Source organism: Brevibacillus fluminis, from assembly GCF_003710825.1.
In the GTDB taxonomy this organism is placed as follows: domain Bacteria; phylum Bacillota; class Bacilli; order Brevibacillales; family Brevibacillaceae; genus Brevibacillus_D; species Brevibacillus_D fluminis.
This window is the reverse complement of sequence record NZ_RHHQ01000019.1, coordinates 1-57,671: the sequence shown is the minus strand read 5'-3', so window position 1 is coordinate 57,671 and position 57,671 is coordinate 1. Positions and strand designations below refer to the sequence as shown.

Genomic DNA, 57,671 nt, shown 5'->3' with positions numbered 1-57,671 from the left:
TCCTTCTGAATCATCACGACGATGTTCTCGATCGGCAGCCGCTCCTCAAGCAGCTTCATCAAGATTGGCGTAGTCACATAGTAAGGGAGATTGGCGACGACGCTGAATTTGTCATAGCCAGCGAATTGCTCGCGAACGACTTTGTGTAAATCGAGCTCAAGCACATCGCCATGCACGACACTGACATTGGAGTATGGCGACAATGTATCAGAGAGAATCGGAAGCAAGCGTTGGTCGATCTCTACCGCCGTTACGCGGCCCGCAGCGCGACACAGCTGCTCGGTCAGTGCGCCGATACCCGGACCAATCTCCATCACCGCTTTGTCCGCGTCCAAATCAGCCGACTCTACAATGTTATGCAAAATATTGGTGTCGATGAGGAAATTTTGTCCCAGACTTTTTTTGAAGGTGAATCCGTGGTTCGTTAAAATCTCTTTGGTTCTGGTGGGGGTAGCGATATCTTTGTACTTCTCTGTCATGGCCGATCTCCTTTTTCACTGTTCACGGCGGCTACTGCCCGCAAAAAGTCTTCTTTACTGATCTGAAAAGCATTCAGTCGCTTGTGCATCTGTTTGACGTTGGCATAGCCGATCCCCAGCAATTCACCGAGCTTCAGCCGGCGTGCTTTGGAATCCGGCCCTGAGGAAAGCCCCGCTTCCACCATATCCTCGACAGAGATCTCTCCCTCGGATTCGGCCATTTCCGTACGCAGCTCGCTTAAAGCCTTAATGATCGTCGCAGGTGAGGCATTCTCCACACCGATATCGCCGTTCTTGGTGCCGTCCTCTTGTGTAATAAACGCGTGCTTTATACCCGGCACCGCTCGGCTGATGATTTTGCGAATGCGCTCTCCCTGATAATCGGGATCAGTCAGGACGATCACGCCACGCTTTTCCTGTGCCAGACGGATTTTTTTCAGCACCGTTTCATTGATTGCAGAACCGCCGGTCTCGATCGTATCGGCATTGACGGCCCGCTTGATGGCGACGGTGTCGTCTCTTCCTTCGACAACAATCATTTCTTTTATTTTCATGGATGCATTCTCCCGTAAGGTTTCTTCCAGTATTTTATCCAAAAAAGAATACCATATCGATTTCAAAAACAAAATGTTTTACTTGGAATCGCTTTGCCATTTCCGCTCTGTATTAGAAAACCTGGCTACACCATACAAAAAAAAGACAGGGGATCGTCCCCCTGCCACTTTCACAATTTCTATTATTCCGGCTTCTTTGGTCCAATGATGTAGACGACTTTTCCCCGCTTCAAGCCAAAGCGCCTCGCTTCTGCTTCACTACTCAGAAAAACGTCAATCTTATGACCATTTACAGCGCCGCCTGTATCTTCAGCCCGGCGATAGCCGATTCCTTCAATGTAAACCCACCAGCCCATTGGAATTACGCTTGTGTCTACTGCAATCGTCCGCCCCGCCTCCGCTTTGCGCCCGGATGCGGTATGCGTTCCGACATCTGGCGAATACGCGGTCAATGTGACGCTTTTCAATACACTGTGAGGTCTGAAATTCTTGCCTCCGCGCGATACAAGCGATGCCGCCACTACGGCTTGGTTCCGTGGCTCTGCCTCTGCGCTAGCAATCGTGGCTTTCATCGTCCCTACTGCGATAATCCTGTCTTTTTTCGGGGTAATCACGTCACGCTTGACGAAATCGCGTGATACCTCCTTGCCATCCTGCAAAACGACCTTATACTGAGAAATCGCTTTTCCTTCTTGCCCTTCTTGCATGACGCGTGTCTGCCCTTTTGCCAACGTGTCGTCGGTTTTGCGCATCTCCTGATAAGGGACGCGTTCTTCCGTCTGCTCCAGCTTTTCATCAATCCGGGTAATCTGAATGGGCGAATCTTTGGTTATGCTTGCTGATTGAGCAGGTTCTACCTGATCTTTTGGCCGAACAGCAATCCCAGCCTCCTGCAATACATCCGCAACATTCCGTTTTAACGTATGTATCACTTTCGTTTGCCCATCAACGTGTACGGGCACATCCCAGCTCGTGTCTAGTTGTATCGTTAGCGCGTCTTTCAACTCTGTCGATATCGTAGGTGTCAATGAATCCTGATTCGTGTAGGTTATTTGCTGCTCAGCGAGAAAATCCTGAACAGTTGCTGCGTGTGTTTCATACGTTTTCGTAACGCCATCTACCACAAGCGTTACTTGCTTTGGCTGGTTGCTTAGGATCACGAAGTAGCAAACGGCGGACAACACGACCAGACCCAGAGCACCGAAACCGGCTATTATTCGAGCCTTGTGCGTCATCCAAAACCTGCCTAACTCCATTCCCCACACTCCTTTACAAAAAATATGAAACAAAGCAGGATTGATTTTATGCTACTTTAGTCTTTTTGTCAAATTGACATATGCTGACGATAAGCATATTGACAAGACATGAAGCAGCATTTTTGGGAGAATCTTGAAAAGTTAAGATACACCTTAACAAAGATTTCCAGAAAAAACTAGGTCCTTTCTGTCGATAATATTTGTCGATCCTCTCTTTTTGTTCGACAATTTCAACAATATGCAATGCATGACACCGCTAGAACGGCGAATATACTAGTAGAGAGAAAAAAGGCACCTATTCCAGCTCGGAATAGATGCCTTTGGTGCGTGTTTTCCCTTATGGCAAACGGAACAATCGCTTTGCATTTTCCGTTGTAATTGCCGCCATTTCCTCATAACTTCTTTCGTGCAGACGGGCCATTTCTTCGCAGACGAGTCGGACGTATCCGGTTTCGTTCCGTTTTCCGCGATAAGGATGTGGCGTCAGATACGGGCAATCTGTCTCGACCAGCAGACGGTCGAGCGGCACCTTCACCGCGACCTCTTTCGGTACCCGCGCATTTTTGAAGGTCAGCGGGCCGCCGAACGAAATGTAAAAGTTCATGTCCAATGCCATTTTTGCCGTTTCCCAGCTGCCTGAGAAGCAGTGCATGATGCCACCCACTTCTTCCGCCTTTTCCTCACGCAGGATCGTGATGATATCCTGGTGGGCATCGCGGTTATGGATCACGATCGGCAGCTGCAGCTTACGGGCCAAACGAATCTGCTTGCGGAACACTTCTGCCTGGACATCTTTCGGCGAAGTGTCCCAATAATAATCCAGCCCCATCTCACCCAATCCGACCACTTTCGGGTGGCGGCTGAGTTCTTCCAGCCAATCGAGGTGCTCGTCGCGGAAGTCTTTGGCGTCCTGAGGATGCCAGCCGACAACGCCATAGATGAAATCGTACTTTTCCACCAGCTCCATGCACGTCGGAATCGTCTCTGCATTGAAGCCGATGTTGACGATCGTGCTGACGCCGTTTTCGCGGGCCCGTGCGATCACCTCGTCCTGATCCTCTGCGAATTCAGGTGCATTCAAGTGCGCATGCGTATCAATAAGCACAGCTTTGTCCTTCCTTTCCTTACTTCACGATCGCACCGTTCGGCATGCTTGGATCAACTGTGCTCAATGTCAGTTGATCGCCGACAGATGCTGCCAAAATCATTCCTTGCGACATTTCGCCACGCAGTTTGACAGGCTTCAGGTTGGCCACCACAATCACCTTTTTACCGACCATTTCTTCCGATGTGTAGTATTTAGCAATCCCCGACACGACCTGGCGCTGCTCATAGCCAAGATCGAGTTGAAGCACAAGCAGTTTGTCCGCGTTTGGATGCTTCGCGCATGCGGTGACTTCAGCTACACGTAACTCAACTTTACCGAAATCGTCGATGCTGATTTCTTCCTTTGCATCCTCCGGTTTCGCTGCAGCCTTAGGTGTTTCAGTCGCGCTTTGAGGAGCATTTCCTGCTGCCAACGCTTCCTGTTTCTTCTTGTTCTCTTCCGCCTGTTTGCGTGCTTCTGCCGTCGAGGCGTCGATGAACTCCAATTCCTTCTCCACATCATAGCGCGGGAACAGCACTTCATCGCGGATTACGCGGCTGCCTGCTGGCAGGGCGCCCCACTCAGCTGTCGATTCCCAGCTGTGGACTTGCGTTACATCGGCAATGCCCAGTTGACGCCAAATTTTTGCCGGCGCCTTGGTCAAGTATGGCTGCAGCAGGACGGACACAATCCGGATGCTTTCTGCCAAATTGTACATAACCGTGCCGAGGCGTTCGCGGTTTTCTTCGGATTTGGCCAGGTTCCACGGCTGCGTCTCGTCAATGTATTTGTTTGTACGGCTGACCAGCTCCCACAGATGTGTGAGCGCATTGCTGAAACGCATTTCTTCCATATGCTCCTCAACGAGCGGTTTGGTCTTGCGAGCTAGCTCGATTAACGACTCATCGAATTCGCCTGGCTGTGTCGGCTGCGGAATGACACCGTCAAAATATTTCTCGATCATGGCAACCGTACGGCTAACCAGGTTGCCCAAGTCGTTGGCCAGGTCAAAGTTGAGGCGCTGTACGAACGTTTCTGGCGTGAATACGCCATCTTGGCCGAATGCGATTTCACGCAGCAGGAAGTAACGCACGCCATCGGAGCTGTAGCGGTCGATCAGGAATTTCGGATCGATGACATTCCCTTTCGACTTGGACATTTTTCCATCCGGCATGAGCAGCCAGCCGTGGCCGAATACTTTTTTCGGCAGCGGTTGGTCGAGTGCCATCAGCAAAATCGGCCAGTAAATCGTATGGAAGCGGAGAATGTCTTTACCGACCAGATGAATGCCCGGCCAATAGCGCTTGTACTTGGAGTCGTCCTCCGACAAATAGCCGAGTGCGGAAATATAGTTGGTCAAGGCGTCGATCCATACATAAATGACATGCTTCGGATCGCTCGGCACCGGGATGCCCCAGTCAAACGTGCTGCGCGATACGCTCAAATCCTGCAGCCCTGGCTTCAGGAAGTTGTTGATCATCTCATTGCGTCGCGATTCCGGTTGGATGAAGTCCGGGTTTTCTTCAATATATTGAAGCAAGCGGTCTTGGTACTTGGACATACGGAAGAAATAGTTTTGCTCTTTCACTTTTTTTACTTCACGGCCGCAATCCGGACAGAAATAACCTTTGTCCGTCTTCGCCTGCGTTTCTGTCCAAAACGCTTCATCCGGCACACAGTAATAGCCCTCGTATTCTCCCAAATAAATATCGCCTTGATCCAGCAAGCGTTGGAAAACCTTTTGTACAACATCTTTATGGCGCTGCTGCGTGGTGCGGATGAAGTCATCGTACGAAATGTCCAGTCGATCCCACAGATCGCGAATCCAGTCGACAACCGGATCAATGAACTCAAGCGGCTTCAATCCTTCGGTCGCTGCGCGTTCTTGCAACTTTTGGCCATGTTCGTCCGTCCCTGTTAAATAATACACATCGAATCCGCGCAAACGCTTGTAGCGGGCCATCGCATCCGCTGCGATCGTGGTATACGCATTTCCGATATGGAGCTTGTTGCTCGGGTAATAAATCGGTGTCGTAATGTAATACGTTGGCTTAGAAGCTTGTGACATGAAAAAACTCCTCCTTACGTGTTGGGAATTAGAAAACCTGGCTATGCCAAGCTTTTTGGCGGAGCCGCGGTTGCACTTATACTGGATAAGAATTTTATAAATTCTTATCTGTAAAATAAAAAAACAGCCTATCCCCATTGGGACGAGCTGTTATCTCGCGGTACCACCCAAATTTTCCGCCCTTTCGCAAAGACGGACTCGACAAGTCACTACGGACCCTCCTGTAACGCAGGAATACGTTGCACACTTACCGATTGCAGCACATGTTGTGTTGGCTGCCGGCTCACATGCAATAACTCAGGGGCCATCTTCAGCTTTCGTCTTATGCCGGCTTTCACCCGACCCGGCTCTCTTTTGATAAGACTGCCAAGCTTACTCTTCCCGTCATCGTCATTTGTGGTCATATCGGGAAAAACATTACAGTTTTTATTTTACACGAACTTTTGCCTTTGTAAACGCAAGATGTACTGTCTTTCATCTCGATTTTCTTGTCGAACGAAAGTAAATATTATTCGACAAATCGTGTCGAATCGACAAAAACATACAATTCTATTTTTTATAGTAAAATACCTTTTATTGAAAAATCGGCACCCAATTAAACCATCTGCTATAGACAGCGAATAACCTTTTGAGTTATTGTAGTTATCAAAACTAACGAAAAGATAGCGCATATAGGAACATCCTAATATTCTAATAACTGTAAATAATATATTGACACCTTTGGGAATCGTTGGTATGATGAAAAAGAAGTAAATTGTCGAATATTGACGATAAAAAGAGTAAGAGATTTTAATAAAAACATAGCTACTTTAGGGAGGAGACAAAAAATGTTGAAATCTACTGGGATTGTACGTAAAGTTGACGAATTGGGCCGCGTGGTGATTCCAATCGAACTCCGCCGCACACTGGGTATCGCTGAGAAAGACGCTTTGGAAATTTTTGTTGATGGAGAGCGCATCATCCTGAAAAAGTATGAGCCTGCATGTATTTTCAGCGGCAACGCAGAAGACTTGGTTTACTACAAAGGCAAAATGATCAGCAAAGAATGCGTCCGCGAACTGGCTGAATTGTTGAACGAAAAAGCTGTAAAATAAGCTATTCACATAGAGAAAGACCGCCAACGCTCCCTTTTTGGACAAGCGTTGACGGTCTTTTGTTTCATTCTTCACTGTGATACAAATTGTACACTTCGCGCTTCGCCATGCCTCTGTCATCTGCAGTCGTCTTGATCGCGTCCTTTGTCGTCATGCCGTTCTCCACATAGTGCTCGACATGCTCGTTCAAGGTCATATCGTTCCACCATACATCCGCTTCCTTGGCAGGCTCCAGCGTTTCCGAAACGCCTTCCACCACGATACAGAATTCGCCTCTCACCTCGCCGGACTCTACCCAATCAAGCAGTTCACCCAATGTCCCGCGCACGAACTCCTCATACCGTTTCGTCAATTCGCGCGCCAGTACCGCTTGGCGTTCCCCCCATACTTCCCGCATGGCACCGAGCGTTTTGGCAATCCGATGTGGCGCTTCATAAAAAAGAAGCGTTTCGGGATAGAAGCTCAACCGCTTTAATTCCTTCCCCCGCTCCTTTTTGTCGCGCGGCAAAAACCCGACAAACAAAAATCGCTCTGTAGGCAGCCCTGAAGAAATGAGCGCTGACAGCGCCGCATTCGCTCCGGGGATCGGCACGACTGCATATCCTGCGGAAACCGCATCGCGCACGAGCTCCGCGCCCGGATCTGAAATGGCCGGGAGCCCCGCATCGCTGACCAACGCGATCTGCTTGCCCTCAGCCAGCCATTGCAATAACCCGTTGCCACTCGCCTCCTTGTTATGCTCATGATAGCTGACCAACCGTTTGTCGATCTCAAAGTGATTGAGCAGCTTGCGGGTTTGACGCGTATCCTCGCAAGCGATCACATCGACCTCTTTTAATGTATTCAACGCCCGAACGGTCATATCGTCCAGGTTGCCGATCGGTGTGGCAACCAGATACAACACGCCGCCCTGCCGCTCCTTATCAAAGCTTTTCTGCACTTGCACGCCCACGTGTGCCACCTTCCTTTATCAACCATTCCTTTTTTTCGCGACTCAGCCTTTTGATTGCCTCTTCTCGGCATAGCCCCCAGGAACGGTCGCTGCCTTCCTCCAAATAGACCAACTGAAACGGACCGCGGCCGCGGGTATATTTCGCCCCTTTGCCTTCTTCATGCTGGCGCAGCCGCCGCTTTGGCTCCGTCGTGTATCCGGTATAGAGCGATCCGTCTGCACAAAGCAATATGTAGACAAAATGCCCTTTATACAAGGGAATCTCGTTTTCCATAATACATTTCGTACAATTCCTCACAATATTCCTCTCCCTGCTCATACACCACCAGCGGCGGCTGAATTCGCAGCTCCGGCTTTCCGCCTTTCATCCCTTCGATCAGCACCATGTTTGGCTCAGCGTCGCGCCGCGGATGAACCAGACGCATCCGTTTCGGCTCCACATCGTATTGGCGCATCAACGTAATAATGTCGATCAGGCGCGTGGCCCGATGCACCAGCGCGATTTTCCCCCCGTTTTTCGCCAGTCGGCTACTGACCCGGATAACATCTTCCAGATTCAGCAAAATCTCGTGGCGGGCAAGCGCCTTGTGCTCATTTATGTTTTTTTCGCCGCTGGTTGCCGGCATATAGGGAGGGTTGCACGTAATCAGGTCATAGCCGCCATGCCCCAACAGCTCTACAGCGTTCTTCACATCGCCATGGTGCAGATGAATTCGGTGTGAGAGACCGTTCAGCTCCATATTTCGCTTGGCCATATCATACAGTCTTTCCTGAATTTCGACGCAATCGAACACAGCCTCTGGCGTTCTCGTGCTCATAATCAGCGGAATCGCTCCGTTCCCTGTGCACAAATCGACCACTTTTCCCCGTTTCGGCACAGAAGCAAAACGAGCCAACAAGACTGCATCCATGGAAAAGCAAAAGACTTCATGGCTTTGGATGATTTTCAAATCGTGGGTCAATAAATCGTCGATACGTTCTGTTTCGTACAAAGGGACTTGCCTGCTTGCTTCCATCGCTGCTCTCTTGCTCCTTTTTCATCGTATAAGAATTTATAAGTGCTTGCGCTTATTAATTCTGGAGCGGAAGAAAAACTTCCACAGATCGAAGGATCTGCTTCTTGAAAGGACTTCTGAAAGAAGTTTTTCTTATCTCGAATGATCCGCTATTTGAAAAAGCGACCTGCCTTTACACAAAGGTCAGGTCGCGCTACTTGCTTACTTATGGGTGCTTCCTCCGCCGCTCAAGAGCGAGAGGCAAAACAGGCAATCTTCCTTTTCTTTACGGAGGCTGCCGAAATGCACATTGCAAATGTGGAAGCCTTCCGCATACAGTCTGGCCAAGTTATCGTAACCTTCGCCAACCACTTTTTGCTGCTTCGACAGCGTGGCGGCGGCATGGGTCGCCGTTCTGGACGGTTTGCTTGTCTGCGCACGTTGTGTTGGCTGCTTCTTATCCAAACGGTTGCGCAGGTGTTCATTTTCTACAAGCAATTGTCCGTTTTCTTCTATCAAGGCGACAACGACATCTGTTAGTTCGCCTATTTCCCGATACAAAGCGCCGATTCTCTCTTCGATACTCGCCATCTTGACGAAGATATCACGTCGATCCACTTCTCCACCTCTTCCCCGCTTACCGATCGTCAAGCGTTACTTTAGCCAACCGCATATCCGGTGGTAATTTCGTCGAGGGAAAACTCCATGACACGGCCTGCTTCAAACAGCTCGACCTGCACCGAATTCTCAAGGATGTTGACGCCCACTACTTTGCCCAGCCCCATCGGCGTTCCGACGCTCAGCCCAATTTCCGGCATTTCATCCTTGGTGCCTTCATAATTATCGTTTTCGTACTTCAAGCAGCACATCAAGCGGCCGCATAACCCGGAGATTTTGGCCGGATTGAGCGAAAGGCTCTGGTCCTTCGCCATCTTGATGGAAACAGGCTCGAAATCGCCCAAAAAAGTGGAGCAGCACAGCAAGCGACCGCAGGGGCCGATCCCTCCGAGCATTTTTGCCTCGTCGCGCACACCGATCTGACGCAGTTCGATTCGGGTGCGGAACACGGAAGCCAAATCTTTAACCAGCTCACGGAAATCCACGCGACCGTCCGCGGTAAAGTAAAAGATGATCTTGTTCCGGTCAAAGGTATATTCGACATCGACCAGCTTCATCTCAAGATTGTGCTCTTTTATTTTGGTCTGGCAAACGGAAAAGGCATTCTTCGCTGCTGCTTTATTTTCATCGACCTGTCTTGCGTCCGTCGTGTCTGCAATGCGGATGACTTTCTTCAGCGGTAGAACGACATCGGTATCCGCCACTGTCTTGCGTCCAATCACGACCTTGCCGTACTCGATCCCTCTTGCTGTCTCTACAATCACGTGCTGGTCTTTCTCGACAGGAAGTTGTTCAGGGTCAAAATAATATATTTTGCCCGCCTTTTTAAAGCGGACGCCTACGACCTCATACAAGGTTATCCCTCCTGGATTTGGAGAACCAACCGCTCAAGCGCCAATTGAGGATTAGCGTTACGCTCTATCCGATTTCTTGTATCCATGACCAACTCGATTCCATGCAAGAGCTCCGACTTGGTCCAAATCAAAGCTTGTCCTTGGAGCACATCCTGTTGGTCGCCATTAATGAGGCGCTGTTGTCGGCCCGCTTGCACGTACAAAATATCGCGTAGCCAAAGGATGAGCAAATCCAGAAAGAGGGGCAGTGCCTCCTTAAATCTATCATGCTTCAAAAACAAATCTTGTATGGTAAACAGAGCCTGTGAATTGCGCTGTTTGAGTTCCTGCGTCAATTGTATCACTACATTTCTTAGCTGTGCAAACCAATCTGATTGGCAAAGTACACGCGCCTCGTCGAGATTGGCAGTGATCTGGGAAGCCACTTGCGCCAGACCCGATGCGATTCCTTCCGCTATCAACCTTTGGGTGATCACTTCCGGCTGCAGTGGGGCAAACGAAATGGTTTGGCATCTTGATAGAATCGTTGGCAGAATCGAATGCGCATTCTCCGTCAGTAGCAATGCGACGACGCCTGCCGGCGGCTCTTCCAAAAATTTAAGCAAGCTGTTGGCTGCCTGCACCGTCATTTTATCGACATGCTCGATCACGTATACTTTGTGCGACGATTCGACGGCCCGCATCGCCATCTCTTTTTGCAAAGCCCGTACTTGATCAATTTTAATCGAAGCACCGTCCGGTGAGATATAGTGAACATCTGGATGATTCCCTGCGTCGATGCGGCGGCATTGGACACACTCGCCGCAAGCGTCCGCAGGGAGATTAACACAAAAGATCGCTTTTGCCAAATGGAGGGCAATTCGCTTTTTGCCGACACCCTTGGGGCCGGCGAACAAATAAGCATGGGCCAGACGGTCATGCCGCAAGCTTCCCGCCAGAAGATCGGCCACACGCGGCTGCTCCGTAAATGAGTCCCAAGTCATGATACGTAACCTCTACTTTTTAAAAGGAATGAAAATCCTGAACATCCAATACGAAAACCGCCGCCCCGCCGACTTGCACTTCCATCGGGTACGGCATGAAAGAATCGACCGTGCTGCCGAGCGGTGAGACAGGTGTAACCATCTGCTTGCGCGATTTGCAGCTTTTTTGAATGATGTCGATGACATCCGGCACTTTTTCGTTATCGGTACCGATCAAAAAGGTTGTATTTCCTGCGCGTAAAAAACCGCCTGTACTCGCCAGCTTCGTCGCGCGAAATCCTTGCTTCACCAATGTTTGGGACAACAATGCACTATCTTTATCCTGGACGACGGCAATTACCATTTTCATAGTCTCTCACCCTTTCAGTATCGTTACAGGTTAATTCTTTTCTGTGAGCCAACGTGTGAAATCTGCAAAAATCTCTTCGGCCATCTCCTCGACAGACCGACTCGCATCGATTACGCGGATGCGCTGCGGATGCTCTTTGGCAATCTCCAGAAATCCTTGGCGGACGCGCTCGTGGTAAGCGGCTCCCTTTTGCTCAATTCGGTCCAGACCGGTGCGCGCCTTCAGTCGTTCGCGCCCGTCCGCTACAGAAAGGTCCAGTAAATATGTCCGGTCTGGAATCAGACCGCCTGTTGCGAACTGATTGATTCGTTTGATTTGCTCCAGCTCGATCTCCAGGCCATATCCCTGGTACGCGATGCTGGCTTCGACAAATCGGTCGCATACGACGAATTTGCCGCTTTTCAAAGCGGGATTGATTTTTTCTTGTACATGCTGCGCGCGGGAAGCCGCGTAGAGCAGCACCTCGGCCGAATCAGCCATTTCTGTATGCGCCGGGTCCAGGATCAAGCTTCTGATTTTGTCGCTGATCGCTGTACCCCCCGGCTCTCTTGTCAGAACCACTTCGTGCCCCATACTGGCGAGCCTTTCGGCAAACGCTTTTACCTGCGTCGTTTTGCCAGCCCCATCCGGGCCTTCGAAGGTGATGAATAAACCTGTCAAAATTGCGTTCCCCCTCATGCGATGATCTCGATGCTGGCAAGACTCGGATCGTTCACTCCGTGAAATCTGGCGCCCCCGTCGCGAAGCTTGGAAATGAGCTGCAACACTTGCTCATCAATTCGTTCACCCGGGACAAGAAGCGGAATGCCCGGCGGATAAGGGATCACCATTTCCGCGCAGATGTGTCCTTGCGCGTCTTCCAGAGCGATCAGCTCGCGAGGTCGGTCGACAGCTTCGTGCATGGCTATCACCTGCTCGCGCAAGAAGCTGGAGGCCAACACGCCTGGCCGCGTCCACTCATGCTCGACACGCAGCGGGCGCGCCGACATTGCCTCAACCGATTTCAATACTTGTTCTACATCTTCGTCGCGAGTTCCTGTCGAGGCGGCGAGCAGAACATGCGTTAATTGTGCAAATTCGGGAAAAACGCCGCGATTCTCGAATTGTGTCTGAAGCTGGTATCCGTTTAGGTCGCTCGTGCGCAATGACAGGAGCAGCTTGAGCGGATCTCGTGTCGCGTATACGTAATGATCGGTCATCGCCGGAACAAAGAGCCACGGAACGACTTGTAGCCGTTCTTGCAGCCAAGTCAGTCTCGGCAGTACCCGATCGATTTCTTTGCCCATTTCCAACATGGTATGTCGTCTGGCCAGATCAAGTGAAGCCATGAGTACATACGATGGGCTGGATGATTGAATCATCGCCAACGCCCGATTCAATCGCTGCCTGTTGATTCGCGTGCCTTTTATATGAACCATGGACGACATGGTCATAGAAGTTGCCATTTTGTGAGTCGACTGCACGGCGGCATCCGCTCCGCATTGCATGGCGGAAGGCGGCAGAGCCGGATGAAACCCATAATGCGCGCCATGTGCTTCATCGACCAGCAGAGGAATGTCGTGCCGGTGTACGGTCGCCGCCATTTTGACCAAGTCGATGCCCATTCCGTAGTAGGTAGGATTGGTCAAGAAAACCGCCTTTGCATCGGGATGAGCTTGCAGCGCGCGTTCGACATCTTCGCGACGCAAACCTGCGGCCACGCCCGTATCGGGATCGACGGCAGGCACGATGAAAATCGGATTGGCCCGCGCCAGCATCAGCCCATGGTACACCGATTTATGACAATTGCGCTGCACGACGATCTTGTCACCTGGCTTACAGACGGCCATGATCAACGCAATGTTGCCGGCTGTGCTACCGCCGACGAGAAAACGCGTTTCGTCCGCCCCAAACGCCTCAGCAGCCAACGTCTGAGCCTCCGCGATTACGCCCTCTGGTTGATGCAAATCGTCCATCCCTGTAATTTCCGTCACATCCAGCGCGAGCAGATCGGCAAATCGATGTCTGCCCACTTCATCAAAGCTGGCGCCAAATTTGTGCCCGGGCACGTGAAATGAGTGCGGCCGACTTTTTTGATGCGCGACCAATGCGTCATACAACGGCGTCCTTTTTTGCCGCTCCCAAAATGCATCTGTCCGATGTCCCACTACTGCGTCACGTCCTTTTAATCGTTGTGGGTATATTGTAACACGTCGCGGACAGGCTTGTTAAAAGGAAACGGGCATCAGCCGTTTAGCCGATGCCACCGTTTACGCATCCATCTTGAACCAAATTTGCTTCATCTGTCTGATGAAAAACGGATATTTCGCGTCGTCCACATCCGTCTTCACCATCTCCTGTTCACAGGCCTGGCAAATAAACTGATCGCAAATCGCGATCCCGGCTGAGCGTGCTTCACCACAGACGATGCATTGATGGGCTACTTGCATCATGACCACCGCCGACTCCCTTCCTTATTCTACCATTCATTATTTCCTTCCAGTATAATTTTCATTCCTATCGTTCGTGTTTTGCCCATACGTGATGTAGGTAATCCCGAATAGCTTCGCCTCATCCACAGGAAACAGAGAAAGCGCGTCAATAACGGTCGGACGCTTCATTTGCTGCGTTAAACGCTCAAGATGAAGCTCTTCTAGCGCGCTGTCTGCACCAACGATGACCAGCAGCTCGGCATCATGCAAAAGCTCTGGCAATGAACGGCAAATCAAGGTTTTGTCTTTCTCTTCATTCGTGTTTTCCGGAAGATCGACAGCATACGTGCATGTCTGAATTCGCGGTTCCTGTTCAATCAGCCATGCGGTCAGGCTGTCAATTTGCTCGTAATATCCGCAAACGACCACACGCTGCGGACGAAATTGCGTCAGTACTGCTTTCATATTATTTTGCAGCCATCGTTCGATTTCCTTCATGCGCCTTTTACCCAGCCCATCTTGATACAACCAGCCTTGTCCAATTCGCTCGTCCATCCCCAACGCTTGGGCGACGATCCCTAGGCGTGCCAATCCTGATTCATACCGCCGCGCCATGTGCAAATAGAAGCGTTGTTTCAGCCGCAGATACTTGTCCAGCTGCCAGACGATCTCATCCACCTCGGTGCGCGCACAGACTAAGGAAATGATCCCCTCGCGTGCGGCAAGGCGGCGCAGGCAGGAAACCCAATGACCTTCTGGCTCACCGCCAATGATCGCCCTATTGCCGCTTGGCATAAGAAAAAAGCGCACCACTTCAACAGGATGCGCCGCATATTTTCGGTGGAGTTCATCTGCCAAGCCAGACGGAATCGAATCGCTTTCCCCAAACACTAGAATCAAGAACGGGAGCTGCCGCCCCTGTGAGGCATTTGCAGTAGCGTCCTGAACTTGGTCAGGCAAAATCACCGAATCCATCGTTGCTTCCTCTCCACACACCACCAGGCCGTCTGCGGCCGCTCCATTAGCTTGCGTGGAGGAAATCAGCTCGATGTCCCATTTTGCAAACAGTCCCATGAGGCTATTTTGCGTTTTTTTGTTGGTTGTAGATGAAATCAGCCTCAGCTTCCGTTGACACAAGGAATGTGCGGCCCCCTTTTGCCGTACGCCGGATTCCCGGATGAACAGGACGTCTCATCTCGCGCCAGATCGCCGGAATCACTTTGGACAGGTAAGCCCAAAACCGGATAAAAGAGGTGCCTGTCATCCGCACCTGGTAGCGAATCGGGATTTCCTTCATCCGATAGCCTTTGCGTACAAGATTAAGCGTCATCACCTGGGCGTAATTATAGTCATGGATGATCTCCAAATCAGCCAGCGCAGCTCGGGAGAATGCCCGCATGCCGGATTGCCCGTCATAAATCAAGCGACGCAGCAAAATCATCTGGATCAGGGTGAACACATAATTGCCCCAGCGCCGATGCACTTTCATTCCTTTTATTGTGCCCATAAAACGGGAACCCATCACATAATCCGCCTCGTCATCAAGCAAAGGGGCAACCAGCTCGGGGATCTGCTCCGCAGGATACTCATTGTCCGCATCGATCATCACTGCATAGTCGGCTCCGCGTTCGTACGCCTCCCGCAACCCTGACCGGACAGCAGCCCCAAGTCCGGTATTGGTCGGCATCGTATAAATATCATCAGCCCCGGCAGCGCGTGCCACCTCGACGGTCCGGTCGGTTGAGCCATCGTCAACCACCATCACTTTCACATGCACAGCGGGGTGAAAGCTTCTCGGTACTTTACGAATTACTTCGCCAATCGCACCTTCTTCGTTACGCGCCGGAATGACGATAGTAAGAATCTGCTCTGCCATTCGTTTTCTCTCCTGTTTGCAAAGTGGAAGGTGCAATCGCATCGGTTAATACAGGCCCGCGAGCTTCTTTCGGATACGGTGCCCCCATCAGATAGGCGATCGTTGGCGCAACGCTGACTAGCGATTGCCAGGAGTCCACCTTGACTCCCTTTTCAATCATGGGCCCATGGACGATGAACGGTACGAATCGCTCTCCTTCATCCAAATGGCCATGCCCCCCGATACCATCGGATTGTCCATGATCGGCGCATACGATGAAAGCGGCATCCTCCAACTCGCCGCGCGCTTTCAACCATTCATAAAAATCAGCGACGAGTGCGTCTGCCTCCGCAATTTTCTCCAAATACTCATCGTAAAATACGCCGCGGCTGTGGCCGGTCTGGTCGGTCGAGATCAGCTGCACGATCAGCAAATCCGGATCTTCTTCCTCGACGATCTGCTTTGCACGATTGATGATTTTGGTGTCGACCACATCGTTTTTGGTCACAGCCGTGTATGTGTAGACATCGTCGCCAAATGCATCAACCAGATGGGCAACCGCCAGCATAATTCCTTTTTTGCCGATCGCGCGCAGGCAGTCGAAAATACTTTCCGTATTAATGCCGTGTTTGTAGACCATGTTGCTTTTTATCCCATGATAGCGCGGGTATGTCCCAGTAAACATGGACGAAAAGCAGACAACCGTCCGGGCAGGGTAAACCGTCTCCATATTCCGAAACTCGGTTCCGTTTTCCTTGAGCCAGTCCAAAAACGGCGATCTAGCAACCTCCAGACGGTCTTTATTGCAGCCATCTATTACTACCATATACACTTTTTTGGCCAAAGGTTTATCGGCCGGTGCATTTTGTGTATATGTCTCATACTCTTTCGGTTTCCATGTAAAAAGCAGACGATGAACGAGGTAGCTAAAAAGCGCAACCGTTGCCGCGAAATACAGGTAAACGAGCGACCCTGCCGCCTGATGCCCGATTTCCTGCAGCCGGAACGCCGACTCAATAACCACCAGCAGCGTCAAAAATTTGGGAATCTGCTCCTGGGCATTGCCGCTGGTAGAATCGCTATTTTTCAAAACCAGCTTCCAAAACCGGGTGAAATTCCACAAGGTCGTCCCGATCCGCAAATGATAGTAAATCGTCCCCCAAAAGATGACGGTAAAAAAGAAATAAAGTCCGATTGCCAGCCCGAACAGACCAAATAAATAGCTGCCTCCCCATAGCCAGTAGGCCGCTGCGAACGGGATCCATAGAAACGTTCGCAAATGCAGGGGAAAATCATAGGTAAAATAGAGCGCGAGAAGCGGCAGTGTCCAGAGAAACGCCATTCCCCCATCCTGCCAAAAGGAAAGCTGGCTCCACTCTCCCGCGTGGTAAAGCAAAAAGAGGCCGATGATAAACACTGGCGTAAATGGCTTCCCTTCGTTGAGTACATTCCAACAGCGCGCGGCCACCTTTTCGAACCGGGATGCTTTTTTCATTAGGCACCTCCCCTTTCTTCCTTCGCCTGACGGTATAGCTGAAGCGGTGAAAGCGACAGCCGCCAAGCCGCATACCCGCCCATCAGGAAGGAATACAAAAATTTAAAACCGTGCGACAGAATTGCCGCCTGCAGTGCAAAAACAAGCGTTTTGCCTGCAACCTGGACCAGCAAGGTCGACATGACCGCCTCATAGGTGCCGATGCCGCCCGGCGTCACATGCAGCGTTTGGCCCATGATCGTCAGAACGTGGACAAGCATGGCCTGAACGGCACTCAAGCTCCCGCCAAGACCAACCACCACCGACCCGATCACCGCTGCCTCAAGCATCCACCCGAGAGCCGTGAATGCAAACGCCAGCCACCATTCTTTTCCGTTTGCCCGCTGCGCCAACAGTTTCCCAACCAACGGCGGCAGTTTGTCCTGGTAGCGTCTAGCCATGCGTGTAACAGCGTAAACGACCGACAACGCTACAAGCGGGGCAAATTGCGTAAAGCTGTTTTTCATGCCGAACCACGTTGCGAGCATCTCAGGCGCGATGACAAACATCGTCAGGCAGGCGATGACAAACAGGGCGCTCATGTCGAGCAGCCTGTTCACGCCGACCGAATAAAGCGATTGCCCCCAATCAAGGTGGTGCTTGGCTTTGAGCAAACCCGCTCTGGCCAGCTCACCACCCTTGATAGGCAAGATATGGTTCAAAAATAAGCCGATATGATGGTACAGCCACAATTGTTCGACGGTTGCCCGTTTGCCTTCCGTTTTCCCCATTTGGATCTGCCAACCTACGCTCCGCAGCCAAAATGCGGCGGCATAGCATACAGCCATCAGCACAAGCAGCCACCAATGCTCCGCCAGTCGCTTCGCGCCTTCCCATAATTCTGCCCCGTTTAATTGGGTCACCGCCAAATAAGCGGAGACCAAGATTAGACACCAGGCCGCCCAAAAAAGAATTTTTCGCTTCATTGCCGCAACCACCACTCAACATACCGTCGCAATCCATCGGGCAAAGAAACCTCGGCGCTCCATCCCAATCGTTCGCGGGCCTGTTCGGTATTCGCCCATGTGCCGCTCACATCCCCAGGTTGTGCCCCTTGCCGCTGCATATGAGCGCTTTTTCCCGTCGTTTGTTCTAGCAGACGCACCAACTCCAATAGACTGACCGGATGTCCGCTACCCAAATTGTAGACTTGCCAGCCGTTTGCCTGTTGTACGGCGGCCCAAATCCCTCGCACGATGTCATCGACATACGTATAGTCTCGGACCGATTGCAGGTCGAATACGGTAATTGGTTTGTCCTCCATGATGCTTTTCACAAACTTGGAGATGGCCATGTCGGGACGTTGACCGGGTCCGTACACCGTGAAAAACCGGAGTGCCGTCACATGCATCCCGTAGAGCTGCGTATACGTCCGGCAAAACAGCTCCGCCGCTGCTTTGCTGGCTGCATACGGCGAAATCGGATTCAAATCGGGTTCACTTTCGCAAAAAGAGCGGTCAACCGCCCTTTCGCCGTATACGGATGAGGAAGACGCTGCCACGATTCGAGCAATCCCATACTTGCGAGCCAGTTCGAGCATTTGTACGGTTCCTTTGACGTCAACATCGACATAACCCAGCGGATCATCGAGCGAACCGCGTACGCCGGGAATCGCAGCAAGGTGGATGATGGCATCGGGTTTTTCCTTTTCCATCAGTTGACTCATCGCAGCCGTGTCCAAAATGTCTGTTTCAACCAAGCAAAATCCGGGTAGTTTTTCCAGTAAAGCCATGCGTTTGCGTTTGATCGCCGGATCGTAGTACGAATGGAACGAATCGACTGCGATCACCCGCTCCGCTTTGTGCTGCTCCAAAAGAAATCTGCATAAATTTGCGCCAATAAAGCCGGCTCCACCGGTAATCAATATGTTCATACGATGTTTTCGCTCCATCATCCAAGACAAAGTCGATGGCAGTGCCACCGACCCGTTTTTATGATGAGACTTGCTTCCTTTCTCCCGTAAACGGTACGATGAAGACAGAAGCAAGCGCATCTTTCATTCATTTTTTGATAATCATTCTCATTGATGCACTCATTATAATTCCACTTTTCCGCTCTGTCAATGAAAGGGGGCCCTATGAAGGAACAGACGATTTACAGCTACAAGCTAATTTTCCGGCTGCGTTGGCGGCTAATCGGACCAGCTATCCAACTTTTGCTTTTAATCATCGGCTTGTTCGTGACGGCGCGCTTGACGGCGATTCCGCTTGGAAAATTGTTCATTTCCTTATCCGTCGTGGCTGCTGTGCCATTTTTGCACTTTTTCCTGTATCGTCTCTACGCCTACGCGCACTCGCATACCACCAAGCTCTCACTCGTCATGCTGTTCTCGCCGTGGTGGGGCGTATCGACGCCAATGCCGATATCCCTTTCCTTTTTTCGCGGTGTTGAGGTCACCGTCTGCACGGGCAGCCTGCTAGTTGCTGCTGCGCTATACGTTTGGCTTCCCCCGAGCTATGGGATTGCGCTCGTGCTAGGCTCTCTAGTTCTCTGTATTCCGCGCCTTGCCGCGCTAGTAATGTCGCTAGGCAAACCAAAACGCTGCCGGATTAAATACGACAGCGCCACCATATCCTTTATGCTGACAGACGGTTAAACCAGATACAGCTTGATAACCACCATTGCCAAAACACCGGGAATACGCAAAAAACCGGTCAAAAATGCGGTCACCGGATTAATCGGGATATGATACCCCGCCATCTCTCCGATGATATTGGCGAAAAACAGCAGCACGGCGCCTATGACGAATTGCAGAGCCAGCACGCCGGCCCAGCGCAGCGGTTTGGTCACCGATTTGCTCGCCGCTACGACCAACAGAAAACCAACGATCACAATCCCTATGCCCCATTCCAATCCCATGCCGGCCCCTCCTGTACCTGGATTGCTAAGAAAAACTTCTTTCAGAAGTCCTTTCAAGAAGCAGATCCTTCGATCTGTGGAAGTTTTTACCGATGCCTATGCTGGAAGTAACGCTGAGGTACTCCGTCTTCCGCTCCAGAATTTATAAGCGCAAGCACTTATAAATTCTTATACGATCACAAACCTCGCTCACGGCGCGCCTGCTGCAAAAGGAACATGTATCGTTTCTCCGTGAGCTTTAAGTAGTAAATGCCGTTGTCGATTTGGACATCCCGCTCAGAACCGTTGATGTAATGATGCGCATTTTGCCAATCGCGCTTCGCCTGCTCGACTGCTTCCTGCAGAGACCATAAGGGAGGGCGTTCCTCCCTTTGCGCCTCCACGTTCTTCCGCTTCCACCATTTCACGGTACCCCGCCCCTCTTATCGCCAATTAGTTGAAATAAAAGATGACGCTGACCAAATTGTTCAAGCTATGCAAAATAATTGCACCCCAGATGCTGTTAAACCGGTGGCGCAAATAACCGATTGCCAAACTGATCGTAAACAGCGGCACAAACAGGGCGATATCGATATGCACAGAGGCAAACCAGATGCTGCTGATCGCAATCCCCCAGAAAGCACCCCATCGTTTGACAAGGCTCGTCTGGATCACGCCGCGGAACAAAATCTCTTCGGCGATTGGCACCAACACGCCTGTCATGAGGATGGACATAATGCCATGTACCCAATCGTATGACTTGGCCTGCATGATCTCCGATTCAATCTGATCCTGCCGCTCCGATACGAGCGAAAGGTCAAAAAACTGGGAAAGCGGCGTCGTGACCAACATGTCCAACACGAACAGAATGAATCCCATCAGCAAGATTAGCATCAACACCATGCGTCCGATGTTTTTCGGTTTGCGAAAGCCCAGATCGGCCCATCTTCCCCAATACTGAAAAACAGCGATCAGCAAGATGCTGAGTTGAAACGATGCCGATTCGAGCAGACCTCCTACCGATCCTTCAGGAAAAATCGGAAACGCTACGAAAAAGCCGTACACCAAATATTGAGCAACCAACAACACTTGCAGCCACGCGAGCGTATAGAGAAAATCGGTCCCCGTCAAGCCTTGGCCCTGCCACAGGACGCTGTGGAGGCGTTCTCTGCGAAAGAATCGCCAGACGAATCCGACGGCACAAACAAGTCCGAACAGCAATGAAACGATCAATGCAGCATTCAGCCATCCCTCTGGGGTTTCCACCGTATAGGCCATCCATTGGCCATGATCGTCCTTTGTAAAACGAATAAAGGCCCACTCCACGACGAATTGAAGCAGATAGGCAGCGAGCATCAATACCGCCCATGTCACTGCCCGTTCCTTTCGCGGATGCAGCTCAGGTTGCAGCCCCAGTCGTACTTGCATCTCTTCACGCTCCTACTTCACTATATGTTTGTCCACGCAAAAAAGTCGCACTTTTTCTCGCGGGTCGTCTTTTTCGCAAAAAAGAGTCATCTAAATCTCGATTATATAACTCTCCGAGTCAGTCCGGTGAATATTATCTTGGAAATTTTGCTGAAAAATTATACTAATTCGGTCAAACCCAAAATAAAAAACACCGGCATCTCTATGTGTGCCGGTGTTTCCATCAACCAAAACGTCCTGTAATATACTCTTCTGTTTTTTTATCCGCAGGGTTGGTAAACAGTGTTGATGTGTCGTTTACTTCCACTAGCTCCCCCATCAGGAAGAATGCCGTTTGATCGGATATCCTTGCAGCCTGATGCATGTTGTGCGTTACGATGACGATCGTGTACTCTTCCTTCAGTTCGGTAATCAGCTCCTCGATCTTCATCGTGGAGATCGGGTCAAGCGCGGACGCTGGTTCATCCAAAAGCAGGATGGAGGGGCGAACCGCAATCGTACGCGCAATGCACAGCCGCTGCTGCTGGCCACCGGACAGCGACAATGCGGATGCATTCAGGCGATCCTTCACTTCATCCCAGAGCGCTGCCTTGCGAAGGCTCTGTTCCACAATCTCATCGAGCTGTGCCTTCCCTTTGATGCCGTGGAATCGGGGCGCGAACGCGATATTTTCATAAATCGACTTGAAGAACGGGTTCGGCCGTTGGAACACCATGCCCACGATCTCGCGCAGCGCCTCGATGTTCACCTTCGGATCGTTGATGGCAATTCCGTCGATTTCGATCGAACCGGTCACCTTGCAGGATGGAATCAGATCGTTCATCCTGTTGATGCTGCGCAAAAACGTCGACTTACCGCAGCCGGATGGGCCGATAAACGCCATTACCGAATTGCGCTGGATATCGAGATTGATATTTTTGACCGCCTTTTTTTCACCGTAGGAGACGGACAGGTCTCTTGCTTGAATGACAACATCTTTTTCTACAAGTGTGTTCATTTGACTATCATCACCATCCCTCTCGATGTTACGCACCGGACGTCATTTTCCGATAAATCCATTTGCCGAACCATCGCGCGGACAAATTGAACACCAGCACCGCAATGACCAGAATCGCAGCAGCGCCATCAGCGACATCGCGTGCATCCGGCGTCAAGCCTTCGCTGTTTACTTTCCAAATATGCACCGCCAATGTCTCAGCTGGACGGAGTGGGTTGAGCGGTGATGTCGGGCTGCTGAGGCTCGGATCATGGAAATTCAGGTCCGGCGAAGACATGCCGGCTGTAAACAGCAGGGCTGCCGCTTCACCAAAAATCCGGCCCGAAGCCAGAATCGTTCCCGTAATAATACCTGGCAATGCTGCAGGCAGCACAACCGAAATAATCGTTTTCCACTTGGTAATACCAAGAGCCAAGCTCGCTTCCTTCTGATTTTGCGGCACGTTACGAATTGCATCCTCAATGATCCGCACCATCAGCGGCAGGTTGAAGACGGTCAGGACAAGCGCACCGGAAAGCAGCGTATATCCCCAGCCTGTCATCGTAACGAAAACGAGGAGACCAAACAGACCGACCACAATCGATGGCAGCGAGGACAAGACCTCAATGCTAATGCGGATGAATTGCGTGAATTTGTTGTCTGGCGCATATTCCGCCATGTAAATTCCCGCACCCAAGCCGAGCGGAAGCGAAATGATCATGGTCAACACCAGCAGGTAAAGCGAATTGAAGAGCTGCGGACCGATCCCCCCGCCCGCATTGACCAAATCAGGCGCAGAGGTGATGAAATCGAGGGAAAGCTTATGCCACCCTTGTGTCAGGATAAAGCCGAGCAAACCAATCAAAAGACCGATAATCAAAACCGCAAATGTCATCAAAATGACCGTCGCTACGCGGTCCATTGCTTTCGCACTCATTTATGCACCAACTTCTTTCTCCCCAGAATCCGAATGATTGCAATAAACGCAAAGGACATCAAAAGCAGCAGCAACGCCATGCTCCACAGCGCATTGTTGTAAGGAGTCCCTTGGATCGTATTCCCCATGTTCAGCGTAATTCCGCTTGTCAGCGTGCTGATCGGGTCAAGCAGGGAGCCCGGCAGCTTCAGCGTGTTCCCGATAACCATCTGCACCGCGAGCGCTTCACCAAACGCGCGGGCCATCCCCAGGACGATCGCTGTGAGCAACCCAGGTCGTGAACTATGGAGAACAACATTCCAAATCGTTTGCCAACGGGTTGCACCCAGAGCCAGCGACGCATTGCGGATATCCTGCGGAACCGCTTCGATCGCGTCCGTTGCGACGCTCGTGATCGTCGGCAAAATCATGATCGCCAGGACGATGCCCCCTGCCAGCAAGCTGAAGCCAAGTACTTCGAATCTATCACGAATGAAAGGTACCAAAACGGTAAGTCCTATATAGCCGTATACAACAGATGGAATCCCGACCAACAACTCGATTACGGGCTTCAACACCTTTTTCCCAAACTTCGGGTAAATCTCAGTCATGAAAATCGCTGCGCCGATTCCCAATGGCGCGGCAATGATAGCTGCCAAAGCAGTCACAAAAAACGAACCAAGAATAAACGAAAGCGCTCCATAGGAAGCAGGGTCATCCTCTGGGTCCCATTTGGTCCCACTCAAAAATTCCGTAAAGCTTACTTTATCGACAAAAAACGTGGACAATCCTTTTGAAGCAATAAAATACGTGATGGAAAGTACGACAACGATTAAAAGTCCTGCTGCAACCATCGTGTACATCCGACCAAAAAAGCTTGCCATCTGCTGGCTTTTGTTTGCTGTCAGCAATTTGCGTTTCAGCTCAGTCTGATTGACACTGCTGGAAATACCCCCGGCTTGCTTGATGACATTTTTCTCTACAATTGTCCCCTGCTGAGAATTCATCATATTCCCCCCTTACCCGAACATGGAGAATGAGGGGTATGCTACCCCTCGATTCCCATTATTCCGTCTTCGCCAAGCATTGCTTATTTTTGTGTAACTTTACCTTCTACGTCACGTTCTACTTTCATTTCCGTGACTGGGATGAAGCCTAAGTCTGTTACCGTTTTTTGTTGAACTTCATCGCTCAGGATGAAATCGAGGAACGTTTTTGCTGTGTCAGCAGCTTCGCCTTTTGTGTACATGTGCTCATACGCCCAAACAGGGTACTTGTTGTCTACGATGGTTTCTTTTTTCGCTTCGACGCCATCCAGTTTCAGAGCTTTTACCGAATCGTCAATGTAGGAGAGAGCTAGGTAACCAATTGCGCCAGGTGTTTCGTTGATGATTTTACGAACTGTACCGGATGCATCCTCAGTGATGCCTTCCGCTTCTTCGTTGCCATCGAGGGCAAATTTTTTGAAGACTGCACGTGTACCGGAGCTTTTCGCGCGGTTTACCAGCGTCACTTTCATGTCTGCGCCGCCGACTTCTTTCCAGTTTTTGATTTTGCCTGTGAAGATATCAATCAATTGTTGTTTCGTCAGGTTATCGATGCCGACTTTTGGACTGACTGCGGCAACCATTCCAACAACCGCTACTTTATGGTCAACGAGTTCGTTTGCAGGAATTCCTTTTTTCTCTTCAGCGAAAATGTCGGAGTTACCGATCGTCGCTGCGCCGTTCGCTACTTGGCTCAAGCCAGTACCGCTACCGCCGCCTTGCACTTGAATTTGTGCGCCTGCGTTTTTCGCCATGAAGTCTTTGGCAGCTTGTTCAACCAAAGGCTGCAATGCTGTGGAACCGACTGCTGTTACTGGAGCACCCGCCTTAGTTGGTTCTGGTGCAGGTGTTGGTGCTGGAGTCGCCGATTGAGCCGGTGCCGACTCTTGACTAGCTGGCGCAGGTGTATTGCCACATCCAGCCAACAGTAAACCAACGGAGAGAACACATCCAAACAAAGCGGTTGAAAACTTCTTCAAGATAAAGCCCCCTTACAAGAGTGTTTGATTGCTTCTGCCTTTCACACTTGTAATACTAGTTTGTTAGGATGAAGGTGAAGTTAAGTCGGTATTAAGAAATTGTTAATATTGCAGAGAATTAAAAAAGGACAAGGGATTTTCCCCTGTCCTTTTCCATTTTTATTAAACTTCACGGCGTCCTTCCAAAGCTTTGGTCAATGTGACCTCATCGGCGTATTCCAGATCCCCGCCCACCGGCAAACCGTGTGCAATTCGCGTAACACGGATGCCGAATGGCTTGATCAAGCGGGACAAGTACATCGCCGTCGCTTCTCCCTCTACATTGGGATTGGTCGCTAGGATGATTTCCTTGACCGTCTCATCTGCTCCAATCCGCTTCAGCAGATCGGGAATGCGGATGTCTTCCGGTCCGATTCCGTCCATCGGCGAAATCGCCCCTTGGAGAACATGATATTGTCCTTGGAACTCGCGCGTTTTTTCCATTGCCACCACATCCCGCGGCTCCTGGACGACGCAAATGATCGATGCATCCCGCCGCTTGTCGCTGCAGATGTGGCAAGGATCAACATCGGTAATGTTATTGCAAACCGAGCAGTAATGAAGCTGGCGCTTGGCGTTGACGAGCGCTTTTGCTAAATCGAGCACATCGTCTTCTTTCATGTTGAGCACGAAGAACGCCAGTCTCGCCGCCGTTTTGGGACCGATCCCCGGCAGCTTCATAAAGCCTTCAATAAGCCTGGAGACGGGTTCCGGATAGAACATAGTCGTTCTCCTAGAACAAGCCTGGGATGTTCATACCGCCTGTAAAACGTCCCATTTCTTTGGCAGTCAGCTCATCCACTTTACGCAGTGCTTCGTTTGTAGCGGTCAAAACCAGGTCTTGCAGCATTTCCGCATCTTCCGGATCGATGACTTCCGGTTTGATTGTGATCGCTACGATTTCCTTGTGACCGTTTGCCTTTACCGTAATAGCTCCGCCGCCGACAGACGCTTCCACAACTTGCTCTTTTAGTGCCTCCTGGGCTTTTTGCATATCTTCTTGCATTTTCTTAACTTGTTTCATCATTTGCTGCATGTTTTTCATGGTAAATTCCCCGCTTTCAGCTAGTCTTTGATTTCTAACAAATGCTCTCCTACAAGTTTAAGCGCCTCTGCGACAAAAGGATCGGGTTCATCCGGATTTTTTTCCTTGGCAGCCTCAGTCTCACCCACCTGCACCTGCAACTCCTGCCATTCTTCCTCCATGATGGACAGAAGCGCCAGCGGTTTGCCACATACGAGCTGTACCGTTCGCTCGACGACGCTTCTCAGCTCGGCTTCCATCGTTTTCTCGCAGTGAATCGAGCTGGTAAAGACGACAATAAGCGCATCCTGGCTGGCTGCCACCGGCGTGCCGTTCACGATCCAAGCCTGGTATTGGATTTTGACCTTTTTGATCTCATTCAAAATCTGGCTCCAGGAGCCGCGCACCCGTTGGGTCAACCCTTCATCGATCGAGCGAACCGCGTCACGCACTTTGGTGATCGGTGCGCGCGCTCCGCCTATTGAAGAAGCCGTTCTGCGCGGTTCACGCGTTTTCGCTTTTTCAGCTGTAGCCGGGACTGCGCCTGCTCCCACCACTTGGCCAGCGAGCAGCTGCGTGATCTTCTCCTCGAGCATCGCCACCCGTCTGGTCAAAATCTGAACCTCATCCGACGATGCTGCTTCTGCCTGCACGGACACCTGCACCGATCCCGTTGCTTGCTTCACCGTCGGCTGGCACAGCTTCACCAACGTCAGCTCGACGAGTACGCGTGCGTAGGTCGACCACTTCAATTGGGTCAATGCTTGACTCAACGATTCGATTACCTCATACAGCAGCGGTACGGAATATTGTTCCGCGACCTGCATGAACTGTTCGTCCACCATCGCTCGCTCGACAATCTCCTGAAGCTTCGGCGCTGTTTTCGCCAACAGCATATCGCGATAATAAAACATGAAATCATGCAAAAATTGCTCGGGGTCTTTCCCCTGCACCATCACCTGATCAAATTGCTCCATGACACCGGAGACATCCTGCTCGGCAATCAGCTTGGCCAGCACAGAGAAGTACGTTTGCGAGACCGTGCCCGTAATTTGGATGATATCGCCAAGCGTAACTTTCGTCCCGCTGTAGCTGATGGCTTGGTCCAGGAGGCTCAACGCATCGCGCATCCCGCCCTCGGCCTTTTTGGCCACAAGCTGCAGGGCCTGCTCCTCTACTTCAACCTGCTGTGAATCACAGATATGCCGCAAACGGCCAACGGTCTCCTGCAAGGAGATCCGGTGAAAGTCAAAACGTTGACAGCGCGAAATAATCGTCGCCGGCAATTTATGCGGCTCGGTCGTCGCCAAGATGAACAGCACGTGCGAAGGTGGCTCTTCCAAGGTTTTGAGCAGAGCGTTAAACGCCTCCGTGGTCAGCATATGCACCTCGTCAATGATGTACACCTTGTAGGTCACATCGCTCGGCGCAAATTTTACCTTGTCGCGAATATCCCGAATTTCTTCTACACCGCGGTTGGAGGCAGCGTCAATTTCCAAGACATCGGTCACGGCGCCATCTGTAATCGCGCGGCATGCCTGGCACTCATTGCATGGCTCCCCATCCTGCGGCTGCTCACAGTTTACTGCTTTCGCCATGATTTTGGCCGCACTGGTTTTCCCTGTTCCACGCGGTCCATTAAACAAATAGGCGTGTGAAAGTCGTTCTTCGCGGATCGCATTGCGAAGCGTCGTCGTTACGTGCGACTGCCCCACAAGGTCCCCGAAGGTTTGCGGTCTCCACACCCGGTAAAGCGCTGTATACGCCATTTTTGCCACTTCCAATCTGTCCCGTATGATCGGTACAGCCAAGAATATATCTAATTTATTATACTATACCGTATGCCATTTTCAAACAAACGAGGTGACGCAGTGCATGCTTTTGTGCGGACAGTCCGAAAAAAAATGCCCCTCCCGTACGGGGAAGGGACAGCGTCATAGATACGGCAGGAGAATATGAAAGGTCGTACCGTATCCCTTCGATGAGATGCGAATTTGCCCTCCGATATCGTGAACGATCTTTTGACAAACAGACAGACCCAAACCCGTCCCTTCGTCTTTTGTGGTGAAAAACGGATCAAATATTTTATCGATGACGTAAAGCGGGATTCCCGGTCCATTATCATGAATGTTGATGCTGATTCGGTCGGAATCCGCCTCGACATGATGATCGATCGACAGCACGCCTTCTTTCCCCATCGCTTCCAGGCCGTTCTTGCAAATGTTCAGAAAAACCTGCTTCAACAGCTCGGTATCCCCGACCACCAGCGGCAAATCCCCTGCTAGATACTGCACCTCGATTCCGTGTAGCAGCGCCTGGCTCTCCACGATCGGCAAAATCTCGGCAAACACCGTGTTCAGGTCTACCAGCGAGTATTGCACATCGCGCGGTTTGCTTAGCAATAGGAATTCGCTGACCAGCGCGTTGATCCGGTTAATCTCCGTCAACATGATTTCCGTATAGGAACGTTCCCGCTCCATTCCGCTTTCTGTAAACGACTTGAGAAACATTTGCAAAAATCCTTTGATCGACGTGAGCGGATTGCGTATTTCATGCGCGGTGCCGGCGGCAATTTGGCCGATCATGGCCAAGCGGTCGCTTCTTTCAATTTTTTGCTCAAAGGATCGAAGGTTGGTAATGTCTTTAAACAGCACGTAAGCGCCGATGCATTCTCCCTCATCATTGTGGAGGGTATTTGAATCGACCAAAAGTTCATAGCGCTGATTGCTGTTGGTCCAGGAAATTGCTTGATTATGTACTTTGACTCCGGCGAGCAGTTCCCTCTGCACCAGGCGATTATCTTCTGGAATCCCGGCGAATGCCTGATCAATGTGTTTTCCCATGACCTCTGCCCGGTTGATTCCTAACACTTTACAAGCCATCTGACTGATTTCCACAAGATGCGCATCCTGATCAAGTAGCACTACCCCAAGATGTGGTGAAGCGGTCAACTTCTCGGCAAACCGTTGCTGCAAAGATTGTAACGAACGCATCCGTTGCCCCCCCAACTCGTATTCGAATATTCAGTCAAACTTTTCTTGAAAATTCGTCAAACGATATTGTAAGCCCTTCCGCATCAAGTCTTGTGCGGCATGAAAATGTTTCGAGGACATCCGCCACAATCTAACAAAAAACGCCACGTTTAGTGACGCATTGAAGCTTTCCATGCAATTCAATGAAACATTTTATCGAATCTTCGATTAGAAAACCTGGCTACGCCATGCTTATTGGCGGATCCGCGGTTGCCCTTATACTGTATAAGAATTTTTAAATCCTTATCTGTAAAATAAAAAACGGCCTGTCCAAAAGGACAAACCGTTTATCGCTTTAGTAGGATGCTGTGCACCTGCCATTGAATATTCCCATCCAAGCGTTACTTGTAGGGCCAGCTCAGAGCAGGCACCCCTGCGGCACACGCGAAATACCACTTATGGCTGCTTCCTTCCGGACCTGACCAGGTTCATGGGTTCGCGTCGCACAGGACCCGCTCCTCAACACCGCCCCTACAAGGCAGCCTCACATGAGAACTCCTCTGACAGGAATTCAACCCTGCTATTGCGGATTGCAGGTTACAGGGCACCGCAACCTCCCCGTCTAGCACAGCAAAGTAATCATATCAAAGAACAAGATGCTAAGCAAGCGATAAACCTATCCAGTTGAGGAAAGACAGCCCCTAAGTACACCTTTCCTCCATGAAATCATAAACATGGTAGAAAGTTTTCTTACCGGTTGCAGTGTTCAGTTGAAAAAATTATGACTCCATTCGCCGGAAAACGATGCGTACGGTTGTCCCCACGCCTTGTTCCGATTCCAATTCGACCGTATGTCCTAACCGATCGCATACTTCCTTGACCAAATACAATCCCATACCGGTCGATTCGCTGAACTTCCGACCGTTTTCTCCCGTAAAGAAGGGGCGAAATACTCGCTTTAGGTCCATTTTGGGTATGCCGACTCCTCGATCACGGATCTCAAGGACAGTGTCATCCCCGCGCAGATGAGCGGAAACCACGATGTTTTCCCGCGTCCCCGACGAGTAGCGAATGGCATTGGTGATCAACTGATTCACGATGAAAGTCAGCCATTTCGCATCGGTATGAACCGTCAGCCCTTCTTCGATCTCCACCTTCGGATACACATAATGGCGAATAAACAGGCGTTTGTTTTCGTGAATGACGTCGTTGGCGATTTTTTTGAGACAGACGGACTCCACCCGGAAGTCATGCTCAAATGTATCCAGCCTGGACATATACAGCACCATCTCCAAGCCTTTGCCGATCCGATCCGCTTCTTCCCGGATGCTTTCCAGACGGGGATCATCCTCTTCCTGCACTGTGAGATGGATGACCGATAGCGGGGTCTTCATCTGATGCACCCATTGATTCATGAACGTGACGTGCTCCTGCTGCTTGCGTTCATAAGTATGGATCTGCTCCTGATACCGTCTATACTGTGAGTCCAGCAGTTCAAAAAGCGCCTGCGGTAAAGGCGCCGCCTCTTTCCGCCGATTGCGTTCCGTCCAGATTTCCATCGGCTCTGACAGACGTTTGTAAAACGATTTATGGGTGACATACCGATACAGCAAGTAGCCGGAAAGCAAAAAATAGCCAAAAAAGACGCTATACAGCGCCGTTGGCAAATTCCGATACCCATCCAGCCAATAGATCAGAAGGACAAAAAACAATATGACGGTCTGAAGCAGCAGCAACGGAAGATGCTCTCGCCAAAAAAGCTTCATGCATCATCCCTCCACGTCACGACCAAACGGTAGCCTGCTCCCCGAACCGTCTCGATGGCCCCCTCAATTCCCGCATCCTGCAATTTTTTACGGACGCGAGCCACATTGACATTGAGTGTATTTTCATCGACAAAATTTTGGTCATCCCACAGCTTATCCAGCAGTGCTTCCCGACTGGTCACGCGCGGAGAGCGCTTCATCAACAGCTCCAGGAGCAGCGCTTCTTTTTTGCTCAACTCGAGCAGGTGACCGTCCCAATGAACCTCCATCCGCTCCGGATAGAGGACCAGCCCCTCGACCTCCACTGTACGTTCCTCCATCTTCGGAGCGTATTCGCCGACGCTGCGCCGCAGCTGGCTGCGGATTTTGGCCATCACCAGCTCATAGTGAAACGGCTTCGTGATGTAATCGTCAGCCCCGTTTTCCAGCGCCATCACCTGATCCATCTCCCCCGTACGCGCGGAAATAAAGATGATGGGGCAGGTCGACACGCGCCGGATCTGCCTGCACCAATAATACCCGTCAAAGCTAGGGAGATTGATATCAAGCAAAACTAGGTCGGGCCGAATTTTTTGGAACAGATCAAACACCTTTCCGAAATCATCCGCGACTACAGCATGATAACCGTATTTTTCTATATGGGATTGCAGTAATTCCGCAATTTTGGCATCGTCTTCAACGACCATAATCGTACTCATCGACAACCCTCTTTCTCTAGGTTCCCTCGTTTGCCGGTTGGGACAAGCTTTTTCCTTGTCTCAACCGGCAACGCCCCAGTCGTCTATACTCGTATAGACGAGGCAATTCGCAAAAACCCTGCACACTTTCACAAAATACTAAGAAATGACCGCCTTCACATGTCTGAGGTAACGGGCACGAATCAGTAGGAAATACATCACCTGTGCGATCAAGAAGCATGCGAGCACCGTAATCGTATGAATCGCGATTGGATAATAAATCACACTTTGCAGCGCCACAAAAGCAAAGCCGCTGTGAATCATCGCCATCACGATCGGCACGAAAAACAGCAAGAGCAGCTGCCTGGTCACAATCTGATTCAATTCCTTCTCGGTTAGCCCAATCTTGCTGATGGCCTGGTATTGGCGCTGATCATGCTCCAAATCCGTATACAACCGGAAATAAAGGAAGCTGCCCGCCGCGATGAAAAAGACGGCTCCCACCAGTACGCCGATAAACAGCATGGCACCCGATGCCTGCTTCATCATCATTACCTGATAGGCGAATGACGAAAAATATTCATGCGTGTCCGGTATCGGTTCTTTGTTCGTCAGCGCTTCGCCGAGTTTCTCCGTTTTTTTCCAGTCCACTACATTGTAGCCGATGAAGGTTTCCGCTTCAATCGGTCGAGTAATTTGCGCGAAAACCCGATCGGAAACGAGCAAGATGTTGCCCCCCAGGACATAAGACGGCAGCACCGATTTTTCTACCCGCCCGGTCGCAAACACAGTGATATCGGATTCTTTGAACGTTACTTCCTTGTTGTACTCATCAAATTCCTTGGCGCTATATAGACTCGGCGGAATGAATCGCGCTTCCCGTCCGTTCAGCTTTTCCTGCGGATACCCAAGCTTCGCTGCGATCCGGTTGAAGTCGGATTCTTTCACAAGCGTCACCCGGTTTCCTGTCTGGACGCTCGTTTGGCTTTTTGTATCTGCCCGGACTTTATCAAACGGCACATTCGCATTTTTCAATCCGTCTTCAATTTCACCGGGAATCGTGACTGTCCCGAGCTTCGACGTCTCCACGATGTAATTGAACGCGAATGGCGAATTATCTTTCGCCTGCTGTTCAAGAAAGGCAGTCGAAGCCAGAGTCCCTACCGCACAGAACGCCACTGTCGATACCATTGTGACGAGGAAAAAAATGCGCGCATTGTCCTTCATCCGGTATGCCAAATCAGAGAGTGTGACTAGATTGGTCTGCTTCCAAAAAAATTGCCGGTTCCGCTTCAAAAGGCGGATGCTGAACACGCTCAGCTGCGTGAAGAAGAAATACGTGCCCACTATTACCATCAGCACGACTGGGATGAGACGAATTCCGATCGTATATTCTGTGGTGGTCACCGAAAGATAGTAGGCAGACACGATCAAAACCGCTGACAGGAGTGAGAGAATGACCGATGCCTTCGGTTCTTTCTTAGGCTTCACGCTCCCTTGCAGCAGTTCGATCAACCTGCTGCCCCGCACAAAAAATGCCGTGAAAAGCGAAATGACCAAAAATAGCAGCGAAAACGAAACGGCGGTCAGCAGTATCGCTCGGACCGGCATGTAAAATGGCAGCTGGTCCATGTTCAATACGCGCACACCGATCAAAAGAATCAGCTTGGAGCTGATCATACCGGCCCCGATACCGGTCACCATCGATGCCAAGCCGATCAGCATGTTTTCCAGAAAAACCATCCGATTCAACTGCCCTTGCGACATGCCATGCATCATCAGCACGCCGAACTCTCTTTTCCGCGATTTGAAAAAGGCACCAACGGAATAAAGAATGAAGAAAAACGAGAACACATAGATGATCCCCTCAGCGACCCGCATCGCCTCGACCACCAGGCCGCGAAGCGCAGTCTGTTCGATCTGGGGATGATACATGAACATCGCATACACGAAGAAAACCATCACGGAAAAAGCGCTGCTCAGAAAATAAGCGGCATAGGTGCGCTTGTTCCGCAGCACATTGTTAAACGCCAACTGTCGAAAGGTCATACGCGTTCCCTCCCAACAGGGACAACACATCAATGATATTCTGGAAAAACGCCTGACGGTTCTCCCCCCGGTGAATCTCATTGTACAGCTTCCCGTCTTTGATAAAAATCACCCGATCGCAATAGCTTGCGGCAAGCGGGTCATGCGTCACCATCAACATGGTTGTTCCGCTCACCTGGTTGATTTGCTGCATCGTTTCCAGTACATCGCGGGAAGCCTTGGAGTCGAGATTCCCCGTCGGCTCATCGGCCAAGAGCAGCTTGGGAGCATGAATCACCGCACGGGCCATGGCCGTTCGCTGCGCTTGCCCTCCGGAGATTTCATAGGTTCGGCGGTCCAATATTTCGCTGATGCCCAGCTTTTGCGCCACCACCGTCACTTTTTCCTCCATTTCCTTCACGTTCACACCATCCAAGGTGAGCGGCAACACGATATTTTCGCGAATCGTGAGCGTATCGAGCAGGTTGAAGTTTTGGAAGACAAAGCCGAGCTCCCTGCGGCGAAACAGGGCCAGCTCATGTTTTTTCAGCTTATGTGGGTTCTTTCCACCGATCAGCACAATCCCCGAAGTTGGCGAATCAATCGTTGACACCATATTGAGAAAGGTTGTTTTTCCACTCCCAGATGGTCCCATGATACCGACGAACTCCCCTTCATCGATTGTCATTGTTATATCGGACAAGGCACGGTACGACAGTCTTCCCTCGTACACCTTGGTTACGTTTTTCACTTCCAAAATGGCCATGACGCCACTCCCCCTAATTTACCTTATCGCTCCTACTTTATTTCATTGCCTTTAGCATTCCCATCGATTCTCCTTACAGGAGTATTACAGGTTTGTAAGAATCCTGCATAAGATCACATCCACCTTAAAACAATACGACTAGCCGACAGTGGAGGGATGTACTTATGATAACAAAGAACAGGGGTATGCTTCTCGGCATTCTGCTGACAATCATTTTTCTGACGACATCGGTTATGCCTGCCCCGATCCATGCGTCCGAGGAGCCTGCACAACCGCAAAACAAGCCACTTAGCCGTGAACAGCTTGCGTATGTGCTCGGCGTTCAGGCATACATTTACGGCTATCCGCTTGTTGTCATGCAGGCGACCAAAGCGGGTTCGCTGCAGCTGGCAGCCCCGATCAATCAATTTTATTATACCGAGAATCTGGCGACACCCGATTTCAGAGGCGTCGTCTCTCCGAATACCGATACACTCTATTTCGCCGCCTGGCTCAATTTGAGTAAAGCCCCTGTCACCTTGCATGTGCCAAGCGATCCAACCAATCGGTACTATACGGTGCAAATGCTTGATCTCTATACCAACACGCTTCAAAACGTTTCGGTCAGGTCGACCCAGCAACAAAAAAATGACTATGTCATCGTTGGCCCTACTTGGAAAGGCTCGCTCCCTGCAACGGCCTCCACGATCAAAGCGCCAACCAACACTGTATGGCTAATCGGAAGGGTGGGTGTGAACGGCCCTGACGATTTGGCTGATGCCATCCGTTTGGAAAAGCAGTTCACTTTGGAGTCGCCAAGCGAAGCAGCTCCCCAGAAGCCGCAAGTCTCACTTTCACCGACACTCTATCAGGACATTTTACAAAGCCCACTGGCTTTTTTCACCGTGATGACGGAAGCAATGAAAAAAAATCCGCCGCCGCAAGCCGATTCCGTGCTGCTCAATCAATTCGCGCCGATCGGTATCGTCCCCGGCAAAGGATTGGACTTGAAAAAGTGGGATGCCCCGACAATCGCTGGCTTAAAACGCGCCATGAAGGACGCCCCGTCAATTATCGCGGATAGCGGACCGCTTTTCGGCGAGACAATCAACGGATGGGCTCGCGACCTTTCCATCGGGACCTATGGCGATCGATTCCTTCAGCGTGCCTACATCGCCTATTCGCTCCTCGGGGCAAATGTGCCAAGTGAAGAGATCTATGCCCGCACATTCGTCGACGAGAGCAACGCACAATTAAACGGCGCCAATCGCTATGTCCTCCATTTCGATGCGAAGCAGCTGCCAAAAGTCGATGCATTTTGGTCGGTGACTTTGTATGGCGATGATTTTTTCCTGGTTCCTAACAGTATCGGCCGGTATTCCCTCGGCAGTCTTACAAAAGGCTTGCGATACAATGATGACGGTTCGCTCGATTTTTACATTCAGCAAACACCGCCAAAAGGAAACGAAAGCAACTGGCTCCCAGCCCCAAAAGGAACCTTCAATCTGATGCTGCGCATGTTCGAGCCAAAGCCAGACATGCTTGAAGGCCGCTATCAAATTCCTCCTGTCCGGAAGCTGGACAGCGAATAATGTCTGGGCCATTAGAAAACTTGGCTACGTCAAGCCTTTGGCGGAGCCTTAGTTGCACTTATACTATCTTCCGTTTAAGCGTTAGCGAACTTAAACTTTTTGATAGTACAAAAAAAGAAGGCTGCCATGTGCCTGCCTTCTTTTTCTATGTAAAAAATAAGAGCATATCCCCGCCTGTTCGGCAAAAATATGCTCTGGTTCGTTTTTAGTAAGGTTGATAGTGGCGGAGAGAGTGGGATTCGAACCCACGCACGCCTCACGACGCCTAACGCATTTCGAGTGCGTCCCCTTATGACCACTTGGGTATCTCTCCATATAACCTATCAGTAGAATTTAATATAGCAAAAATCATTTCAACACGCAAGAGTGAAATTTTGTATTGCTTGATTTTCCTGTCCCAATCCGCCAATATGGATTACAGTATCTAAACAAAGCGAGGAAATCGAATGAAACGTGAACGTCTTGATAAAGTCATCGCCAATATGGGGGTCGGCACACGCAAGGAAGTGAAGCAGCTGGTCAAGCAACAGCTGATCACCGTCGACGAGGTTGTCGCAACAGACCCTGGGATGCATATTATTCCCGATACGCAAGTCATCAAGCTGGACGGACATGTCCTCTCCTTTAAACGGTGGATTTATGTCATGATGAACAAGCCTCCAGGGGTCATCTCCGCGACGGAGGACTCTCGCCACGAGACTGTCGTAGAACTGTTGCCGACCGAATGGGCCGTGAAGGTGCATCCTGTCGGTCGATTGGACATCGATACAGAAGGCCTGCTGCTTTTGACCAATGATGGCCAGCTTTCGCATAACCTGACATCGCCGAAGAAAAAGGTCGACAAAGAATATTTCGCACGCGTTGATGGCCGCGTAACCGAAGAGCACATCGCCGGCTTCGCCAAAGGCGTTGAGCTGGAAGATTTCACGACGCTCCCAGCCAAGCTGGAGATTTTGTCCGCTGACGAACACCAATCGGAGACAAAAGTCACGATCATGGAAGGGAAATTCCATCAAGTGAAGCGCATGTTCGCTGCGTTCGGACTGAACGTGACGTATTTGAAACGGTTGCGCATGGGCACGCTTGTGCTAGACGAATCCCTTGCTCCTGGCGAATATCGCGAGCTGACGGAAACCGAGCTGGAAAATTTGCGCGGACCCAACAAGGACTAGCCGCGTCGCGCGCGCAACGCGCGAAAAAAATCTTTCAGCAATACCGCACACTCATCTTGCAGGATACCGCTTATGACCGGAACCTGATGGTTAAACCGGGGCTCGTCCAGCAGATTCATCAGCGTCCCGGTGCACCCCGCCTTCGGATCAGGCGCGCCGAACACAACCTGCTCGATGCGGGATTGAACGATGGCTCCAGCACACATCGGACAAGGCTCCAATGTGACATACAGCGTGCAGCCTAACAGGCGCCATCCGCCAAGGCGCTCGCTCGCCTCGCGAATCGCGATCATTTCCGCATGCAGTGTCGGATCTTTTTTCGTTTCCCTGAGATTATAGCCCCTGCCGATGATTTCATCATTGCGCACAATGACAGCACCGATGGGTACTTCTCCTATCAGTGCTGCTTTTTTTGCCTCTTCAATCGCCTCTTGCATGAAACGTTCATGCTTCTGCACATCTGTACTCACGCTCTGCTCCCCTTTCCACCTATGACCATTGTACCCGCTGGTCGATTCTTTCCATTCCTGTTCACGTAAAAACATGCTGTTGCCGCCTTTTGACAGGAAAAGACGGCTCGATCAATGAGCCGTCCATCTTTGCTACGATTCCTATGCCAACGTCTTCTTTAATGTGTTCGACAACTGGTTCAAATGCTGGATTTCCTCAGCGATCTCTTTAACCTGTGCCCGCTGCTCCTCCGCATTGGCGAAAAGCTCCTCCATGCTGGCAACCGATTGTTCGGTGATGGCAGTGATGTTGGACATTTCCGCTGCGACTTCCCCTGAACGCCGCTGCACTGCATCCATGCTGCTCAGCACCTTCTCGACTGCGTGACGGAAGCTTTCCATCCCTTCTTTTACCTGGCCCATCGATTGCACCGTCTGTGTCGCGAATTGCTGTCCTTTGGCAACGGACGACTCGCCTTCCTTAGTCTGCCGAACGGCATTTTCGCTCTTTTCGCGAAGTCCACCGAGTATTTCGGCCACTTCCTGCGTCGCCTGTGCGCTTTGTTCAGCCAGCTTGCGCACTTCGTCCGCAACCACCGCAAAGCCTCTGCCATGCTCGCCCGCTCTTGCCGATTCAATCGCCGCATTCAGCGCGAGCAAATTGGTTTGGGCCGCGATTTGGTTGATGGCGCCGATGATTTGCTCGACTTTTTCGGCACTTGTATTCAATTCATAGATAGTTTCCGACGCGGTGCGCACAGTTCTGACAATCTGGTTCATCTGCTCGGAAAGCTGCTCCATCATCATGATGCCTGTAATCAGGACGCGGTTGTTTTCTTCCGACGATTCTTTCATTTGGTTTGCCCGATGATTGACCTCCGTGATTTCGCGGTCGATAGACTGAATATCGAGCTCAATTTTGTTGGTCGAAACCGCTTGCGACTCCATGCCGGTCGACACCTCTCGGAATGCTGTCATCATCTCATCCGTGTACTGACGGGTCTTGCCAGCCGCACCATTCACATGGCCGGACGCACGATCCAGTTTTTCCGTCACCTGGGCGACCTCTTCAAACAGCATGCTCAATCGCTGGCCGTTTTCCTCCGCAATCTGCCTTGCCCCTTCCGCCTGCTTCAAGGAAGCTTGTCCCGACAAGCACAAATAGGTGAGGCCGATATTCATCAAAACAAGAGAAACGGCTTCCAGCAAATAATTCGCCAGCGCATGCGTATCAAATACATCAATATAGCCAGAAAAGAACCCGCCTGTAATAGCCACGAAAAAAACGGCGGTGGAAGCGGTGACTAGCTTCCAATCAAGATAAGCAGCTAGTAAGCCGAGAATAATGAAGATATGATACTTCACTTCCGTCTGTTCGGTAATCAGGTCAAAGGAGATCGCATAATGGATCAAGCCGATAGCCACCAAATACCGAATCAGTTTGCTTTGTTTATGGAGAAAGTAATAAGGGGATACAGCAAGCGTGATCACCAGCCCTATGGAAGAAACCTTCCAAAATGAAACTTCCGGGAGAAAAAACGATAGCAAGGCGGCTATCGCCAGATGATTCCACAGGATAAAAATCATAAAGCCGTTTTTGTTCGTTAACGTTTTACGGACAAGCTGGATCATCACACATCCCCTTTCTTGTAAGTATGAAATCGAATTTTAGCTTATTATATCATTTTTTGGCAAAGAAAAGAGTAAACGCCCTTGCTGTTTAGCAAGAGCGCAAATAACCTTTTTTGACCGAATCGGCAATCAATTCTTCCACGTAAATGCCCAGCGGCTCAGATACATCGCGGATAAATCGATTGCGGGCGATCACTTTGTCAGCGGTCACATTGTTCTTTTTCCATGAGGTGCCCTCTGTTACATAATTGTGAATGAGCGGTTGCAGGCGATCGATGACTGCGGCAAACCGAGCTTCAGCCGTTTCCCGTTGCTCGAATTCATCCCATAATGCGCGCAGCTCGGCAGCTTGATCAGCAGGCAAAATCGCAAAAATTCGATCTGCTGCCGCCTGCTCCCGCTCCGCTTTATCAAGGTTCCCCTTCTCGTCGTAAATGAAGGTATCTCCTGCATCGATCTCGACTAAATCGTGGATCAGCACCATTTTGATGATCTTGTGCAAATCAAGGCCAGGCTCGTTGGCATGCTCATGCAAAATCATCGCGAGCATAGCGAGGTGCCAGGAATGCTCCGCATCATTTTCCTGTCGCGAGCCATCGATGAGAACGGTCTGTCGAAACACATGCTTCAGCTTGTCGATTTCAATCAAAAAATCAATTTGTTGCTTCAATCGCTCCATATCTTATTCACGCTTCTTTCTGAGACCAAAAAGCTCATCCGATATCCAGCTCAAGCTCCTCAATCCGCTTTTCTTTATACTTGCGATCCTTTTGAGCATAAAACGTCTCGGCCTTCTCTACAATCGCCGAAGTGTTGTATGACGGAATGCCCGCATGCTTTTCAAAAACACCCTTGGGCATCAGGCAATTGCCCTCCGGCCAGTACAACTGTATATTTCCCGCGAGCACATCTGCATATTTAGCTTTTCCATAGAAAGTGCCGTGCTGATTGTATACGACGATGGCATCGCCTTCCGCGATCATCAATTTGGACGCATCTTTCGGATGCATCAGCACATGTGTCCGCTCCGCTTCGTTGAACGGATCTTTGCTGCCATACACCATGGAATTAAACTGCTTGCCTCGCCTTGTCGTCACAAAAAATTGCCCTTCCGCTTTGCGAAACTCCGGCAATGCGATGGCGAGAAGCTGTCCTTTTCCATCAGGTGTCGGACATATCCCGTCCTCACATAAATAGGCGTTGCCCCACTGAAAAAAATCGCCTCTGTTTTTCAAATGCTGGATCCCGTCATACGCAGGTGCCGCCTTAGCGATCTCTTCCCGAATTTGGCTCGCATCGTCAAACCAGATTCTCTGCTTTTGCTCGGGTTTGACACGGGCGGCAAGGTCAACAAAAATTTGCCATTCTGCCCTCGCTTCTGCGATCCGCGGCCCTTCGATCTCGGGTGAAAAGTAGACCATCCGCTCGGTTGACGTGGACGTCCCGCCACCCGGTTGTTCGAAGCGGGTCATTGCCGGAAGCACGATGACCGCCTCCCTGGCATCAACCAATGTCGAGGTGTTCAAAATGATGTCTTGGTGAACGCGCAGCTCGATTTGTTCAAGACATTGCCGTACATGGTCAGGGTTAGGCATCGTTTCCAAAAAATTGCCCCCGGAGGTGTAGAACACTTTACAGCGCCGTTCATGATCATCGGGCAGCAGCGCATTCTCGAGTGTGACGCCAACAATGTCGCCTTGCCATCTCGGCAACGAAAAGCCCCAAAGCTTCTCCAGCCTGCGGATGTCTTTCTCCTTGCAGTCGCCGCCCGGCAAGCTGAATGGGTCTGCTCCCATCTCTCCTGCCCCCTGCACGCCGGAATGGCCGCGTATCGGCATCAATCCGCAGTTTTCGCGCCCAAGGAAACCGCGCAGCAGCGCGAGATTGGCCACCTGTGAGATGTTGTCTGTCCCAAAACGATGCTGGGTCAGCCCCATGCTCCAGACAAACACGGCGGACTTGGCTTTTGCCAGCAGCTCTGCGAACTGACGCATCCTCGCCTGCGAAATGCCCGAAGATTTTTCGAGCGCAGCCCAGTCCTGCTGTTTCACATGTTTTTGCAGATCGTCATAGCCTTTGACGTGCTCCGCTACGAAAGCATGGTTCACCGCGCTCCCGCGCTGCTTTTCCTCCATCTCGAACCAACGCTTCATGACGCCGTTCATAAAAGCGATGTCTCCGCCTATGTTTACTTGGTAAAAATCATCGGTCAATTTGGTGCCAAACAAAGCTGATTCGGGGATTGAGGGGATCCAGTAGGAGTCCATCGAAGGCTCGTGATACGGATTGATGCAGATGACCTTCGTTCCTTTCCGCTTGGCGGCATACATATATTTGGTCGACACGGGCTGGTTGTTTGCAGCAACGCTCCCCCAAAACACCAGCACATCCGTGCCGATCCAGTCGCTATAGCTGCAGCTCGATGCGGCAATTCCCACCGAACGCTTCAAGGCCGTTTTCGAGGGCGAATGGCAAATGCGCGAGGCATTGTCGATATGGTTGGTTCCGAGGAAACGTGCCACTTTTGCCGCGACATAATATGATTCATTCGTGATTCCCCGCGCTGTCATGTAAAAAGCCAATTGCTTGGGCGATACCCGCCTAATTTTGCCTGCGACGGCATCCAGCGCAGCATCCCAGGACAACCGGCTAAAACGGGTTTCCCCCTTCCGGCGAATAAGCGGGTAGGGGATGCGCCCGAGCTTGCGCAAATCGGCGCTGCTCAGCTTGCGGAGCTCTGTTATTTCGCTATGTAAAAGGTCTGGTTTGATCGGAGGCATGGTATTGAGGCGAAGGACATTGAGTCGGGTGCTACATAAATGGGGACCGTCCAGTGTTTGATCGCGCAAGCCTGATACGCCTAACGCGCAGCCATCGCAAACACCTTGGGTCAAAATCCGGTATGCATACGGCAAATTATCCCGGTTTTCCCAAACCACTTTCATTGTGTCAAGCGCGTGATGCGGTTTGACCTTTCCTACTCCAAATGGCAGTGGGCTCACCCACAATGACGGATCTGGTATGCGAGGCAGTTTGGTTGGACCGGAATGCACTGTTTTCCCCATGAGCTCCCCTTCCTTCTCGCCAATTTTTCGTTAGTGAATGTCCTTTTTCTTGAAGCGGCCGCCTCGGACGTCGTGAATATTGCCGATCGCCAGAAACGCAGCGGGATCGATTTCTTCCACGATCGACTTCAGCTTCGCTTCCTCCAATCGTGTGATTACGCAAAAGATCACCTTTTTGTCGTCACCGCTATAGCCGCCTTCTCCGGTCAAATACGTCACTCCACGTCCCAGCCGCGCCAAGAGAGCATCCCCGATATCGCGGAACTGTTCGCTGATGATCCAGACCGATTTGGACTCTTGGAAACCTTCAATTGTCAGGTCAATCATCTTAAAGGCAATGTAATACGCGATCAGCGAATACATTGCGTGATCCCATTCGAACACAAAGCCCGCACTCGATAAGATAAAGATATTAAAGCCCATGACAATTTCGCCCACGGAAAACGGAACTTTTTTATTGATCAAAATAGCCACGATTTCCGTGCCGTCGAGCGAACCGCCGTTCCGAATAACCATCCCGACACCGACGCCCAAAATAATGCCGCCGAACACCGCAGCAAGCAGCGGGTCATCCGTTAGACTATGTACGGGGTGCAGCAACGTTGTTCCGACCGACATCACGATAACACCGAACAAGGTGGAGAGTGCAAATGTTTTGCCAATTTGCTTGTATCCTATGATGAGAAACGGCAAGTTCAGCAGAAACAAAAATAATCCCAAAGACCAACCGGTCACATGAGACAGGAGAATGGAGATCCCGACAACCCCTCCATCAATAATACGATTGGGAACCAGAAATATTTCCAGTCCGATTGACACGAGTGCAGCACCGATCAGGATAAAAATCATTCGCCTCGTGATTTTTGTGAATGACGCCTTTTGGTGAGTGGTTTTGATTGTTGCTTCTGTCATTATTCCCTCCCGAAAGTTATTCAGACTTGTATATATAATTGTAACATTATTTCCGTTCACATGCTTTTGTATGAAACAGTTTTTACAAAACCAGAACTTTTCACCCTGTTAGTCTATATATATGGGTGATACAATTAAGCAAATACTACCAATGGTGAGAAACGTGAATAATCTTGAAAAACACCTCTTACAGCTTGCTTCCCGCGAACTGAAGGAACGTCTCCTCCAACACCGCCTCCTGCAAGGCCGTTTTGCCCTAAAACAAACGGATTGATTTGCCAAAATTTTATTCGACACATATAATAAAAGGTAGTGAAAGCAGCATGTATGCGCCGCATTCACGTCGTGTCCCCGTAGCTCAGCAGGATAGAGCGTTAGTTTCCTAAACTATGCGTCGGAGGTTCGAGTCCTCTCGGGGACGCCTTTTCCTAGCCTTACACTTACAAGCCCTTTTCTTTGGAAAAGGGCTTTTCGTTTGCGACACTTCCACATAAAAAACGGCTCCCCACAAGGAGCCGCTTTTTCCAACCTTATATATTCGATGCCATTTTTAATAGTGGACTCGTTTTCGTAATAACGTTCCATTCCATTCCGCGCGCCTTGAGGCGTTCAAAGAATGGAACTGGATCGATCAGCTCGGATGGGATGCAGCCTTTCAGCGTCAATTTCCCTTCCGCGATCAAATCGACAGCCGCAATCGGCGGAACCCCTGTCTGCCAAACCGTTGCCTGGAATTCTGTCTTCTGGAACACTTCGTCGTGGTTAGCCATTGTGTAAACGAACATCTCCAGCTTGTGATTGCCTTGGGTTCCTTTCACAAAAGCGCCTACGCACGAATATCCATGAATTTTACCAGCCAAGTCAGCGGGCTTCGGCATGGTGGTAACAACCACATCTCGCGGTGCCACTGAAACGCCCTTGACGCTGATTTTTTCATCGTCGTCGAGGCCCAGGTAGCTCAGTACCTGCAAAGTATTCACGAATTCGGGGTGCAATGCGTACTTAAAGTCGACATATTTGCAACCTTTCGCTCGTCCAATTGTTTCACCGAGGGTAGTTGATTCCTCATGTTCTACGTTATAGGTGTCCAGCCAGCCAATCGGCTCTGGGAATTCGAACTCCTCTTTATTCGCAAAGGGAGTCGGATAAAATTGTTCGCCCTGTTCGGCAGTCCAATAGTTCGGCTTTGCCAAGCATTCGCTGATCGCCGTCTGTGGACTAAAATAGGTGCAAAAACCGTCGTAATCAACCTCGGAGTTGTCTCCGTCACGAATCGAAATCGATTCCACGGTGTCCATCTGATCCACCGCATAGCGCGCTGCGATATTGGAGAATCCCGGATCGCAGCCCAGTCCCATGATGCCCAGAATGCCGGCATCCTTAAATTTTTGATCCCAAGAGAGCTGCTCCTTCAGTCCAGCCGGACTTACAGAGGCCATGTCAATGTAGCTTGTTTTCGTGCGCAGGCATGCCTCCATCACATTGAAGTTGAATTCAGGCAATCCCGCATGAAGGACCAGATCGATATCGTGTAAAATGGAAGCCACGCTATCCGTATTGCTCGCATCTACTTGGTATACCTCAATGGTGGCACTAGTAAGACCGCGAAGCTCATCTGCCAACAGCTCGGCCGGGCCTGTTGCGATATCGCCCAAAACCAGCTTGTCCAGATAGTCGCTTTTCACCAATTCATCCGCACATACCTGTCCTACTCCACCTACGCCTAATACTGCTACCTTTAATTTTGAACTCAAACAGTCGTCCTCCTAAATTATTGTTTGTACCTAGACTCGAATTCGAAACAGCCATTTTTCAAAGCTAACGACGTTCTCCGATTTGCACACCCCCCATCGTACAGCTTCACGCATAGTCCTCACCTCCTTTCAGTGTTTGAATTAATTTATTGCAACATGTATGCCAATAGATACATACGCGGTTCTACGCCAAAACATTTCTCATCTTGTCGAATTTATTTGGTATAACTATGTTCATGCACACGAGCAAACCAGCGAGTTCGTGGCGTTTTTTATATATTCCCATTTTTCAGAATCATCATTATTCCTAATGAGAAACTTCCAACATTTTTTGTATGGTTATCATTTAGTTTACCACAGCCCTGAATGGAAAAAAACAGGACATCCAACCCAACAGCCGGATGTCCTGTGTTACTTGTTTATGAATGGGAGAACTGTTCTTCCTCTGTCGAGCCGGATAGTGCTGTAGTGGACGAAGTTCCACCTGTAATCACTTGCGCTACTTCATCGAAATAGCCTGTTCCGACTTCACGCTGGTGTCTTGTCGCTGTATAGCCGTGAACCTCGCTTGCAAACTCTGCCTGCTGCAATTCGGAGTAGGCAGCCATGCCGCGATCCTTGTAGCCACGAGCCAATTCAAACATGCTATGGTTAAGGGCATGGAAACCTGCCAGCGTAACAAATTGGAATTTGTAGCCCATTGCGCCCAATTCACGTTGGAACTTGGCGATGGTTTCATCATCCAGCTTCTTTTTCCAGTTGAACGATGGGGAGCAATTGTAAGCGAGCAATTTGCCTGGGAATTTCTCATGGATCGCTTCTGCAAAACGTCTTGCTTCCTCGATATTTGGCTCAGAGGTCTCGCACCAGATCAGATCGGCATATGGTGCATAAGCCAAACCGCGAGCAATCGCCGCATCCAACCCACCGTGCATTCTGAAGAATCCTTCGGCCGTTCGCTCCCCTGTCAGGAACTCCCGATCGCGTTCGTCGATATCGCTTGTAATCAGGAATGCACCATTGGCGTCCGTTCGAGCGACGATAAGCGTCGGTACGCCCATCACATCGGCAGCCAGACGAGCCGAGACTAGATTGCGAACGGCAGCTTGCGTCGGGATCAGCACTTTGCCGCCCATATGGCCGCATTTTTTCTCGGATGCCAGCTGATCTTCAAAGTGAACGCCGGCAGCACCCGCTTCGATCATCGACTTCATCAATTCGAATACGTTCAGCGGCCCGCCAAAGCCTGCCTCTGCATCCGCGACAATCGGTGCGAACCAATGCGTATCATCGCTGCCTTCGGAGTGAGAGATCTGGTCAGCACGCTGCAGCGCTTGATTGATCCGCTTAACGACATGTGGAACGGAGTTAGCTGGATACAAGCTTTGGTCCGGGTACATTTGCCCCGACAGGTTCGCATCAGCCGCCACTTGCCAGCCGCTCAAATAAATGGCTTTCAGGCCCGCTTTCACCTGTTGAATCGCTTGGTTCCCCGTCAGTGCGCCCAGAGCATTGATGTAATCCTCCGTATGCAGCAGGTTCCACAGACGCTCAGCTCCCAATCGTGCCAATGTTTGCTCAATTTGAACTGAACCGCGCAGACGAACTACATCTTCAGCGGAATAAGGACGCTCGACCCCTTTCCAGCGATCATCTTTCCAGCTTGCCTCTACCAGCAATACATCTTCTCTTTTACTCATTGTCATGTCAGTCCTCTCCACTTTTTTATGTTAAAAGGTGATAACCCGGGATTGTCAGGAACTCTTCGAAGTGCTTGGAAATGGCGAGTTCCTCGAATAACTTGCTTGCTTCTTTAAATTTGCCGGAGGTGTATGCAGACTCCCCAATCGCTTGCTTGATGATGGCCATCTCCTCTGAGAGATACCGTCGGACGAGGTCGATCGTGACTTTGCGCCCGTCTGCCAGCATGCCTTTCGGATGGCGAATCCATTGCCAGACTTGCGCTCGGGAAATTTCGGCTGTTGCCGCATCTTCCATCAGATTGTTGATGGGGACGGCACCGGAGCCTCGGAGCCATGCTTCAATATATTGAACGCCCACGCTGATATTGGTGCGCAGTCCCGCTTCTGTAATCTGCCCCTCTGGAACAGCCAGAAGCTCCTCTGCAGTCACCTGGACATCGCTGCGTTTGTTATCAATCTGGTTAGGGGTCGGCATGATTCGATTGAACACCTCCATCGCGACCGGCACCAAACCCGGATGCGCGACCCATGTGCCATCGTGACCATCACGCGCTTCCCGCTCCTTATCCGCTTTCACTTTGCTCATAGCATCTTCGTTGGCTTCTGGATTGTTGCGGACCGGGATTTGCGCGGCCATTCCGCCGATCGATGGTGCATTCCGTCTGTGACACGTCTTGATGGCAGCCTGCGTGTATGCCCGCATGAATGGCACCGTCATAGAAACTACAGCGCGATCAGGCAAAATCACATGCGGCTGATTACGCAGCTTTTTAATGTAGCTAAAAATATAATCCCATCGGCCGCAATTAAGCCCTGCGCTATGTTCACGCAGCTCATATAAAATTTCATCCATTTCAAATGTAGCAAGGATTGTTTCAATCAAAACCGTCGCCTTGATGCTGCCGCGTGGGATGCTCAGTTCTTCCTGCGCGAAAACGAATACGTCATTCCATAAACGTGCTTCCAAATGACTCTCCAGCTTCGGCAAATAATAATAAGGTCCAGACCCTTTCTCCAGCAAAACACGTGCATTATGGAAGAGGAACAATCCGAAATCAAACAAGCTGGCGGAGATCGGCTGGCCATCGATCAAGACGTGTTTTTCAACCATGTGCCATCCACGCGGGCGGACGATCAGTGTGGCAGTTTGCTCATTCAGCGCGTAAGATTTACCTTCCGGGCTGACAAAGCTGATCGTTTTGTTTACCGCATCCCGCATATTGATTTGACCCTGGATCGTATTTTCCCAAGTCGGCGAGTTGGCGTCTTCAAAATCAGCCATGAACATTTTTGCGCCAGAGTTGAACGCATTGATTACCATCTTGCGGTCCCCAGCCGGTCCTGTAATTTCTACGCGGCGGTCTTTTAAATCGTCTGGAATCGGATCGATGGTCCATTCACTGTTGCGAATCACCTCTGTCTCAGTCAAAAAATCCGGCAGCTTTCCCGCATCGATATCTTTTTGGCGCTCCACTCGTCTATCCAGCAAGCTTTCCCGTGTCGGGGAAAACTCACGCACAAGCTTTGTCACGAATTGCATCGCCTGTGGCGTAAGGATTTCAGCAAATTCCGGTGTAACAGTTCCCGTCACCTCAACGCCAGCCGGGAATGAATGAGCTTTCGTAACCATGGTCAAATGCTCCCCTTCACCATATGTTTTCCACTCTGTTATGTTTCACGATTAAAATCGCTAAATTATTATAGTACAGATACGATTTAAAAAAGGAAAGATTCACACTCCTCTCTCTACACCCACCTATTTTTATCTTTTCTCGAACGTTATTCAGGTTGTTTTTTGTTATAATACAGACTGTAGTAATACATGCTTCTGTGTTGGTACTTATTATATAACAGCATTTCTTTGTTTTGCAACACAATTTGGAAAATTAATTTCCAATCTTTTTTTCGCGTCATCCTGCTCCTTCTTTGCCAAACAAAAAACAGCCCCTCAACAAGAAGGGCTGCTGCTGTAAAAACGGTTCTGTTATTGTTTTAGCGCCTTTGGCGTGATTTTTTCCAACCCGCCCATGTATCCGCGCAGTACTTCCGGAATGACAATGGTTCCGTCCGCTTGCTGATAATTTTCCAAGATGGCTGCAACTGTTCGGCCGATCGCCAAACCGGATCCATTCAGCGTATGCACGAATTCCGGTTTAGTTTTGCTGTCCCGGCGGAAACGAATGTTTGCACGACGCGCTTGGAAATCTTCAAAGTTGGAGCACGACGAAATCTCCCGGTACGTTTCCGAGCTTGGAATCCATACTTCGAGGTCGTATTTCTTCGCTGCATGGAACCCCAGGTCGCCCGTGCACATGCTCATGACACGGTATGGGAGTTTGAGCAGCTGCAACACTTTTTCAGCGTTGTTCACCAGTTTCTCCAGCTCATCATACGAGTCTTCCGCCTTCACGAATTTGACCAGCTCCACTTTGTTGAACTGGTGCTGACGGATCAAGCCGCGCGTGTCACGACCAGCAGATCCTGCCTCCGAACGGAAACATGCGCTGTAAGCCGCATAGTACAACGGCAGTTGGTTCACATCGATGATCTCATCACGGTGCATGTTCGTTACCGGCACCTCAGCTGTTGGGATCAGGAAGTAATCGACGCCTTCCAGCTTGAACAAATCCTCTTCGAATTTAGGCAGCTGCCCCGTCCCTGTCATGCTGGCGCGGTTGACCATGTAAGGCGGCAAAATCTCTTCGTATCCATGCTCGGTGACATGCAGATCAAGCATCAGATTCATCAAAGCCCGCTCCAGACGAGCGCCCAGTCCTTTGTAGAACACAAAACGGCTTCCCGTTACTTTTGCTGCTGCTTCGAAATCGAGAATGCCGAGGTCAGCTGCCAGCTCCCAGTGAGGTTTCGGAGTGAAATCAAAGCTGCTTGGCTCGCTCCATGTACGGAACAATACGTTATCGTCTTCACTTGTTCCGATCGGCGTGCTTTCATGCGGCAAGTTCGGCAGGGAGAGCAAAATCTCGTCGAGCTGCTCGTCGAGCTGGCGAAGCTCCTCATCCAGTACCTTGATCCGATCGTTCACTTCTTTCATTTCGGCAATCAGATGGTCAGCGTTCTCTTTGTTGCGTTTCAATGCTGCTACTTGATCCGATACGGTGTTCCGTTTATTTTTCAGTGCTTCTGCTTCTTGAATGACGAGGCGTCTGCGCTCATCCGTCGATGCGAATTGATCCAATGCGGAAATATCCTCATTACGGTGTGCGAGACGCTGCTTCACACCCTCCAGATCAGTACGCAAAATCTTTACATCCAACATCAGCGATCCCTCCATTATTACTTATAGACAAAAATAAAAACACCCATCCCTCACGTAAGGGACGAGTGCTATCACCCGCGTTGCCACCCTTGTTGACACGAGCATACCATTGTTTCGGTACGCCAAGCGCCCACTTTACACGTGATAACGGTACAAATACCGGACCTAGTCTTCCTATGTCACTCCGGGATGGATTCATCTGCTCGTTGGATCGATTCGCACCTGCCATCGACTCTCTGCACCTTAACGAAATACCTCAGATTACTACTTCCCGTCAGCGTATTAAGCGATTATATGTTCTTCCTTTATTTTTCAAATGTACTACAAAAACTATACATATGTAAAGGACAGCACAGAGAAAAAGCACCCTAAACGGATGCTTTTTCTCCATAGTATTCTTTTACCATAGTCAAAAAGTATTGATGCAGGCGAATATCTTCCGTTAGCTCTGGATGAAACGATGCTGCCAGGTAGTGACCTTGGCGAGCCGCTACGATTCTGTCCTCGAACTTGGACAACACTTCACTGCCTGCTCCTACTTCCATAATATGCGGAGCGCGGATGAAAACGGCTGGATAATCGGCTGCCACGCCTGCGATCGGCAGTGCTACCTCGAAGCTGTCCTTCTGGCGTCCAAACGAGTTGCGGTCTACCTTCATATCCATCAAGCCAAGGTGCACATCATCCTGACCGTTGATACGGGTTGCCAACACAATGGCCCCTGCACAAGTTCCGAACATTGGTTTTTTAGCTTGGCCAAATTCCCGTAGCTTCTCGACGAAGCCGTACTTGTTCATCAGCTTGCCAATCGTGGTGCTTTCGCCGCCTGGAATGACCAAGCCGTCGAGTTCATCGAGCTCCTCCACTTTTTTGACTGCAACAGCGGTAGCACCTGCTTCCTCTAGCATGCGGATATGCTCGGCTACAGCCCCTTGCAGGGCAAGTACACCAATTTTCATGATTACCTCACCTTTTTACCAGCCGCGGTCTTGCATGCGGTCAGCTTCACGGATTTTGGAGATCTCAATGCCTGTCATCGCTGTACCCAAACCTTTGGACACGCGAGCGATCAATTCATAATCGGTATAGTGAGTGGTTGCTTCTACAATTGCACGAGCGAATTTCTCAGGGTTTTCCGATTTGAAGATACCGGAGCCAACGAATACGCCGTCAGAACCAAGGTGCATCATCAATGCAGCGTCAGAAGGAGTTGCTACACCACCTGCTGCAAAGTTAACCACTGGTAGCTTGCCGTTTTTGTGAACGTACTCAAGCAAATCATAAGGAGCTCCCAGATTTTTTGCTTCTGCCATCAATTCTTCGTAGGACATGTTTTGGACTTTGCGAATTTGGGACTGCATTGTACGCATATGGCGAACGGCTTCTACAATGTTACCTGTTCCCGGTTCACCTTTAGTACGGATCATGGAAGCACCCTCACCGATACGGCGAAGCGCTTCACCCAAATCGCGCGCACCACAGACAAATGGGACGGTGAATTCTTTTTTGTTGATGTGGTACACTTCGTCCGCTGGTGTAAGAACTTCGCTCTCATCCAGGTAGTCAACGCCTAAGGATTCGAGGACACGTGCTTCTACGTAGTGACCAATGCGTGCTTTTGCCATAACCGGGATCGAAACCGCACCCAGAACCTCTTCCACGATGGAGAGATCCGCCATGCGTGCTACGCCGCCTGCAGCGCGAATATCGGATGGTACACGTTCCAGAGCCATAACTGCTACTGCCCCTGCCGCTTCGGCGATTTTCGCTTGCTCAGCATTGACAACGTCCATGATGACGCCGCCTTTTTGCATTTCAGCCATACCGCGTTTTACACGAGATGTTCCTACTTCTACCATTTTTCACAAGCCTCCCAATTATGACTATTTTTTAGAGAATGCTGAATAAGGCTGTTCCATATTCCCCATTGTAACTGAGCTGCTTTTAAAAGGCAACCATTATACTGGGGAATTGAAACAACCTTGAGTTAGTTTTTATTCACTTTTATTGTTGCTGGTTATTTGCCAATGATGCTGCTGAACAAGTTGCTGAAGAAAGTACCGATGCTGCGGAAGAACAGTCTAATCCAGCTTGCTTCTTCCACATCGTTTGCGGCAACTAAATCAATGCCACCCTTTTGGAAATCAGCAGGCTGCAAGTAATCAGCCTCAACCGCGTCAGCTGCCTGATACATGACTTTTCCGATGACTTGTCCTTTTTTCACCGGCGCTGTCAGATCCTGAACGGTTACTTTCGGATTGAATTGCCCTTCTTCGCCTACCTTGGTCAACACAGTCACATCGCTTGACGGAACAGCTGGAACATTCAGCTCAACCCCTTTTTTCACAGGTACCGATTCGAAGCCTGCTACCGGTGTGTTCGCTGCTTGCTTTTTGGTCAGTTTAAAATTGCTGAAACCGTAATCGAACAGTTTTTTAGTTTCCGCAAAACGCTTCATTTCTGTATCGGCACCCATTACTACGCTGATCAAACGCATGCCATCGCGCTGTGCAGTACCTGTGAAGCAATATTTCGCTTGCTCCGTCGAACCTGTTTTCAGACCGTCTGCCCCTGGATATTCAGCGGGCAATCCTTTCAGCATCCAGTTGTAGTTAGCCTTTTTCAACTCGTTCTTTTGCCCAGGACGGAACGTCAGCCGCGGAATTTGCGAATATTTCAGTGCATCCGGATAATCGCGAATCAACGCCCGCGCCAAAATGGCAGCGTCACGCGCAGTCATGACATTGTCGTTGGCTGTATCCGCCGGTGCGTATGGGCCCAATTCGGATGCCGGCAGTCCCGAGGATGTCAGGAAGTGCGTACTTTTCATGCCCAATTCCTGCGCTTTTTTGTTCATCTCTACAACAAAGTTCGGTTCACTTCCACCGACGGTTTCTGCCAGTAGGACGGTTGCATCATTCGCTGATACAATCGCCATCGCCTGATACAGATCGCCTACCGTAAATTCTTCGCCGCTATTCAGATAAACGCCGGAGGAATCCGATTTTTTCGCGATGTAAAAGGCGTAATCAGATACTTTTACTTTTTGGTCCCACTTGATTTTGTTTTCCTTAATCGCTTCCATTACAAGGTATTCGGTCATCATCTTGGTCATACTGGCCGGTGGCAATGGAACATCGGGGTTATTTTGATACAGGATTTTACCTGTGGAGGCTTCCACCAAAATTGCCGATTTCACCGCTAGATCGAGGTTTGCCTGCGGTACAGCAGCACTCGCTGTCGTTGCAGTTCCCGCTACCATTGTCGTGGTGAGAAATGCGACAGCAAGAATCGCTTTTCCGATTTTGTTTTTCCATCTGGACATCACTATCTATCACTCTCCCATTTCGCTTCTATGTTTTCTCTTGACCGAAACCCATATCAGTTTACCACAAATGTCGGTGCCAAACGAACGCCAAACAAACAAAATCCCTTTCCAGATCATGCTGGAAAGGGTCTTGTTATACAGATAGTCTCCCCCAAAAGCTTGGCGTAGCCAAGTTTTCTAATTACGAAAGGGAGTAGTTTGGCGCTTCCTTGGTAATTTGTACATCGTGCGGATGACTTTCGCGCAAGCCAGCTCCGGTGATGCGGATGAACTGAGAATGGTTTTGCAAGTCACTGATGGTTTTGGAACCGCAGTATCCCATACCTGCACGCAGACCACCGATCAGTTGGTACACAACATCTGCAAGCGGTCCTTTATACGGTACGCGGCCTTCGATTCCTTCTGGAACGAGCTTTTGTTCGTTCTCTTGGAAATAACGGTCTTTACTGCCTGCCTTCATCGCACCGATCGAGCCCATACCGCGGTAAACCTTAAAACGGCGGCCTTGGAAAATCTCGAATTCGCCCGGGCTCTCTTCCGTTCCGGCAAACAGGCTGCCGATCATGATTGCGGATGCTCCAGATCCGATTGCTTTTGGCAAATCTCCGGAGTATTTGATACCGCCGTCCGCAATAATCGGTACGCCATATTCGCGTGCTACGCTGGCGCAATCGTAAATCGCGGTAATTTGCGGTACACCGATACCAGCAACGACACGGGTTGTACAAATCGAACCAGGTCCGATCCCGACTTTTACAACGGAAGCTCCTGCTTCAATCAGGTCGCGCGTGGCTTCGCCAGTCGCTACGTTACCTGCAACGATCACCAGGTCCGGATACAGGGAACGGAGTTCTTTTACCGTGTCGAGCACGCCTTTGGAATGCCCGTGAGCCGTATCGACTACAAGCACGTCTACGCCTGCCTGAACCAGTGCAGCCGCGCGCTCGAATGTGTCAGCCGATACCCCGACTGCAGCACCACACAGCAAACGTCCTTGCGTATCTTTTGCCGCGCTCGGATATTGGATCGCTTTCTCGATATCTTTAATGGTGATTAAGCCTTTCAGTACGTTGTCTTCGTCGACCAACGGCAGCTTTTCGATCTTATGCTTCTGCAGGATCGCTTCCGCTTGCTGAAGTGTGGTTCCAACTGAGGCAGTTACAAGGTTTTCTTTTGTCATCACTTGAGTGATAGGAGTTTCGAAATTATGGACGAAACGCATGTCACGGTTGGTGATGATCCCGATCAGGTGATTGGCCTCGTCCACAATTGGAACGCCGGAAATGCGGAATTTGCCCATCAACGCATCGGCATCAGCCACGGTATGGTCTGGAGTAAGCGAGAATGGGTTGGTGATTACGCCGCTCTCGGAGCGTTTTACACGGTCAACCTCGCTTGCTTGCTGCTCAACAGTCATGTTTTTATGAATGATCCCGATTCCGCCCTGGCGCGCCATTGCAATCGCAAGCGCAGATTCGGTTACTGTATCCATTCCGGCACTAATAAGTGGGATGTTCAGCTTTACATTTTTGCCCAGAGTGATTGTAACATCTACATCGCGTGGAAGAACCTCCGACTTCGCTGGTACGAGAAGCACATCGTCAAACGTCAGGCCTTCTTTCGCAAACTTATTCTGCCACACAGGTTGTTTCCCCTTTCGCCCAAAAATGTTTTATCGCAAGTTTAACAAACCGCTCAATTTAATGTCAAGGAATGCTTATAATGTTCGCTTATAAAGGAAATTATACCGTTAAAGAATGTATAATGACGATAAATTAATGGTATTTTCCGAAAATTCTCTGATTAGGTGGTGAGAAATTTGGCCTTTTCTTCCTGGGATTTTCTACGTTTTTTAGAAACAGAACCTACCGCCCGTCGCTTGCTGGCAGCCTTTTACCAAAAGCATGGCTTCGAGTCGCCCGATAAGCTCGCCTTTCAGCAGAGTACCCGGCTGCTGTATACGGTCAAACATGCGCGCCAATGTTATGAAACCGCGGCTACAAGCGATCTCTTGATCAAACCTCTGCTGCTGTTTTACGGATGCACTCATTTACTGAAAGCCGTAATCCTGTGCAAAGATCCCACCTATCCGCAAAACAGTCGTATGCTCCAGCACGGGGTCACGACCCGGAAAGTGAAGAGGACTCCGTATCACATCCTTGACGATGAAGTCCGCCCTCAAAAAGAAGGGTTATTCGCCCACGCTGCCAAGCTACTTCGGATCCCGAATCTGCAAGAGCGCTACACCATGGGAGAGCTTTTCTCAGTATTACCTGAATTGACGCCGACCTATACGGAACTGATGGGGCCGAACCATTGGGATAAAGTTACATACCATGAAGCCGACCGCCTGCTTTCTTTTCCTCAGGGGACACGCGGTTCGCTTTTGTATTCACGTGAAACATTCCTGGACTATTTGACGAGGCATGGTGGCGGTAACGTAGCATTTTCCTTGCATGGCGACGGCATCCCCATAGGCTCGCCAGTAGGGACTCAGGCGCATGTGCAGGTTATGCCGAAAAGCAACGTTGGTCTGGAAGCACATCCACTTTTTGCGAGCACTCCGCAAGGCTATTATTTTTGGAATGTAGAAGGTAACGACGTGCCTCCCCCTCAGTGGGCTGTCCATTTTTTGCTACTCTACCTGCTTGGTATGCTTTGCCGGTATGAAGCCGAACTATGGGGGGATTTCGTCTACTCACACTCCTATGGTGAACTTGTCTTGGTCGAGCACTTTTTCTCTGAGCATCTTGAGAGGTTTCCTTTGCTAATTAGCGAGCTGATCCAAAAAGAGCCTGTAAAAAAACCCCGTCCCCCGTCATGACTTACCGGGAGCAAGGGGAGGGGTCTCTACTGTTCATTTTCTTTTTTCCATGCCGCTTCACTGTATGTGTTGCTAGCATCCCAAATCAGATACTGGTCGACACCCAGTGCCCGTCCAGCCTTGATTTGCGCGGTAACCTCACGCGGGCCATAGACAATGTGGCCCTTTACCCAGCGGGCTGTAAAATCCTGATACCAAGGCCGGATCGTTGCCGGAGTCGCCCTGCGCTTTTGCAGCCGGGCATCTTTTCTTTGCGCATCCTGCAATGAATGAAAGATCGTCTCGTACGGCTGGGCGTCGGGGACCCTCAATCCGTATGTGCCATTCGCGTAATGGGAAGGATACATCATCGGACTCAAATAATCGACGGTCGGGCTGACCAGGTCCCATTTTTGGCCGATTCCCATGTCATCTGGTACGGATGGGACCAGCCCGAACACATCAGCGGACACGTAAACGTGATAGGGCTCCAGCTCTTTTTTTGCATAAGCTAGAAATTCTGCGATCAACATGTCCTTTGCAATACCCTCTTGCTGATAAAAATTGACCTCTTCATCGACGCGCTTTCCGTTGTCGGGGAACCGTACGTAATCGAACTGAATTTCCCGGAAGCCTTTTTTGGCTGCTTCTTTTGCAATGGCCACGTTATACTCCCAAACCTCTTTCCGGTAAGGATCAATCCAGGCCACACCCTTTCTGTCGACCCATATTCCCCCTGTCTTTTTTTGCATTGCCCATTCAGGCATTTTTCTGGCCAACAGAGGATCTTTGAAGCAGACGACACGTGCAATCGTGTAAACATTGTTTGCCTGCAGCGTATGCATCACATCATCGAGATCCGGTATAAATTTGGTTTGGTCTGATTTGATCTCTTTGACCAGAGGAATTGCCGATTGATACGTCAGTCGCCCCTCGTCTTCTTTTATATCGATGACCATCGCGTTCAATTCGGTTTCGTTCACCAGCTTGAGCAACCTCGAAAATTTGCTGTTGCTGACCGTTCTGCCGGTGATGTAGATGCCTTTTGCTTTAACAGGGAGTTTAATTCGTTCGAGTGCAGAAGGAGAAGCGAGCACTGTATCTGGCGACCACCCTTCCGTTTTTTTGCTGGATGGATCCTCAGTAGACGTAGGTTGCTGAGAAAACGCTTCGCCTGGCACCAATCCGAGAGAACCGACAACGAGCGCTGCCAACAACGCTGTAACATTAATTCTTGTTGGTCTTCGCATGTTCCCTCCTTCTGATTTTCTGCCATTCTTGTGTGTTTAGTATCCCGTCACTCCCCTTATTTCTTCCTGAATTGCAAATGCCTGTTTTTGCTACACGATGAAACGATTGGCTTGGAATTACTTAGAAAAAACAAAAAAACCAGCTCTGCTACGAGTTGGTTTGTCGATCAGCTATACGGTCTCTTGTACCTTCAAAACTGGATACGCAAG

At 50.3% G+C, this 57,671-nt stretch carries 53 protein-coding genes, 2 tRNA genes, 1 other RNA gene, 1 pseudogene and 2 other annotated features (1 of these 59 running past the window's edge); of the genes and pseudogenes, 6 read left to right on the top strand and 51 right to left on the bottom strand.

All coding sequences use genetic code 11. From position 1 onward, the window contains the following. From rsmA to metG, 5 genes are all read right to left on the bottom strand, one after another. On the bottom strand, positions 1–479 hold the 5' portion of the coding sequence (gene rsmA, locus EDM56_RS22840; RefSeq protein WP_122920241.1) for a 16S rRNA (adenine(1518)-N(6)/adenine(1519)-N(6))-dimethyltransferase RsmA. It extends 418 nt beyond the left edge of the window; 479 of the gene's 897 nt are visible here — the first part of the coding sequence; its start codon is at positions 477–479; its stop codon lies beyond the left edge, outside the window. After that, complete coding sequence (rnmV, locus tag EDM56_RS22835) at positions 476–1,033, bottom strand: ribonuclease M5 (RefSeq protein WP_122920240.1); 558 nt, start codon at positions 1,031–1,033, stop codon at positions 476–478. The genes rsmA and rnmV overlap by 4 nt, the downstream gene beginning before the upstream one ends. 182 nt (positions 1,034–1,215) lie before the next feature. Further along, the gene (locus EDM56_RS22830; RefSeq protein ID WP_122920239.1) at positions 1,216–2,289 is read right to left on the bottom strand and encodes a resuscitation-promoting factor; all 1,074 of its coding nucleotides are present in this window, start codon (positions 2,287–2,289) and stop codon (positions 1,216–1,218) included. A gap of 337 nt (positions 2,290–2,626) precedes the next feature. Next, complete coding sequence (locus tag EDM56_RS22825) at positions 2,627–3,394, bottom strand: TatD family hydrolase (RefSeq protein ID WP_122920238.1); 768 nt, start codon at positions 3,392–3,394, stop codon at positions 2,627–2,629. Positions 3,395–3,413: 19 nt separating this feature from the next. Next, positions 3,414–5,444, bottom strand: a complete 2,031-nt coding sequence (gene metG / locus EDM56_RS22820) for a methionine--tRNA ligase (protein WP_122920237.1) — start codon at positions 5,442–5,444, stop codon at positions 3,414–3,416. Positions 5,445–5,579: 135 nt separating this feature from the next. Continuing rightward, positions 5,580–5,841, bottom strand: a binding site (T-box leader). A 430-nt stretch (positions 5,842–6,271) separates the two neighbouring features. On the opposite strand from metG, the gene EDM56_RS22815 reads away from it, so the two are divergent. After that, positions 6,272–6,538 (top strand): AbrB/MazE/SpoVT family DNA-binding domain-containing protein, encoded by a 267-nt coding sequence (locus EDM56_RS22815; RefSeq protein WP_122920236.1) that lies wholly within the window; start codon positions 6,272–6,274, stop codon positions 6,536–6,538. A gap of 64 nt (positions 6,539–6,602) precedes the next feature. Here EDM56_RS22815 and rsmI read toward each other — a convergent pair whose 3' ends face one another. The 15 genes from rsmI to EDM56_RS22740 form a co-directional block, all read right to left on the bottom strand. Beyond that, on the bottom strand, positions 6,603–7,484 hold the full coding sequence (gene rsmI / locus EDM56_RS22810) for a 16S rRNA (cytidine(1402)-2'-O)-methyltransferase (RefSeq protein WP_122920335.1): 882 nt from the start codon (positions 7,482–7,484) through the stop codon (positions 6,603–6,605). Further along, the gene (locus EDM56_RS22805) at positions 7,462–7,764 is read right to left on the bottom strand and encodes a GIY-YIG nuclease family protein (RefSeq protein ID WP_122920235.1); all 303 of its coding nucleotides are present in this window, start codon (positions 7,762–7,764) and stop codon (positions 7,462–7,464) included. Before EDM56_RS22805 ends, rsmI begins: the two co-directional genes overlap by 23 nt. Further along, positions 7,739–8,506: a tRNA1(Val) (adenine(37)-N6)-methyltransferase gene (locus tag EDM56_RS22800; RefSeq protein ID WP_122920234.1), complete on the bottom strand. Its 768-nt coding sequence runs from the start codon at positions 8,504–8,506 to the stop codon at positions 7,739–7,741. Before EDM56_RS22800 ends, EDM56_RS22805 begins: the two co-directional genes overlap by 26 nt. 201 nt (positions 8,507–8,707) lie before the next feature. After that, a complete protein-coding gene (gene yabA, locus EDM56_RS22795; protein ID WP_122920233.1) occupies positions 8,708–9,103 on the bottom strand; it encodes a DNA replication initiation control protein YabA in 396 nt (131 codons plus the stop codon). A 41-nt stretch (positions 9,104–9,144) separates the two neighbouring features. Further along, positions 9,145–9,957: a PSP1 domain-containing protein gene (locus EDM56_RS22790; protein WP_122920232.1), complete on the bottom strand. Its 813-nt coding sequence runs from the start codon at positions 9,955–9,957 to the stop codon at positions 9,145–9,147. 2 nt (positions 9,958–9,959) lie between these two features. Continuing rightward, positions 9,960–10,940: a DNA polymerase III subunit delta' gene (holB, locus tag EDM56_RS22785; RefSeq protein ID WP_122920231.1), complete on the bottom strand. Its 981-nt coding sequence runs from the start codon at positions 10,938–10,940 to the stop codon at positions 9,960–9,962. Between the two features lie 19 nt (positions 10,941–10,959). Next, positions 10,960–11,289 (bottom strand): cyclic-di-AMP receptor, encoded by a 330-nt coding sequence (locus EDM56_RS22780; protein WP_122920230.1) that lies wholly within the window; start codon positions 11,287–11,289, stop codon positions 10,960–10,962. A gap of 30 nt (positions 11,290–11,319) precedes the next feature. Continuing rightward, positions 11,320–11,949 carry a dTMP kinase gene (gene tmk, locus EDM56_RS22775; protein WP_122920229.1) on the bottom strand — a complete coding sequence of 210 codons (630 nt, stop codon included), beginning with the start codon at positions 11,947–11,949 and terminating at the stop codon, positions 11,320–11,322. A 14-nt stretch (positions 11,950–11,963) separates the two neighbouring features. Next, the gene (locus EDM56_RS22770) at positions 11,964–13,436 is read right to left on the bottom strand and encodes an aminotransferase class I/II-fold pyridoxal phosphate-dependent enzyme (protein ID WP_246009493.1); all 1,473 of its coding nucleotides are present in this window, start codon (positions 13,434–13,436) and stop codon (positions 11,964–11,966) included. 102 nt (positions 13,437–13,538) lie between these two features. Beyond that, a complete protein-coding gene (locus tag EDM56_RS22765) occupies positions 13,539–13,721 on the bottom strand; it encodes a sigma factor G inhibitor Gin (protein ID WP_122920333.1) in 183 nt (60 codons plus the stop codon). 36 nt (positions 13,722–13,757) lie between these two features. Continuing rightward, complete coding sequence (locus tag EDM56_RS22760) at positions 13,758–14,837, bottom strand: hypothetical protein (RefSeq protein WP_148040414.1); 1,080 nt, start codon at positions 14,835–14,837, stop codon at positions 13,758–13,760. Then, a complete protein-coding gene (locus tag EDM56_RS22755; RefSeq protein WP_122920227.1) occupies positions 14,779–15,576 on the bottom strand; it encodes a glycosyltransferase family 2 protein in 798 nt (265 codons plus the stop codon). The genes EDM56_RS22760 and EDM56_RS22755 overlap by 59 nt, the downstream gene beginning before the upstream one ends. Further along, the gene (locus EDM56_RS22750; protein WP_122920226.1) at positions 15,536–17,050 is read right to left on the bottom strand and encodes an alkaline phosphatase family protein; all 1,515 of its coding nucleotides are present in this window, start codon (positions 17,048–17,050) and stop codon (positions 15,536–15,538) included. Before EDM56_RS22750 ends, EDM56_RS22755 begins: the two co-directional genes overlap by 41 nt. Then, entirely contained in the window at positions 17,050–18,015 is a 966-nt protein-coding gene (locus tag EDM56_RS22745) for a lysylphosphatidylglycerol synthase transmembrane domain-containing protein (RefSeq protein WP_122920225.1), read from the bottom strand. Before EDM56_RS22745 ends, EDM56_RS22750 begins: the two co-directional genes overlap by 1 nt. Further along, positions 18,012–18,962: an NAD-dependent epimerase/dehydratase family protein gene (locus EDM56_RS22740; RefSeq protein WP_183192559.1), complete on the bottom strand. Its 951-nt coding sequence runs from the start codon at positions 18,960–18,962 to the stop codon at positions 18,012–18,014. The genes EDM56_RS22745 and EDM56_RS22740 overlap by 4 nt, the downstream gene beginning before the upstream one ends. 204 nt (positions 18,963–19,166) lie before the next feature. Here EDM56_RS22740 and EDM56_RS22735 point away from each other — a divergent pair, with 204 nt between their 5' ends. Next, positions 19,167–19,685 (top strand): hypothetical protein, encoded by a 519-nt coding sequence (locus EDM56_RS22735; protein ID WP_122920223.1) that lies wholly within the window; start codon positions 19,167–19,169, stop codon positions 19,683–19,685. Here the strand turns inward: EDM56_RS22735 and EDM56_RS22730 are convergent. From EDM56_RS22730 to EDM56_RS22655, 16 genes and pseudogenes are all read right to left on the bottom strand, one after another. Further along, entirely contained in the window at positions 19,682–19,948 is a 267-nt protein-coding gene (locus EDM56_RS22730; protein WP_122920222.1) for a pro-sigmaK processing inhibitor BofA family protein, read from the bottom strand. The genes EDM56_RS22735 and EDM56_RS22730 overlap by 4 nt on opposite strands. A 176-nt stretch (positions 19,949–20,124) precedes the next feature. Next, positions 20,125–20,355, bottom strand: a complete 231-nt coding sequence (locus EDM56_RS22725; RefSeq protein WP_246009492.1) for a DUF2508 family protein — start codon at positions 20,353–20,355, stop codon at positions 20,125–20,127. 25 nt (positions 20,356–20,380) lie between these two features. Next, positions 20,381–21,355, bottom strand: a complete 975-nt coding sequence (locus EDM56_RS22720) for a CPBP family intramembrane glutamic endopeptidase (protein WP_122920221.1) — start codon at positions 21,353–21,355, stop codon at positions 20,381–20,383. A gap of 223 nt (positions 21,356–21,578) precedes the next feature. Then, positions 21,579–22,352 (bottom strand): phosphate ABC transporter ATP-binding protein PstB, encoded by a 774-nt coding sequence (pstB, locus tag EDM56_RS22715; protein WP_122920220.1) that lies wholly within the window; start codon positions 22,350–22,352, stop codon positions 21,579–21,581. A gap of 28 nt (positions 22,353–22,380) precedes the next feature. Then, the gene (gene pstA / locus EDM56_RS22710; protein WP_122920219.1) at positions 22,381–23,268 is read right to left on the bottom strand and encodes a phosphate ABC transporter permease PstA; all 888 of its coding nucleotides are present in this window, start codon (positions 23,266–23,268) and stop codon (positions 22,381–22,383) included. Next, on the bottom strand, positions 23,265–24,257 hold the full coding sequence (pstC, locus tag EDM56_RS22705; protein ID WP_425456349.1) for a phosphate ABC transporter permease subunit PstC: 993 nt from the start codon (positions 24,255–24,257) through the stop codon (positions 23,265–23,267). The genes pstA and pstC overlap by 4 nt, the downstream gene beginning before the upstream one ends. 80 nt (positions 24,258–24,337) lie before the next feature. Continuing rightward, positions 24,338–25,273: a phosphate ABC transporter substrate-binding protein gene (locus tag EDM56_RS22700; RefSeq protein ID WP_122920217.1), complete on the bottom strand. Its 936-nt coding sequence runs from the start codon at positions 25,271–25,273 to the stop codon at positions 24,338–24,340. Between the two features lie 162 nt (positions 25,274–25,435). Further along, entirely contained in the window at positions 25,436–26,035 is a 600-nt protein-coding gene (recR, locus tag EDM56_RS22695) for a recombination mediator RecR (RefSeq protein ID WP_122920216.1), read from the bottom strand. A 10-nt stretch (positions 26,036–26,045) separates the two neighbouring features. After that, positions 26,046–26,357 carry a YbaB/EbfC family nucleoid-associated protein gene (locus EDM56_RS22690; protein ID WP_122920215.1) on the bottom strand — a complete coding sequence of 104 codons (312 nt, stop codon included), beginning with the start codon at positions 26,355–26,357 and terminating at the stop codon, positions 26,046–26,048. Positions 26,358–26,377: 20 nt separating this feature from the next. Further along, positions 26,378–28,105 carry a DNA polymerase III subunit gamma/tau gene (dnaX, locus tag EDM56_RS22685; protein ID WP_122920214.1) on the bottom strand — a complete coding sequence of 576 codons (1,728 nt, stop codon included), beginning with the start codon at positions 28,103–28,105 and terminating at the stop codon, positions 26,378–26,380. A 165-nt stretch (positions 28,106–28,270) separates the two neighbouring features. Further along, positions 28,271–29,317, bottom strand: a pseudogene (locus EDM56_RS22680) (ATP-binding protein); the annotation flags it as partial. 357 nt (positions 29,318–29,674) lie between these two features. Continuing rightward, positions 29,675–29,939, bottom strand: an RNA gene (gene ffs, locus EDM56_RS22675) — signal recognition particle sRNA large type. A gap of 148 nt (positions 29,940–30,087) precedes the next feature. Then, a complete protein-coding gene (locus EDM56_RS22670; RefSeq protein ID WP_122920212.1) occupies positions 30,088–31,074 on the bottom strand; it encodes a sensor histidine kinase in 987 nt (328 codons plus the stop codon). Then, a complete protein-coding gene (locus EDM56_RS22665) occupies positions 31,071–31,772 on the bottom strand; it encodes a response regulator transcription factor (RefSeq protein ID WP_122920211.1) in 702 nt (233 codons plus the stop codon). The genes EDM56_RS22670 and EDM56_RS22665 overlap by 4 nt, the downstream gene beginning before the upstream one ends. A gap of 138 nt (positions 31,773–31,910) precedes the next feature. Continuing rightward, positions 31,911–33,800, bottom strand: a complete 1,890-nt coding sequence (locus tag EDM56_RS22660) for an FtsX-like permease family protein (protein ID WP_183192558.1) — start codon at positions 33,798–33,800, stop codon at positions 31,911–31,913. Further along, positions 33,775–34,545, bottom strand: coding sequence for an ABC transporter ATP-binding protein (locus EDM56_RS22655; RefSeq protein ID WP_122920209.1), 771 nt, complete (start codon positions 34,543–34,545; stop codon positions 33,775–33,777). Before EDM56_RS22655 ends, EDM56_RS22660 begins: the two co-directional genes overlap by 26 nt. A 164-nt stretch (positions 34,546–34,709) precedes the next feature. Here EDM56_RS22655 and EDM56_RS22650 point away from each other — a divergent pair, with 164 nt between their 5' ends. Continuing rightward, a complete protein-coding gene (locus EDM56_RS22650) occupies positions 34,710–36,116 on the top strand; it encodes a DUF1254 domain-containing protein (protein ID WP_122920208.1) in 1,407 nt (468 codons plus the stop codon). 221 nt (positions 36,117–36,337) lie between these two features. Here EDM56_RS22650 and EDM56_RS22645 read toward each other — a convergent pair. Next, positions 36,338–36,429: transfer RNA gene (locus tag EDM56_RS22645), tRNA-Ser, on the bottom strand. 133 nt (positions 36,430–36,562) lie between these two features. On the opposite strand from EDM56_RS22645, the gene EDM56_RS22640 reads away from it, so the two are divergent. Next, positions 36,563–37,288, top strand: coding sequence for a pseudouridine synthase (locus EDM56_RS22640; protein ID WP_122920207.1), 726 nt, complete (start codon positions 36,563–36,565; stop codon positions 37,286–37,288). On the opposite strand, the gene tadA is transcribed toward EDM56_RS22640, so the two are convergent. The 5 genes from tadA to EDM56_RS22615 all read right to left on the bottom strand — a co-directional run bounded on the left by tadA (position 37,285) and on the right by EDM56_RS22615 (position 43,346). Beyond that, entirely contained in the window at positions 37,285–37,758 is a 474-nt protein-coding gene (tadA, locus tag EDM56_RS22635; RefSeq protein ID WP_281274982.1) for a tRNA adenosine(34) deaminase TadA, read from the bottom strand. The two genes, EDM56_RS22640 and tadA, sit on opposite strands and share 4 nt — an antisense overlap. A gap of 141 nt (positions 37,759–37,899) precedes the next feature. Further along, positions 37,900–39,369: a methyl-accepting chemotaxis protein gene (locus EDM56_RS22630; RefSeq protein WP_122920205.1), complete on the bottom strand. Its 1,470-nt coding sequence runs from the start codon at positions 39,367–39,369 to the stop codon at positions 37,900–37,902. Between the two features lie 88 nt (positions 39,370–39,457). Further along, positions 39,458–40,048, bottom strand: coding sequence for an HD domain-containing protein (locus tag EDM56_RS22625; protein WP_122920204.1), 591 nt, complete (start codon positions 40,046–40,048; stop codon positions 39,458–39,460). A 34-nt stretch (positions 40,049–40,082) separates the two neighbouring features. Then, positions 40,083–42,434, bottom strand: a complete 2,352-nt coding sequence (locus tag EDM56_RS22620) for an FdhF/YdeP family oxidoreductase (protein WP_122920203.1) — start codon at positions 42,432–42,434, stop codon at positions 40,083–40,085. 30 nt (positions 42,435–42,464) lie between these two features. After that, positions 42,465–43,346 carry a YitT family protein gene (locus tag EDM56_RS22615; RefSeq protein WP_122920202.1) on the bottom strand — a complete coding sequence of 294 codons (882 nt, stop codon included), beginning with the start codon at positions 43,344–43,346 and terminating at the stop codon, positions 42,465–42,467. 347 nt (positions 43,347–43,693) lie between these two features. Here EDM56_RS22615 and EDM56_RS22610 point away from each other — a divergent pair. Then, positions 43,694–43,767 (top strand) — tRNA-Arg (locus EDM56_RS22610). 109 nt (positions 43,768–43,876) lie between these two features. On the opposite strand, the gene EDM56_RS22605 is transcribed toward EDM56_RS22610, so the two are convergent. From EDM56_RS22605 to guaB, 8 genes are all read right to left on the bottom strand, one after another. Then, positions 43,877–45,100 carry a saccharopine dehydrogenase family protein gene (locus EDM56_RS22605; RefSeq protein WP_122920201.1) on the bottom strand — a complete coding sequence of 408 codons (1,224 nt, stop codon included), beginning with the start codon at positions 45,098–45,100 and terminating at the stop codon, positions 43,877–43,879. Positions 45,101–45,519: 419 nt separating this feature from the next. Next, complete coding sequence (gene aceA, locus EDM56_RS22600; protein WP_183192564.1) at positions 45,520–46,800, bottom strand: isocitrate lyase; 1,281 nt, start codon at positions 46,798–46,800, stop codon at positions 45,520–45,522. Positions 46,801–46,825: 25 nt separating this feature from the next. Beyond that, positions 46,826–48,433 carry a malate synthase A gene (aceB, locus tag EDM56_RS22595; protein ID WP_122920199.1) on the bottom strand — a complete coding sequence of 536 codons (1,608 nt, stop codon included), beginning with the start codon at positions 48,431–48,433 and terminating at the stop codon, positions 46,826–46,828. Between the two features lie 354 nt (positions 48,434–48,787). Continuing rightward, positions 48,788–50,080, bottom strand: a complete 1,293-nt coding sequence (gene serS / locus EDM56_RS22590) for a serine--tRNA ligase (RefSeq protein WP_122920198.1) — start codon at positions 50,078–50,080, stop codon at positions 48,788–48,790. 54 nt (positions 50,081–50,134) lie between these two features. Further along, positions 50,135–50,367 (bottom strand) — a binding site (T-box leader). Positions 50,368–50,448: 81 nt separating this feature from the next. After that, on the bottom strand, positions 50,449–51,042 hold the full coding sequence (gene pdxT / locus EDM56_RS22585) for a pyridoxal 5'-phosphate synthase glutaminase subunit PdxT (RefSeq protein WP_183192563.1): 594 nt from the start codon (positions 51,040–51,042) through the stop codon (positions 50,449–50,451). A gap of 12 nt (positions 51,043–51,054) precedes the next feature. Beyond that, positions 51,055–51,939, bottom strand: coding sequence for a pyridoxal 5'-phosphate synthase lyase subunit PdxS (pdxS, locus tag EDM56_RS22580; protein WP_122920196.1), 885 nt, complete (start codon positions 51,937–51,939; stop codon positions 51,055–51,057). 158 nt (positions 51,940–52,097) lie between these two features. Next, the gene (locus EDM56_RS22575) at positions 52,098–53,405 is read right to left on the bottom strand and encodes a D-alanyl-D-alanine carboxypeptidase family protein (protein ID WP_122920195.1); all 1,308 of its coding nucleotides are present in this window, start codon (positions 53,403–53,405) and stop codon (positions 52,098–52,100) included. Between the two features lie 184 nt (positions 53,406–53,589). Then, positions 53,590–55,050 carry an IMP dehydrogenase gene (guaB, locus tag EDM56_RS22570; protein ID WP_122920194.1) on the bottom strand — a complete coding sequence of 487 codons (1,461 nt, stop codon included), beginning with the start codon at positions 55,048–55,050 and terminating at the stop codon, positions 53,590–53,592. A 177-nt stretch (positions 55,051–55,227) separates the two neighbouring features. On the opposite strand from guaB, the gene EDM56_RS22565 reads away from it, so the two are divergent. Next, on the top strand, positions 55,228–56,232 hold the full coding sequence (locus EDM56_RS22565; protein WP_183192557.1) for a YaaC family protein: 1,005 nt from the start codon (positions 55,228–55,230) through the stop codon (positions 56,230–56,232). A 26-nt stretch (positions 56,233–56,258) separates the two neighbouring features. Here EDM56_RS22565 and EDM56_RS22560 read toward each other — a convergent pair whose 3' ends face one another. Beyond that, positions 56,259–57,461 carry a putative glycoside hydrolase gene (locus EDM56_RS22560; protein WP_246009491.1) on the bottom strand — a complete coding sequence of 401 codons (1,203 nt, stop codon included), beginning with the start codon at positions 57,459–57,461 and terminating at the stop codon, positions 56,259–56,261. Between the last annotated feature and the right edge of the window lie 210 nt (positions 57,462–57,671).

Bases quoted from the DNA above. Each gene is read 5' to 3' on its own strand.
- dnaX (WP_122920214.1), bottom strand. From the start codon at position 28,105: ATGGCGTATACAGCGCTTTACCGGGTGTGGAGACCGCAAACCTTCGGG.
- EDM56_RS22750 (WP_122920226.1), bottom strand. From the start codon at position 17,050: ATGAAAAAAGCATCCCGGTTCGAAAAGGTGGCCGCGCGCTGTTGGAAT.
- aceB (WP_122920199.1), bottom strand. From the start codon at position 48,433: ATGGTTACGAAAGCTCATTCATTCCCGGCTGGCGTTGAGGTGACGGGA.
- EDM56_RS22665 (WP_122920211.1), bottom strand. From the start codon at position 31,772: ATGAGTACGATTATGGTCGTTGAAGACGATGCCAAAATTGCGGAATTA.
- EDM56_RS22730 (WP_122920222.1), bottom strand. From the start codon at position 19,948: ATGGGATTGGAATGGGGCATAGGGATTGTGATCGTTGGTTTTCTGTTG.
- EDM56_RS22620 (WP_122920203.1), bottom strand. From the start codon at position 42,434: ATGGGGAAAACAGTGCATTCCGGTCCAACCAAACTGCCTCGCATACCA.
- EDM56_RS22780 (WP_122920230.1), bottom strand. From the start codon at position 11,289: ATGAAAATGGTAATTGCCGTCGTCCAGGATAAAGATAGTGCATTGTTG.
- pstA (WP_122920219.1), bottom strand. From the start codon at position 23,268: ATGAGTGCGAAAGCAATGGACCGCGTAGCGACGGTCATTTTGATGACA.
- EDM56_RS22815 (WP_122920236.1), top strand. From the start codon at position 6,272: ATGTTGAAATCTACTGGGATTGTACGTAAAGTTGACGAATTGGGCCGC.
- EDM56_RS22670 (WP_122920212.1), bottom strand. From the start codon at position 31,074: ATGAAGCTTTTTTGGCGAGAGCATCTTCCGTTGCTGCTGCTTCAGACC.
- EDM56_RS22575 (WP_122920195.1), bottom strand. From the start codon at position 53,405: ATGTCCAGATGGAAAAACAAAATCGGAAAAGCGATTCTTGCTGTCGCA.
- EDM56_RS22560 (WP_246009491.1), bottom strand. From the start codon at position 57,461: ATGCGAAGACCAACAAGAATTAATGTTACAGCGTTGTTGGCAGCGCTC.
- EDM56_RS22745 (WP_122920225.1), bottom strand. From the start codon at position 18,015: ATGAAGCGAAAAATTCTTTTTTGGGCGGCCTGGTGTCTAATCTTGGTC.
- EDM56_RS22615 (WP_122920202.1), bottom strand. From the start codon at position 43,346: ATGACAGAAGCAACAATCAAAACCACTCACCAAAAGGCGTCATTCACA.
- EDM56_RS22640 (WP_122920207.1), top strand. From the start codon at position 36,563: ATGAAACGTGAACGTCTTGATAAAGTCATCGCCAATATGGGGGTCGGC.
- EDM56_RS22740 (WP_183192559.1), bottom strand. From the start codon at position 18,962: ATGAACATATTGATTACCGGTGGAGCCGGCTTTATTGGCGCAAATTTA.
- EDM56_RS22690 (WP_122920215.1), bottom strand. From the start codon at position 26,357: ATGAAAAACATGCAGCAAATGATGAAACAAGTTAAGAAAATGCAAGAA.
- EDM56_RS22660 (WP_183192558.1), bottom strand. From the start codon at position 33,800: ATGACCTTTCGACAGTTGGCGTTTAACAATGTGCTGCGGAACAAGCGC.
- pstC (WP_425456349.1), bottom strand. From the start codon at position 24,257: ATGATGAATTCTCAGCAGGGGACAATTGTAGAGAAAAATGTCATCAAG.
- recR (WP_122920216.1), bottom strand. From the start codon at position 26,035: ATGTTCTATCCGGAACCCGTCTCCAGGCTTATTGAAGGCTTTATGAAG.
- metG (WP_122920237.1), bottom strand. From the start codon at position 5,444: ATGTCACAAGCTTCTAAGCCAACGTATTACATTACGACACCGATTTAT.
- EDM56_RS22800 (WP_122920234.1), bottom strand. From the start codon at position 8,506: ATGGAAGCAAGCAGGCAAGTCCCTTTGTACGAAACAGAACGTATCGAC.
- EDM56_RS22735 (WP_122920223.1), top strand. From the start codon at position 19,167: ATGAAGGAACAGACGATTTACAGCTACAAGCTAATTTTCCGGCTGCGT.
- aceA (WP_183192564.1), bottom strand. From the start codon at position 46,800: ATGAGTAAAAGAGAAGATGTATTGCTGGTAGAGGCAAGCTGGAAAGAT.
- EDM56_RS22650 (WP_122920208.1), top strand. From the start codon at position 34,710: ATGATAACAAAGAACAGGGGTATGCTTCTCGGCATTCTGCTGACAATC.
- EDM56_RS22655 (WP_122920209.1), bottom strand. From the start codon at position 34,545: ATGGCCATTTTGGAAGTGAAAAACGTAACCAAGGTGTACGAGGGAAGA.
- pdxS (WP_122920196.1), bottom strand. From the start codon at position 51,939: ATGGTAGAAGTAGGAACATCTCGTGTAAAACGCGGTATGGCTGAAATG.
- EDM56_RS22630 (WP_122920205.1), bottom strand. From the start codon at position 39,369: ATGATCCAGCTTGTCCGTAAAACGTTAACGAACAAAAACGGCTTTATG.
- EDM56_RS22765 (WP_122920333.1), bottom strand. From the start codon at position 13,721: ATGATGCAAGTAGCCCATCAATGCATCGTCTGTGGTGAAGCACGCTCA.
- EDM56_RS22830 (WP_122920239.1), bottom strand. From the start codon at position 2,289: ATGGAGTTAGGCAGGTTTTGGATGACGCACAAGGCTCGAATAATAGCC.
- EDM56_RS22805 (WP_122920235.1), bottom strand. From the start codon at position 7,764: ATGGAAAACGAGATTCCCTTGTATAAAGGGCATTTTGTCTACATATTG.
- rnmV (WP_122920240.1), bottom strand. From the start codon at position 1,033: ATGAAAATAAAAGAAATGATTGTTGTCGAAGGAAGAGACGACACCGTC.
- holB (WP_122920231.1), bottom strand. From the start codon at position 10,940: ATGACTTGGGACTCATTTACGGAGCAGCCGCGTGTGGCCGATCTTCTG.
- EDM56_RS22720 (WP_122920221.1), bottom strand. From the start codon at position 21,355: ATGCAAGTACGACTGGGGCTGCAACCTGAGCTGCATCCGCGAAAGGAA.
- EDM56_RS22625 (WP_122920204.1), bottom strand. From the start codon at position 40,048: ATGGAGCGATTGAAGCAACAAATTGATTTTTTGATTGAAATCGACAAG.
- serS (WP_122920198.1), bottom strand. From the start codon at position 50,080: ATGTTGGATGTAAAGATTTTGCGTACTGATCTGGAGGGTGTGAAGCAG.
- EDM56_RS22755 (WP_122920227.1), bottom strand. From the start codon at position 15,576: ATGGCAGAGCAGATTCTTACTATCGTCATTCCGGCGCGTAACGAAGAA.
- pstB (WP_122920220.1), bottom strand. From the start codon at position 22,352: ATGAACACACTTGTAGAAAAAGATGTTGTCATTCAAGCAAGAGACCTG.